The organism is Bordetella petrii (assembly GCF_020991325.1).
GTDB lineage: Bacteria > Pseudomonadota > Gammaproteobacteria > Burkholderiales > Burkholderiaceae_B > Bordetella_A > Bordetella_A petrii_E.
In genome coordinates this window covers 1-57,671 of sequence record NZ_JAJMLX010000003.1, presented here as the reverse complement: position 1 = coordinate 57,671, position 57,671 = coordinate 1, and the positions used below count along the sequence as shown (strand labels likewise).

Annotated in this window: 47 protein-coding genes (1 of these 47 running past the window's edge); 25 read left to right on the top strand and 22 right to left on the bottom strand. The window is 63.9% G+C overall.

The genetic code is table 11. The features are described from left to right. The 6 genes from LPZ50_RS00900 to LPZ50_RS00875 all read right to left on the bottom strand — a co-directional run. Positions 1 to 26, bottom strand: partial view of an asparaginase gene (locus tag LPZ50_RS00900; RefSeq protein WP_230656575.1) — the 5' portion only. Its footprint begins 979 nt before the window's first position; only the first 26 of its 1,005 coding nucleotides appear in the window; it begins with the start codon at positions 24 to 26; the stop codon falls past the left edge of the window. Beyond that, positions 19 to 930 carry a ParB/RepB/Spo0J family partition protein gene (locus LPZ50_RS00895; protein ID WP_230656573.1) on the bottom strand — a complete coding sequence of 304 codons (912 nt, stop codon included), beginning with the start codon at positions 928 to 930 and terminating at the stop codon, positions 19 to 21. Before LPZ50_RS00895 ends, LPZ50_RS00900 begins: the two co-directional genes overlap by 8 nt. A gap of 177 nt (positions 931 to 1,107) precedes the next feature. Further along, a complete protein-coding gene (locus LPZ50_RS00890; RefSeq protein WP_230656571.1) occupies positions 1,108 to 1,908 on the bottom strand; it encodes a ParA family protein in 801 nt (266 codons plus the stop codon). Further along, positions 1,905 to 2,582: a 16S rRNA (guanine(527)-N(7))-methyltransferase RsmG gene (rsmG, locus tag LPZ50_RS00885; protein WP_230656569.1), complete on the bottom strand. Its 678-nt coding sequence runs from the start codon at positions 2,580 to 2,582 to the stop codon at positions 1,905 to 1,907. Before rsmG ends, LPZ50_RS00890 begins: the two co-directional genes overlap by 4 nt. Further along, positions 2,579 to 4,498 (bottom strand): tRNA uridine-5-carboxymethylaminomethyl(34) synthesis enzyme MnmG, encoded by a 1,920-nt coding sequence (gene mnmG, locus LPZ50_RS00880; RefSeq protein ID WP_230656567.1) that lies wholly within the window; start codon positions 4,496 to 4,498, stop codon positions 2,579 to 2,581. Before mnmG ends, rsmG begins: the two co-directional genes overlap by 4 nt. Positions 4,499 to 6,194: 1,696 nt before the next feature. Further along, positions 6,195 to 6,401, bottom strand: a complete 207-nt coding sequence (locus tag LPZ50_RS00875; protein ID WP_218371046.1) for a cold-shock protein — start codon at positions 6,399 to 6,401, stop codon at positions 6,195 to 6,197. A gap of 260 nt (positions 6,402 to 6,661) precedes the next feature. Between LPZ50_RS00875 and LPZ50_RS00870 the strand changes: the two genes are divergently transcribed. Beyond that, a complete protein-coding gene (locus tag LPZ50_RS00870; protein ID WP_230656565.1) occupies positions 6,662 to 7,828 on the top strand; it encodes a pyridoxal phosphate-dependent aminotransferase in 1,167 nt (388 codons plus the stop codon). Between the two features lie 54 nt (positions 7,829 to 7,882). Here LPZ50_RS00870 and LPZ50_RS00865 read toward each other — a convergent pair whose 3' ends face one another. From LPZ50_RS00865 to LPZ50_RS00845, 5 genes are all read right to left on the bottom strand, one after another. Then, positions 7,883 to 9,409, bottom strand: coding sequence for a tripartite tricarboxylate transporter permease (locus LPZ50_RS00865; RefSeq protein WP_230656563.1), 1,527 nt, complete (start codon positions 9,407 to 9,409; stop codon positions 7,883 to 7,885). After that, positions 9,406 to 9,843, bottom strand: coding sequence for a tripartite tricarboxylate transporter TctB family protein (locus LPZ50_RS00860; protein ID WP_230656561.1), 438 nt, complete (start codon positions 9,841 to 9,843; stop codon positions 9,406 to 9,408). The genes LPZ50_RS00865 and LPZ50_RS00860 overlap by 4 nt, the downstream gene beginning before the upstream one ends. A gap of 104 nt (positions 9,844 to 9,947) precedes the next feature. Then, positions 9,948 to 10,943, bottom strand: coding sequence for a Bug family tripartite tricarboxylate transporter substrate binding protein (locus LPZ50_RS00855; protein ID WP_230656559.1), 996 nt, complete (start codon positions 10,941 to 10,943; stop codon positions 9,948 to 9,950). Between the two features lie 116 nt (positions 10,944 to 11,059). Further along, positions 11,060 to 12,475, bottom strand: coding sequence for a sensor histidine kinase (locus LPZ50_RS00850; protein ID WP_230656579.1), 1,416 nt, complete (start codon positions 12,473 to 12,475; stop codon positions 11,060 to 11,062). A gap of 46 nt (positions 12,476 to 12,521) precedes the next feature. Beyond that, positions 12,522 to 13,199 (bottom strand): response regulator, encoded by a 678-nt coding sequence (locus LPZ50_RS00845; RefSeq protein WP_230656557.1) that lies wholly within the window; start codon positions 13,197 to 13,199, stop codon positions 12,522 to 12,524. Between the two features lie 446 nt (positions 13,200 to 13,645). Between LPZ50_RS00845 and ada the strand changes: the two genes are divergently transcribed. Continuing rightward, complete coding sequence (gene ada, locus LPZ50_RS00840) at positions 13,646 to 14,746, top strand: bifunctional DNA-binding transcriptional regulator/O6-methylguanine-DNA methyltransferase Ada (RefSeq protein WP_230656555.1); 1,101 nt, start codon at positions 13,646 to 13,648, stop codon at positions 14,744 to 14,746. On the opposite strand, the gene LPZ50_RS00835 is transcribed toward ada, so the two are convergent. Next, positions 14,747 to 15,295, bottom strand: a complete 549-nt coding sequence (locus LPZ50_RS00835) for a DUF924 family protein (protein WP_230656553.1) — start codon at positions 15,293 to 15,295, stop codon at positions 14,747 to 14,749. A 169-nt stretch (positions 15,296 to 15,464) separates the two neighbouring features. Here LPZ50_RS00835 and LPZ50_RS00830 point away from each other — a divergent pair, with 169 nt between their 5' ends. The 12 genes from LPZ50_RS00830 to LPZ50_RS00775 all read left to right on the top strand — a co-directional run bounded on the left by LPZ50_RS00830 (position 15,465) and on the right by LPZ50_RS00775 (position 31,928). Next, positions 15,465 to 16,718 carry an MFS transporter gene (locus tag LPZ50_RS00830; RefSeq protein ID WP_230656551.1) on the top strand — a complete coding sequence of 418 codons (1,254 nt, stop codon included), beginning with the start codon at positions 15,465 to 15,467 and terminating at the stop codon, positions 16,716 to 16,718. Positions 16,719 to 16,779: 61 nt separating this feature from the next. Further along, entirely contained in the window at positions 16,780 to 18,165 is a 1,386-nt protein-coding gene (locus LPZ50_RS00825) for a NarK family nitrate/nitrite MFS transporter (protein WP_230656548.1), read from the top strand. Positions 18,166 to 18,314: 149 nt separating this feature from the next. Continuing rightward, a complete protein-coding gene (locus LPZ50_RS00820) occupies positions 18,315 to 22,052 on the top strand; it encodes a nitrate reductase subunit alpha (RefSeq protein ID WP_230656545.1) in 3,738 nt (1,245 codons plus the stop codon). Beyond that, positions 22,049 to 23,614: a nitrate reductase subunit beta gene (narH, locus tag LPZ50_RS00815; protein ID WP_230656541.1), complete on the top strand. Its 1,566-nt coding sequence runs from the start codon at positions 22,049 to 22,051 to the stop codon at positions 23,612 to 23,614. Before LPZ50_RS00820 ends, narH begins: the two co-directional genes overlap by 4 nt. A 17-nt stretch (positions 23,615 to 23,631) precedes the next feature. Next, positions 23,632 to 24,279, top strand: a complete 648-nt coding sequence (gene narJ, locus LPZ50_RS00810; RefSeq protein WP_230656538.1) for a nitrate reductase molybdenum cofactor assembly chaperone — start codon at positions 23,632 to 23,634, stop codon at positions 24,277 to 24,279. A 16-nt stretch (positions 24,280 to 24,295) separates the two neighbouring features. Next, a complete protein-coding gene (narI, locus tag LPZ50_RS00805; protein ID WP_230656535.1) occupies positions 24,296 to 24,979 on the top strand; it encodes a respiratory nitrate reductase subunit gamma in 684 nt (227 codons plus the stop codon). 39 nt (positions 24,980 to 25,018) lie between these two features. Further along, entirely contained in the window at positions 25,019 to 25,765 is a 747-nt protein-coding gene (locus LPZ50_RS00800) for a peptidylprolyl isomerase (protein WP_230656533.1), read from the top strand. A gap of 9 nt (positions 25,766 to 25,774) precedes the next feature. After that, entirely contained in the window at positions 25,775 to 26,764 is a 990-nt protein-coding gene (gene moaA / locus LPZ50_RS00795; protein WP_230656531.1) for a GTP 3',8-cyclase MoaA, read from the top strand. A 3-nt stretch (positions 26,765 to 26,767) separates the two neighbouring features. Next, entirely contained in the window at positions 26,768 to 27,424 is a 657-nt protein-coding gene (locus LPZ50_RS00790) for a carbonic anhydrase (protein ID WP_230656529.1), read from the top strand. 82 nt (positions 27,425 to 27,506) lie between these two features. Then, entirely contained in the window at positions 27,507 to 29,441 is a 1,935-nt protein-coding gene (locus LPZ50_RS00785; protein ID WP_230656526.1) for a type IV pili methyl-accepting chemotaxis transducer N-terminal domain-containing protein, read from the top strand. Positions 29,442 to 29,457: 16 nt separating this feature from the next. After that, positions 29,458 to 30,123, top strand: coding sequence for a response regulator (locus tag LPZ50_RS00780; RefSeq protein ID WP_230656523.1), 666 nt, complete (start codon positions 29,458 to 29,460; stop codon positions 30,121 to 30,123). A gap of 35 nt (positions 30,124 to 30,158) precedes the next feature. Continuing rightward, positions 30,159 to 31,928: a monovalent cation:proton antiporter-2 (CPA2) family protein gene (locus LPZ50_RS00775; RefSeq protein ID WP_230656520.1), complete on the top strand. Its 1,770-nt coding sequence runs from the start codon at positions 30,159 to 30,161 to the stop codon at positions 31,926 to 31,928. A gap of 22 nt (positions 31,929 to 31,950) precedes the next feature. On the opposite strand, the gene LPZ50_RS00770 is transcribed toward LPZ50_RS00775, so the two are convergent. Both LPZ50_RS00770 and LPZ50_RS00765 read right to left on the bottom strand, forming a co-directional pair. After that, positions 31,951 to 33,708: a bifunctional protein-serine/threonine kinase/phosphatase gene (locus tag LPZ50_RS00770; RefSeq protein ID WP_230656518.1), complete on the bottom strand. Its 1,758-nt coding sequence runs from the start codon at positions 33,706 to 33,708 to the stop codon at positions 31,951 to 31,953. Positions 33,709 to 33,729: 21 nt separating this feature from the next. Beyond that, complete coding sequence (locus LPZ50_RS00765) at positions 33,730 to 34,542, bottom strand: formate/nitrite transporter family protein (protein ID WP_230656515.1); 813 nt, start codon at positions 34,540 to 34,542, stop codon at positions 33,730 to 33,732. A 339-nt stretch (positions 34,543 to 34,881) separates the two neighbouring features. Between LPZ50_RS00765 and LPZ50_RS00760 the strand changes: the two genes are divergently transcribed. Beyond that, a complete protein-coding gene (locus LPZ50_RS00760; RefSeq protein WP_230656512.1) occupies positions 34,882 to 35,886 on the top strand; it encodes an alpha/beta fold hydrolase in 1,005 nt (334 codons plus the stop codon). A gap of 48 nt (positions 35,887 to 35,934) precedes the next feature. Here LPZ50_RS00760 and LPZ50_RS00755 read toward each other — a convergent pair whose 3' ends face one another. The 3 genes from LPZ50_RS00755 to mnmE all read right to left on the bottom strand — a co-directional run bounded on the left by LPZ50_RS00755 (position 35,935) and on the right by mnmE (position 38,987). Further along, positions 35,935 to 36,879, bottom strand: coding sequence for a DUF4868 domain-containing protein (locus LPZ50_RS00755; protein ID WP_230656509.1), 945 nt, complete (start codon positions 36,877 to 36,879; stop codon positions 35,935 to 35,937). Further along, positions 36,869 to 37,456 carry a hypothetical protein gene (locus tag LPZ50_RS00750; protein WP_230656506.1) on the bottom strand — a complete coding sequence of 196 codons (588 nt, stop codon included), beginning with the start codon at positions 37,454 to 37,456 and terminating at the stop codon, positions 36,869 to 36,871. Before LPZ50_RS00750 ends, LPZ50_RS00755 begins: the two co-directional genes overlap by 11 nt. Before the next feature lie 172 nt (positions 37,457 to 37,628). Continuing rightward, entirely contained in the window at positions 37,629 to 38,987 is a 1,359-nt protein-coding gene (gene mnmE, locus LPZ50_RS00745) for a tRNA uridine-5-carboxymethylaminomethyl(34) synthesis GTPase MnmE (RefSeq protein WP_230656504.1), read from the bottom strand. Positions 38,988 to 39,100: 113 nt separating this feature from the next. On the opposite strand from mnmE, the gene LPZ50_RS00740 reads away from it, so the two are divergent. The 10 genes from LPZ50_RS00740 to LPZ50_RS00695 all read left to right on the top strand — a co-directional run bounded on the left by LPZ50_RS00740 (position 39,101) and on the right by LPZ50_RS00695 (position 50,047). After that, positions 39,101 to 40,687 carry an ABC transporter substrate-binding protein gene (locus tag LPZ50_RS00740; RefSeq protein WP_230656577.1) on the top strand — a complete coding sequence of 529 codons (1,587 nt, stop codon included), beginning with the start codon at positions 39,101 to 39,103 and terminating at the stop codon, positions 40,685 to 40,687. Positions 40,688 to 40,705: 18 nt separating this feature from the next. Next, the gene (locus LPZ50_RS00735) at positions 40,706 to 41,680 is read left to right on the top strand and encodes an ABC transporter permease (RefSeq protein WP_230656501.1); all 975 of its coding nucleotides are present in this window, start codon (positions 40,706 to 40,708) and stop codon (positions 41,678 to 41,680) included. Beyond that, positions 41,677 to 42,606, top strand: coding sequence for an ABC transporter permease (locus tag LPZ50_RS00730; protein ID WP_230656498.1), 930 nt, complete (start codon positions 41,677 to 41,679; stop codon positions 42,604 to 42,606). The genes LPZ50_RS00735 and LPZ50_RS00730 overlap by 4 nt, the downstream gene beginning before the upstream one ends. Positions 42,607 to 42,613: 7 nt before the next feature. After that, positions 42,614 to 43,609: an ABC transporter ATP-binding protein gene (locus LPZ50_RS00725; RefSeq protein WP_230656495.1), complete on the top strand. Its 996-nt coding sequence runs from the start codon at positions 42,614 to 42,616 to the stop codon at positions 43,607 to 43,609. Positions 43,610 to 43,651: 42 nt separating this feature from the next. Further along, the gene (locus tag LPZ50_RS00720) at positions 43,652 to 44,647 is read left to right on the top strand and encodes an ABC transporter ATP-binding protein (protein ID WP_419195549.1); all 996 of its coding nucleotides are present in this window, start codon (positions 43,652 to 43,654) and stop codon (positions 44,645 to 44,647) included. Positions 44,648 to 45,047: 400 nt separating this feature from the next. Then, a complete protein-coding gene (locus LPZ50_RS00715; RefSeq protein ID WP_230656488.1) occupies positions 45,048 to 46,247 on the top strand; it encodes a M20 aminoacylase family protein in 1,200 nt (399 codons plus the stop codon). Between the two features lie 152 nt (positions 46,248 to 46,399). Next, entirely contained in the window at positions 46,400 to 47,305 is a 906-nt protein-coding gene (locus LPZ50_RS00710) for a TauD/TfdA dioxygenase family protein (RefSeq protein ID WP_230656484.1), read from the top strand. A gap of 12 nt (positions 47,306 to 47,317) precedes the next feature. After that, positions 47,318 to 48,361: an ABC transporter substrate-binding protein gene (locus LPZ50_RS00705; RefSeq protein WP_230656480.1), complete on the top strand. Its 1,044-nt coding sequence runs from the start codon at positions 47,318 to 47,320 to the stop codon at positions 48,359 to 48,361. 1 nt (position 48,362) lies between these two features. Continuing rightward, complete coding sequence (locus LPZ50_RS00700; protein ID WP_230656477.1) at positions 48,363 to 49,160, top strand: ABC transporter ATP-binding protein; 798 nt, start codon at positions 48,363 to 48,365, stop codon at positions 49,158 to 49,160. 11 nt (positions 49,161 to 49,171) lie between these two features. Then, positions 49,172 to 50,047 carry an ABC transporter permease gene (locus tag LPZ50_RS00695; RefSeq protein ID WP_230656474.1) on the top strand — a complete coding sequence of 292 codons (876 nt, stop codon included), beginning with the start codon at positions 49,172 to 49,174 and terminating at the stop codon, positions 50,045 to 50,047. Here LPZ50_RS00695 and LPZ50_RS00690 read toward each other — a convergent pair. The 5 genes from LPZ50_RS00690 to yidC form a co-directional block, all read right to left on the bottom strand. Then, entirely contained in the window at positions 49,998 to 51,689 is a 1,692-nt protein-coding gene (locus LPZ50_RS00690) for a GMC family oxidoreductase (protein ID WP_230656471.1), read from the bottom strand. The genes LPZ50_RS00695 and LPZ50_RS00690 overlap by 50 nt on opposite strands. Then, on the bottom strand, positions 51,686 to 53,218 hold the full coding sequence (locus tag LPZ50_RS00685) for a sulfatase (protein WP_230656468.1): 1,533 nt from the start codon (positions 53,216 to 53,218) through the stop codon (positions 51,686 to 51,688). Before LPZ50_RS00685 ends, LPZ50_RS00690 begins: the two co-directional genes overlap by 4 nt. Positions 53,219 to 53,222: 4 nt before the next feature. Continuing rightward, complete coding sequence (locus tag LPZ50_RS00680; protein WP_230656465.1) at positions 53,223 to 54,227, bottom strand: tripartite tricarboxylate transporter substrate binding protein; 1,005 nt, start codon at positions 54,225 to 54,227, stop codon at positions 53,223 to 53,225. 311 nt (positions 54,228 to 54,538) lie between these two features. Beyond that, a complete protein-coding gene (locus LPZ50_RS00675) occupies positions 54,539 to 55,978 on the bottom strand; it encodes a catalase (protein WP_230656462.1) in 1,440 nt (479 codons plus the stop codon). A gap of 201 nt (positions 55,979 to 56,179) precedes the next feature. After that, positions 56,180 to 57,671, bottom strand: a 1,492-nt coding sequence (yidC, locus tag LPZ50_RS00670) for a membrane protein insertase YidC (RefSeq protein ID WP_230656459.1), incomplete at its 5' end; no start/stop codon positions are given.

Genomic DNA, 57,671 nt, shown 5'->3' with positions numbered 1-57,671 from the left:
ATGGTCGGCAGCCGGCGGTCAGGCATCCAGAACCCCGGACAGGCCCTGCCGTTCAAGCAGGGAATTCAGGTGTTCCCAGCCATGGAAGTCGATAACGATCTGGCCTTTTTCGCGGCTGCCCACTTTCAGGGCCACGCGGGTGCCCAACTGGTCGGACAAGGCTTCTTCGAGACGGGTGACGTCGCGCGACGCGCCATTGGTTTTCTTGCGCGGTGCGGTTTCCGATTCTTTGGCGGCCTTGGCCACCAGTTTCTCGGCCTCGCGCACCGACAGGCGCTTGGCGATGACCTGGTTGGCCAACTGGATCTGCACGGCGGCTTCGACGGCCAGCAACGCGCGCGCGTGGCCCATGTCGATATCGCCGGCCAGAAGCATGGTTTGCACCGGCGTGGCCAGATTCATCAGGCGCAGCAGATTGCTGGTAGCCGAGCGCGAACGGCCTATGGCCTGGGCGGCCTGCTCGTGGGTAAGGCCGAATTCGTCCAGCAGGCGGCGCACGCCGTGGGCTTCTTCAAGCGGGTTGAGATCTTCGCGCTGGATGTTCTCGATCAGCGCCATCACGGCGGCGTTCTCGTCGGCCACCTCGCGCACCAGCACGGGCACTTCTTTCAGCCCGGCCAACTGCGCGGCACGGAAGCGGCGTTCGCCGGCAATGATTTCATAGTGGCCGGGGTCGTCGCCCAGTGCGCGCACCAGGATGGGCTGCATGATGCCCTGTGTGCGTATGGATTCGGCCAGTTCGTTCAGGGCGCCCTCGTCCATGCGCGTGCGCGGCTGATACTTGCCGGCGCGCATCTTGGTGACGGGCAGTGTAGAAGGTGGGCCCTCGGGCTTGGCGGATGCCTTGCTGATGTTGTCGATGGCAGGTCCGTCCGCGCCGAGCAGGGCGTCCAGCCCCCGGCCTAGTCCCTTGGGTTTCTTGGTAGCCATGTCGAGTAATCCTTTTACAACTTTCTATTCTTGCTGCGACTTTCCCCTTGGCCGCATACGTGTCCGCCTGCTTGGCCGGACCATCCGTTGGGCGCAAACTGGGACGATACGCCTGGCCGCGAATACGGCGCACATGTGGATAACCCCAACTTGCCGATTCGGGCAGCCATGCTGGGGTCAGTCCATGGTTTCGACGCGCTTGACCATTTCGGCGCCGAAGGAAATGTAGGCCTGGGCTCCGCGCGAAGCCTGGTCGTACACCACGCCCGGCAAACCATAGCTGGGCGCCTCGGCCAGGCGCACGTTGCGCGGGATAACGGTGGAAAACACCTTGTCGCCAAAATGCGATTCAAGCTGGGCAGACACTTGCTGCTGCAGCGTCATGCGCGGGTCGAACATGACACGCAACAAGCCGATCAGGCGCAGGTCGTCATTGATATTGCGATGCACGCGCTTGATGGTGTTGACCAGGTCGGAAAGCCCTTCCAGGGCGAAGTATTCGCACTGCATGGGAATGATGACGCCATGGGCGGCGGCCAATCCGTTGAGCGTCAGCAGCGACAGCGTGGGAGGGCAGTCGATCAGGACAAAGTCGTATTGTTCGATGACTTCGTCGATGGCCATCTTCAACTGGCGTTCCCGTTCTTCCATGGTGACCAGGTCGATCTCGGCGCCGGACAGTTCGCGGTTGGCAGGCAGCACGTCGTAGCCGCCGGCCTCGGAGCGCACGCGCGCCTGTTCGATGCTGGATTCGCCGATCAGCACTTGGTATAGATTGGATTCCAGGGTGCTTTTATCGATGCCGCTGCCCATGGTGGCATTACCCTGGGGATCGAGGTCGACCAGCAGCACGCGCTTGCCATGCGTGGCCAGGCCCGCGGCCAGATTGATGGCGGTGGTGGTTTTGCCCACGCCGCCCTTCTGGTTCGCAATGCAGAATACGCGGGAAACAGGCTTGCGGGGCGATGTGGTGTTCATAGAGTTCCTTGACTGCGGCGCATCCAGATCAGGCAGCGTTGCGCATCCAGCGTGGGCACCTGCAGCGCCTGGATGTCGTGCACCTGCCATTCACCCTGCTCATGCAGGGCCTGTATCTCGTCTTGCGGGACCTTCCCTTTCATGGCGACGAGCGTACCATCGTTGCGAACGTGGCGACCGGCCAACGCCGCAAAATCCTTGAGCGAAGCAAACGCGCGTGAAATGACCACGTCGCTATCCGCGGGCGGGAGATCTTCCACGCGCGCATGCAGGGCCCGCAGATTGGGCAGCGACAAGGCGCCGGACATCTGGCGCACGAATGCCATCTTTTTTTCTACCGCGTCCACGCAGTTGACCTGCCAGCCTGGCCGAAGAATGGCAAGCACGACCCCGGGCAGCCCTCCGCCCGATCCGATGTCGTACACGGCCGCCGGCCCCGCTTCATTCAACACACGTCCCAATGGGTTAACGACACTCAGGCTGTCGAATAAATGCTGCACCAGCATCTGTTCCGGGTCGCGGATGGCGGTGAGATTGTAGGTACGGTTCCAGCGCTGCATCTGGGCCAGGTAGGCCAGCAGTTTTTCCGCCCGCGCGTTATCCACAGGCAGGTCCAGTGCCTGACAGGCCTGTGCCAGCCGCGACGCCAGGCCGGAGTCCGGCGCGGGGCTCATGCGGCTTGTTTGCGCGAGCCGTAGTGCAGGCGCTTCAGGTGAATAAGCAGCAATGAAATCGCGGCGGGCGTCACGCCAGAAATACGCGCGGCTTGCCCGATGGTTTCGGGGCGGTGGTCTTTGAGTTTCTGGCGCACTTCAAACGACAGGCTGGTGACCGCGTCGTAGTCGATGTCGGCTGGAATGCGCTGCTGTTCATGCGCCAGGTGTTTTTGCACTTCGTCCTGCTGGCGGGCGATGTATCCGGCGTACTTGACCTGGATCTCGACCTGTTCCGCCAAGATGTCGTCCGCCGCCACGCCCGGGCCAGCCAGCAGGCTGCCGTCGACATTGCGCGCCGCCATCAACGTGGCATAGGACACCGCAGGCCGCTTGAGTAAATCTGATAGTGAGTACTCACGTTCAATAGGTTTGCCCAACAAAGGCTCGGCCGCCTCGGCGGGAAAGCTGCGAGGATTCACCCAGGTGGATTTCAGGCGCTCGACTTCCGCCGCCACGGCATCGCGCTTGCGGCTGAATGCATCCCAGCGCGCATCATCCACCAACCCCAGCTTGCGTCCGATTTCGGTCAAGCGTAGGTCGGCATTGTCTTCACGCAGGCTGAGCCGATATTCCGCTCGCGAGGTGAACATGCGGTAGGGCTCGGTAACGCCGCGCGTGACCAGGTCATCCACCAATACCCCCAGATAGGCTTCGTCGCGGCGTGGCGTCCAGGCCTCGCGCTGCAGTGCCTGCAACGCGGCATTGGCCCCCGCCAGCAAGCCCTGGGCGGCGGCTTCTTCATAGCCAGTGGTGCCGTTGATCTGGCCAGCGAAGAACAGGCCGGCAATTGCCTTGGTTTCCAGCGTGCTTTTCAGCGCACGGGGGTCGAAGTAGTCATACTCGATGGCGTAGCCGGGCCGGAGGATGTGGGCGTTTTCCAGGCCAGGCAGGGAATGGATCAAATCCCACTGCACGTCGAAGGGCAAGCTGGTGGATACGCCGTTCGGGTAAACCTCGTGCGTGTCCAGACCTTCTGGCTCTAGAAAGACCTGGTGCGACGCCTTGTCGGCAAAGCGATGGATCTTGTCTTCGATGGATGGGCAGTAGCGCGGCCCCACCCCTTCGATGACGCCGCTGTACATGGGCGAACGATCCAGCCCGCCCCGGATGATGTCATGGGTACGGGCGTTGGTATGGGTGATCCAGCAGGGTAGTTGCCGCGGGTGCATGGCAGCATTGCCCATGAACGAGAATACCGGCATCGGGTTCAGATCGCCGGGTTGCTCCTCCAGCGCGCTGTAGTCGATGGTGCGCCCGTCGATGCGAGGCGGCGTGCCGGTTTTCAAACGGCCTTGCGGCAATTTTAGTTCTTTTAGCCGCTGGCCCAGGCTGATGGCCGGTGGATCACCCGCGCGCCCGCCCGAATAGTTTTGCAGCCCCACGTGGATCAGGCCGTTCAGGAAAGTGCCCGCTGTCAGCACTACCGAACGTGCCCGGAACTTCAGGCCTATCTGGGTAACCGCGCCGACCACATGGTCGCCTTCAACCATCAGATCGTCCACCGCCTGCTGGAAAATCCACAGATTGGGCTGATTTTCCAACCGGCTGCGTATGGCCTTGCGATACAGCACCCGGTCTGCCTGTGCACGCGTGGCACGCACGGCGGGGCCCTTCGAACCGTTAAGAATGCGGAACTGGATCCCCGCCTCGTCCGTGGCGATGGCCATGGCGCCACCCAAGGCATCGACCTCTTTGACCAGGTGCCCCTTGCCTATGCCGCCAATGGACGGATTGCAGGACATCTGACCCAGGGTCTCGATGCTGTGCGTCAGCAATAGGGTTTTGGCGCCGATGCGGGCTGCGGATAACGCGGCTTCGGTGCCGGCATGTCCGCCGCCGACAACGATTACGTCAAATTCGCGGGGGTAATCCATGATGAAGAGCAAGAAAGGTGGGGGCTGGCTGGGGTCCATTATAGAGGCGACCTGATTGATGTTTCACGTGAAACATCGACAGAGTTGCAACTACTGGCGTCTGAATGGCATGGGCACAACGATGTTTCACGTGGAACATCGCGGGAACTGGTGGAAAGAAGGGTTGGAGCGTGGCTAGGGGTGTGGGGTGTCGGGCTATTCAGTTCTTACGGCGTCGGTGGGGTTGGGGGCGACGGCATCAGCTTCACGGTACCGTACGGGGCGCCCAGCGCGCCCGTGCCCGGCCCCGAGGCGCCGATGCCGTCGCCCCCAACCCCACCGACTCGCGGTTACTCAGATAAGCCACACTATCGGAACGACCATCGTTCTTGCATGCTTGCCCCAGGTTGGCGGGAAAGAAGAACATCGTGCAGGGCCGGCAACTCCAGGCGCCCTGCACGCCTGGAGTTGCCATTCGCATAGTGGTATGTGCCGGGTGTTGGTCCGGCTCACGGTGTCAAAGAACCAAGCTCACGGCAAGGGGGTGGGAGAAGTACAGCGATAACTACCTATTCGAACAGCCGACAATTGCTACAGGTGCCGGCGGGGATATAAGGTACCGCTACGCCGCGCACTATCATTCATTGCCCGCATGGGAACAAGTCGGTCGAAGCTACGTCTATGTAGGAACAGGCCTACACAGCCGTTGCCACCCCTGACTACCTGCCATTACGGGCCATCACTTGGGTCGCGGTACTTGCTGTTGTGAATGGCGAAAATCGCTGGCTAGGCGGAGTTGTTATTCATTGGGGCAGTCTGACTGGACAGGCCTGGCCCTTCGATCGACCTGACCGCTTCTGAAGCATTCGCAGCAGATGTTCGTATATGGGAGAAACTCGAGTCCAAGTACAAGTGTGCTGGGTGATTGGCACCGCGAGACAAGGATTGTCGCTAGCTCAATGCCGACGCCTGACGGCAATTGATACCCTGGGGTGTTCTACCTCAATAATGGTGCCCAGAGATGGGCGCATGTGGTGGCAAGGGCTGCACATCTACGCCCACGATGTTCCACGTGAAACATCATGCAGACAAGCAGATAGCCCTGTTGGTAGTTACGGTTACGATGGGCCGTCAAATGCTTATCAACAGCCCGCCGCGAAACCACTGGGGCGCCCCGCCGGATTGCCCATCTGGGACGGAGGGAAGCAGGCTATCCACAAAGTACCCCACAGCGGAACAGCCACTGCTGGACGCATCAAAAGATACAAAAGAAATTGGGGATATCTTTGTGAACAACTCGGACGACACTGCGCGTCCGCCCGGGTACGGAGCAGGCGTGGCGCGCGGCGCGCGTTACCGCATAGCCCAGGGAATCACCTGCATCTCCTGGGTAAGCCCCCGAAAACAAGGGAAATTTTTCGCCCCGCCTGGTTTGCGGCCTGCCGTGGCGCCCTATAGCCGATTTGCTATGAAGACAGATATACGTATAGCAGCTCTTGTGTAAAACCCGCGGGCTGGACGCCAACGAGCACCGGTACACGCCGCTGTCCGCCGTATCGGCGAAGAACTATCCACAGACTTGTTCACTCAGTTACCCACAGCCCTGGAACATGCAGGGCACGGCGGCCGTAAACGACAACGCCCCGAAGCCATGACAGCCGCGGGGCGTTGCAACCAGGGATGAAGCCCTGGTTCACGGGAAAGCGGATTTCCCGGTTTAAAGCGGGCGAATATCGGCCGCTTGAGGTCCTTTCGGACCTTCCTTGACTTCGAATTCGACTTCCTGGCCTTCGTTCAGGCTGCGGTAGCCGCGGCCCTGAATAGCCGAGAAATGCGCGAAAACGTCGGTACCGCCAGTGTCCGGCGTGATGAAGCCGAAACCTTTATCGGCGTTGAACCATTTGACCTTGCCCTTCTGAACCATTTGTGTAGCGTCCTGGTGATAAAAACGAATGCGAGTGAATCAAGGACGCCGAAGCAAAAGGGGCCTGTGCAACACTTGAATCAACTACGAAAGTCAGCATACTCACCGGTCTTGGACAAAACAAATAGTTGTTTACCCGAATGTGGCTTTTTATCCATGCATGCCCGAGGAAATATGCATGTCACCTGCGGGCATTTGTTGCCCCCGGTTAGTGGGATACTTATGCGGTTTATCCGAATCCTTTCCGCTGCTTCCTGCCCATGATCCGATCTAAATTGCCCGACGTCGGCACCACCATTTTCACCGTAATGAGCCGATTGGCCCTGGAACACAAGGCCATCAACCTGGGGCAGGGCTTCCCCGATTTCGACCCGGATCCGCGCCTGTGCGAACTGGTGTCGCGCGCCATGGCCGAGGGCCACAACCAGTACCCCTACATGCCGGGCGTGGCCCCCCTGCGACAAGCCATTGCCGACAAGGCCCAGGCCCTGTACGGCCGTGCCTACGACCCCGAAACCGAAATTACCGTCACCAGCGGCGCCACCGAAGCCCTAATGGCCACGGTGCTGGCAGCCGTCAGCGCCGGCGATGAAGTGGTGGTTATCGAACCTTGCTACGACTCGTACCTGCCGGCCATCCGCCTGGCTGGCGGCACCGCCGTGCCTGTACCCTTGCGCGCCCCAACCCCGGAAGACCCGTATTACCGCATCGACTGGCAACGCGTGCGCGACGCCATCAACTCGCGCACGCGCCTGCTGATGCTTAACTTTCCGCACAATCCCACGGGAGCGGTGCTGGATGACAGCGACCTGGATGCGCTGGAAAACATAGTGCGCGACACCGGCATTCTGCTGTTGTCGGACGAAGTGTATGAACATATTGTGTTCGACGGCCAACCGCACGCCAGCCTGGCCAGGCGGCCGCTGCTGGCCGAACATGCGTTCGTCATTTCATCGTTCGGCAAGACGTACCACACCACCGGCTGGAAAATCGGCTATTGCTGTGCGCCGCGCCAGCTCAGTGCCGAACTGCGCAAGGTGCACCAGTTCATGGTGTTCACGGTGTCTTCGCCCATGCAGTTCGCCCTGGCCGAATTCATGCGCGACCCCGAACCCTATCTGGGCCTGCCGGCGTTCTACCAGGCCAAGCGTGATCGCCTGGCGGCCGGCCTGGCCAAGACCCGCTTCAAACCTTTGCCCAGCCCCGGCACGTTTTTCATGCTGGCCGACTACAGCGCCATCTCGAAACAATCGGAAGCCGACTTCGCACGCGACCTGACCTTGCAGCATGGCGTCACCGTTATTCCAGTGTCGGCGTTTTATCAGCACCCGGAAGCCGAGGCATCAAACCACGGCCTGGTGCGTTTCTGCTTCGCCAAGAAAGACGCCACGCTGGATGACGCCATTGCGCGCCTGGTCCATGTATAAAAAAAGGGGCCGGATGGGTTGCAACCCACCGGCCCGAAGTTGAGCACCAAGTGCTCAGGCGGCAGTAGTCCGTGCCTGCCGGCGTTCGCGTAGTTTGCGCAGCGACTGCGGCACGATCACGACCGCCGCGGCGGCAATCCACAAACCTATCGATACCGAGCTGGAATACAGCACGGCGACATCGCCGTTGGTAATGGACAGCGCGCGGCGCAAGTTCTGCTCCATCATGTCGCCCAGCACCACGCCCAGCACCAAGGGCGCCATGGGCACGCCGAACTTGCGCAGAAAGTACCCGATGGTGCCGATGCCCACCACCAGCAGCAGGTCGAAAGTGCCCGAATTGATGGCATAGACGCCGATGTAGCTGATGCTGAGAATGCCCGGCACCATTAGCCAGCCAGGCACCGACAGCACCTTGGAAAACACGCGCACCATGGGCACGTTCATCAGGAACAGCAGCACGTTGGCGATGAACAGCGATGCAATCAGGCCCCAGACCAGCTCGGGCTTGGAATCGAACAGCACAGGCCCAGGCGTGATGTTGTACAGCGTCAGCGCACCCATCATGACCGCGGTGGTTCCAGACCCAGGTACACCCAGCGTCAGCATGGGCACAAACGAGCCGATGGCCGAAGCAGTGGCGGCCGATTCGGGCGCCACCAGGCCGCGCATATCGCCCTTGCCGAACTTGGCGTCGGGATCCTTGTTCTCGATGATGCGCTTTTCCTGCGAATACGCCACCGCGGCAGCCACGCTGGCCCCCGCGCCAGGCAGCACGCCCACGCCGAAGCCCACGAACGAACTGCGCACAATACTCCACCAGGTGAAGGCCAGTTCCTTCATGTTGAACAGCTTGCGGCCGCTGGGCTTGACCTCGACACTGTGGCCAGCCACGACTTTCTCCAGCATTTCCAGCATCTCGGCCACGGCGAACAAGGCAATCACCACCACCACGAAGTCGATACCGTCAGACAAATGCACCGATTCGAATGTGTAGCGATACACCCCCGAATTAGCGTCGACGCCTATCACCGATATGCCCAGCCCTATCATGGCGGCCAGCACGCCCTTGATGGGCTGCTTGCCCAGCAGGCTGGTCAGGCAGCAGAACGCAAACACCATCAGCACGAAGTATTCGGCCGGCCCGAACGCCAGCGCCCAGCGGGCCAGCAGGGGCGCCAGCAGGATGATGCCGGTAACCGACACAATGGCCCCCACGAACGCCGAGGCGGCAGACAGGGACAGCGCCACGTTGGCCATGCCCTGGCGCGCCAGGGGATAGCCGTCCAGCGTGGTCATGATGGCGCTGGCTTCACCCGGGACGTTCAACAGGATGGATGTGATGCGTCCCCCATATTCTGCACCCACGTAGACCGCGGCCAACAGGATCAGGGCGGTTTCCGGAGGCAGGTTCATCGCAAAGGCGATGGGTATCAACATGGCCACGCCGTTGATGGGCCCCAGGCCCGGCAGGACGCCGACCATGGTGCCGATGAAAGAACCGATCGCGGCCACCAACAGGTTGGTGAGCGAGAACGCGACACCAAAACCAATGGCCAAATGATCCAGCACAGCGCTCATAGCAAGTCTCCCAGCAGGCCGGCGGGCAGGACGACATCCAGCGCCTTGTCGAACAACAGAAAGAAGAAGATGCCCATGGCCAGGCCGCCCACTGCGCACTTCAACCACGAGCCGCCGAACAGCCGGCCCACGAATACCGTCATCAGCGCCGTGGCAATGACGAATCCCAGCCACTGGAACAGGAATGCGTAGCCTGCGGCGCACAGCACCATCAGCCCGATGCGGGCATTGGCCCCGGGCGAGTTGGCTTCGATGGGATTGCCTCCCTTGACGGCCAGGCGCAGGCCGCACAGGCCGATGATCAGCGCCACCAGCATGGGGAAGGCGCGCGGCCCCACGGGTTCGTAGGCAAAGGGGGCTTCAATGTCCCAGCCCGCCCACGTCATGAAGGCGGCCAGGATCAGGGCCAGGATGCCCAAAGTTCGATCATTCATGATCCAGTTTCCGGTAGATCGGGAGAAACCGCCGCCGGCCCGGCATGGCGGCCGGCAGCGCGTACGGCGTGGAAACAGGGCGGGCGGAACGCGCCGCCCCCTGCTTATTTCTTGACCAGTCCGAAGCTGTCGGCCAGTTCGTAGTACTTCTGCACACGTTCCTTCACGTAGGCGTCCAGTTCGGCGCCCGTTTTATTGAACGGGAACAACCCCTGCTGCTCGCGCAACTTGGCGTATTCGGGGGAGGCCATGGTCTTGTTGAACGCATCTACCCAGAATTGGTAGTCTTTGTCGGACACTTTGGGGCCTACGTAGAAGCCGCGGATGATGGGCCAGTCGATGTCGTAGCCCTGTTCCTTCGCGGTGGGCACCGAATTCAGCTTGCCCGGCAGGCGTTCGCTATTGAACACCGCCAGCACGCGGATGGGCGCGCCGCCTTCCAGCATGGTGAATGCCTCGGCGGCATCGCCCATGTAGGCCTGGATATGGCCGCCGCGCAACGCCGTCACGGCTTCGCCACCGCCTTCGAACGCCACAAAGCGCATCTTGCGGAAATCTACGCCGGCCGCCTTGGCCGTCAGGGCGGCCTTCATCCAGTCCTGGCTGCCCACCGTGCCGCCTGCACCCAACACGATCTTGGTGGGATCCTGCTTGAAGGCCTCCATTAGGCTTTTCAGGTCGGTATAGGGCGAATCGTTGCGCACCACGGCCACGCCGTAATCGGTGCCGATGCCGGCCAGCCAGCGCACGTCGTTGACGTTGTACTTGCCGAACTTGCCCTGCGCCAGGTTCAACAGCGACCCGCCCGAGAACGCCACGATGGTGCCGGGCTCGTCAGGATGCTGGGCCACCACGTTGTTGTATGCCACGGCGCCGATGCCGCCCGGCATGTACACGATGCGCATCGGTTCTTTCAAGGCGCCGCTTTGCTTCAGGCCTTCGGTGGCCAGCCGGCAGGTCAGGTCGAATCCGCCGCCAGGCTGTGCGGGTGCAATGCATTCGGGCCGGCGCGGTTCTTCGGCGGCCTGTGCGGCCATGCCCATGAACAGCGCACATGCGCCTACAACCGCCGCCAGGCGGGCTTTCAGAAGGGTATGCATCTTGCGGTCTCCGTGAATCGCTTTTTAGATGTCGTATTAGGCGGACCGGATCACGCACGATGCGTGCACCTGGCCAACGGATCGAACCGTACCGAACCCAGGCTTTCCGGAACCTTTCAGATTCCGGCGATTTCGTGCCGCGATGCAGCATTCGGGAAGGAATTAAGGGTAAACACCAATGCCGCACGCAAGCCCGGCGCGGGGCTGCGGTTTTCCAGCACCATCGTGCCGCCATGGATTTCGACGATAGTGCCGACGATGGCCAGGCCCAGTCCGGCGCCCGGCTTGTTCTTGCCGGCCGCGCCGCGGCGGAACCGGACGCTGGCCCGGGCGATGTCCTCGGCCGGCATGCCCGGGCCGCTGTCTTCCACGGTGACCCGGGCATGGCGCTCGTCGCCGTAGACGCGCACCGTGACCTGGCTGGCGGGCGCCGTATAGCGAATGGCGTTATCCACCAGGTTGCTGAGGGCTTCGCGCAATAACCAGTCGACGCCCTGGATGCATACCGGCAGGCTGGAAGCCTCGAGGCCCAGGTCTAGCTGGCGGGCACGGGCGGCCGGCAGCAGGCTGCGTATAACCCCCTGCGCCACCTCGGCAAGGTCGACCCGCTCGGATGCCAGCCCGCCTTCGGTCAGCGACGCATCCTTGGCGCGCGCCAGCGCCAGCATCTGGTTGGTGGTGCGTACCGCGCGGTCCAGCCCCTCTTGCATGGCCTGCAAAACCTGCCGGACTTCCTGGGGGTCGGATTCGCGCAAGGCGTAGGCCGTTTGCGTACGCAAAACAGACAACGGCGTGCGCAACTGGTGCGAGGCATCGTCCAGGAACTGCCGCTGCAGCCTCGCCTGGGCCGCAAAACGCGCCGTATGGAGATTTACGGCGTCCACCAAGGGGGTGACCTCCCTGGGGATGTCTGGCGCGTCTATGGGGCTTAAATCGTCCACCGGGCGCCGCTCGACTTCGCGGCGCAGCCGTTCCAGGGGACGGACCGCCATGAATACGCTCCACACCACGACCAGCACCACGATGAGAATCACCACGATATCGCGTTCCACGGAGCGCAGCAGCGCCCTGTGGAGAAAGTCCTGGCGCGATTCCAGGGTCTCCGCCACCTGCACCACCACCCGGCCGCCCACGTCGTTGTACAGCGGCGGATCCATGGGACGCGCCATGGCGCCCACCCGCAGGGGAACTCCCTGGTATTCGGCATAGAAGAACTGGGGTTGCCCCGAAATCAGGGGCTTGTCCGGCAGGGGCAGGCCGGGGCTGCCTATTTCGGCCAGCCCGTCTTCAGTGGCCACCCGGTAATACACACTGCCGTTGGCCGTGAGTTCAAAAAACTCCAGCATCAGATACGGCTGCTCCATGGCCAGGCCGCCGCTGGCTGTGGATATGTTGTGGTCGATGGAACGCAGGGCGCCCAGGAGAGAACGGTCGTACGCCGTATCCACCTGGTTGCGCAACTGGTGGTTGGATAGCCACAGCGCCGCCAGCATGATGCAGACCAGGGCGGGAATCAGCCACCAGAGCAGCAGCGACCTGAGTTTCCGATGGCGCGCCCGCCCTGGCGGCCTGGCCTGGCTATTGCCCAAGAATAGCCTCCAGGCAATAGCCCATACCGCGCAGCGTGACGATCTGCACGCCCGTGTCTGCCAGTTTTTTGCGCAGCCGGTGGACAAGGACTTCGACGGCTTCCAGGTTGACATCCGAATCATCGGTCTGGATGCGGTCGAGAATCTGCTGCTTGGTCATGGGTTCGCCGCTGCGTTGGATAAGTACGCGCAGTACAGCATGTTCTCGGGGGGAAAGCTGCAAGGGCTGCCCATGGACGGTGAAACGTTGCGCAGACGTATCCAGCATCAGGTGGCCCAGCGCCAGGCGGGGATGCTCGCGTCCCCGGCTGCGGCGGATCAAGGCTGTCAACCTGGCCTCCAGCTCTTCCAGCACGAATGGCTTGGGCAAAAAGTCATCGGCGCCTTCGTGCAGCGTGCCCACTCTTTCGGCCAGGGAATCGCGCGCGGTCAGTACCAGCACCGGGGTACGGTCGTCGCGTGCCCGGATCCTGGACAGCAGGGTATGGCCGTCCATTCCGGGCAAGCCCAGGTCCAGGATCACCGCATCGAATTCTTCCATGGCCAGGCGGCGCTCGGCCAACAGGCCGTCGTCGGCCCATTCCACCACAAAGCCGGCGTGCCGGGCCAGGCTGCGCGACAGCCATCTTGCCAGTTCGGCTTCGTCTTCTATAAGCAGGATACGCATGACCAGGATTTTGGCATTGGCGGGGCGCTGGTAGGGCAGAACTGTTTTTTCTCTTCTTTTCTTCTATATATAAAGACTAATGATTAATAGAGCCTGTGGACAACTGCATCAACTCAAAAAAGCCCAACGAATTCATTTGCTTGGCGGGATTTTTGGCTGTGCAAGACGTCTGTGTGGATAACTGGACTGACTTGAACAACTTTTTTGGCAACCTTGAAAACCGGGTTTGTTCAACTTGGCTCCACATCCTGTGCACAGTGCCGCTACTTAGAGGTTATCCACAGGCGGGTTTGGGGTGGGATGCGGCTTCATTTATGAGGGTGAATACTTACTTCAATATGCCTCGGGCCGGTAGGGGCCGTGACGGAATTCAAGCGCAAGAGACAGAGTTCTTGCGCTTGAATTCCGTACTACATTGGACTGGTCGATACTCCGCGGAAGCCGCCATGATTCTTGCCCATTCCGGGTCGCCCGTGCCTGATACCGCCAACTACGCCACAGAAGATGCCCGCTGGCTGGCGGTATGCCTGCGCGATGCGCAAGCTGACGGACATTTCGTCTACGGTGTGCGCACGACAGGCGTATATTGCCGGCCCAGCAGTTCAGCCCGCCTGCCGCGCCGCGAGAACGTGGAATTCTTTGATACCGCGGCAGCGGCCGAAGCCGCCGGTTATCGCGCCAGCCGGCGGCCGGCGGCGGACCGCAGCAGCGCGGCGGCGCGCCGGGCCCAGTTGGTGGAACAGGCATGCCGCCGGATAGAGCAGGCGGAAACCCCGCCCACCCTGGACGAGTTGGCCGGCCAGGCCGGCCTCAGCGCATTTCATTTTCATCGCGTGTTCAAGGCCGAAACGGGGCTGACACCCAAGGCCTACGCCGATGCGCATCGCGCGGCGCGCCTGCGCAACGAGCTGGGTGAAGCCCAGACCGTGACCCAGGCAATCTATGACGCCGGGTTCAACTCCAATAGCCGCTTTTATGAAGCATCGGCCGGCCTGCTGGGCATGCAGCCGCGCGACTATCGTGCTGGCGGGCGCAATGTGGATATCCAGTTTGCGGTGGCTCAGTGCGCGCTGGGAGCGATTCTGGTGGCGCGCAGCGAAACAGGAATATGCGCCATTTCGCTGGGAGATGACCCCGATCAATTGGTGCAGGCCCTGCAAGACCGTTTTCCCAAGGCGCGGCTGCGCGCGGCGGATTCGGGTTTCGAGCAGCAGGTTGCCCAGGTAGTGGGTTTCGTGGAAGCGCCGGCGCTGGGGCTGAACCTGCCGCTGGACGTGCGCGGCACCGCGTTCCAGCAGCGCGTCTGGCAGGCGCTGCGCGAGGTGCCTGCTGGCGCCACAGTCAGTTACGCCGACATCGCCAACCGCATCGGCGCGCCGCGGGCCGTGCGCGCCGTGGCCCAGGCCTGCGGTGCCAATCCGTTGGCGGTGGCCATTCCCTGCCATCGCATTGTCAGGCGTGACGGCGACATATCAGGCTATCGGTGGGGTGTCGAGCGCAAACTGGAATTGCTGCGGCGCGAAGCCGCCACCGAACCGGGCGAATAATCAGCCGGCAAAGCCGCCTTCGTCCAGGAAGGCCTGCTCGTCAGGGCTGGTTTGCCGCCCCAGCAAGGCATTGCGATGGGGAAAGCGGCCGAAGCGCTCGACGATGCGCTGGTGATCCACGGCGTGATACAGCCAGGGCTCGCCCAGCGCCCGGTGCAGCGCCACGGATTGACGCTGGTCGTCAGCGTTCTCGGAGTGCGACAGCGGTAAATAGCAGAACACCCGCAACTGGCTTTCGATATCGGCATCGCGACCGGCCTGGATCATGCGCCGCGCGAAATAACGCGCCAAGGGATCGGTGGCGTACATGTGCCCCGTGCCCCGGAAGGCATTGCGGGGCAACTGATCCAGCAGAATCAACAAGGCCAGCGTGCCGTAGGCGGTGTCTTCCCAGTGGTCCAGTTCGCGCCGCGCCGCGGCCATGTGCAGGTCCAGGTAGCGGTCACGAAACCCGCGATCGAAAGCCTCGTCTTTCTTGAACCAGCTGTCCATGCCGGCATCGCGCCAGAACGCCACCACGGCGTCCGGTTCGTTGGGGGTCGTGCTCATGAAGAGTTCCTGCCAATAGGGGTTGAGAACGCTGCCTGCCCGAGCATACCCGCCGCTTGCCGGAAGGACTAGTCACAATGCCGCGACCAGGCTGTACTGTCGGCGAATAGCCGGGCGATGAACGACTGCCTATTGTGGGCGCATGTCCAATGACATACGTGAGTCCACCATGGCACAGCCTAATTCAACGGGTACCGCGACCCGTGTCCTGATCTCCAGCACTTTTGCTTTCACGATCTGCTTCGCGGTATGGATGATTTTTGCCGTGCTCGGCATTCCCATCAAGGCGCAACTGGGCCTGTCGGAAACCGAATTCGGCCTGCTGGCCGCCATGCCGGTACTGAGCGGGTCGCTAGTGCGCGTGCCGCTGGGCATCTGGACCGACCGCTACGGCGGCCGCGTCGTGTTCTTCCTGCTGATGCTGGTGTCGGTGCCTGCCGTGTGGCTGCTGGCGTACGCCACGCAGTACTGGCAGTTCCTGGTGCTGGGCTTGTTCATCGGCCTGGCGGGCGGGTCGTTCTCGGTGGGCACGCCATACGTGGCGCGCTGGTTTCCCCGCCACCGCCAGGGCCTGGCCATGGGCATTTTCGGCGCCGGCAACTCCGGGTCGGCCGTAACCAAGTTCGTTGCGCCGGCGCTCATTGCCGCCGCGGGCGGCGCCTGGATCATCGTGCCCAAGGTATACGCCGTGGCCCTGCTGGCAACGGCCCTGCTGTTCTGGATGATCTCGGCAACCAACCCGGCCCACCAAGTGCGCGGGGGCGCCAGCCTGAAGGCGCAGTTGGCCATGCTGCGCGATCCGCGCGTGTGGCGCTACTGCCAGTACTACTCGGTGGTGTTCGGCGGTTATGTCGCGCTGGCGCTCTGGATGACGAAGTACTACGTGGGCGAATACGGTTTCGACATGAAAGTGGCTGCGCTGCTGGCGGCGTGCTTCTCGCTGCCGGGCGGCGTACTGCGCGCTGTGGGCGGGTGGATATCCGACAAGGCCGGCGCCTACCGCACCACCTGGTGGGTGATGTGGGTGTGCTGGGTAGCGTTCTTTATTCTCAGTTATCCGCAAACCCATTTCATCATCCAGACCGACACCGGTCCGCGTGAATTCGCGCTGACGATAGGCCCCACCCTGTTCACGATTCTGCTGTTCGTGGTGGGTATCGCCATGGCGGTGGGCAAGGCCTCGGTGTTCAAGTTCATCTCGGATGAGTTTGGCGAAAACATCGGTGCCGTGTCCGGCATTGTCGGCCTGGCTGGCGGCCTGGGCGGGTTCGTGCTGCCCATTCTGTTCGGCGTCTTGCTCGACCTCACCGGCGTGCGTTCCAGCGCCTTCATGCTGATGTACGGCACGGTATGCGTGTCGCTCATCTGGATGCACTACAGCTTCCGCCCCACTGCCCTGCGCATGGCGCAACAAGCGGCCTGACACCCATTCACATTATCCCGCCGGACGCGTCGGCGTCCGGCTTTTCGACTGCGAGACCAACATGTCCAGCTATGTACTGACCCGCTGGGAGCCGGAGAACCAGAAGTTCTGGCGCGACACCGGAGCCCGCATCGCCAATCGCAACCTTTGGCTATCCATCCCCGCGCTCAGCCTGGCGTTTGCCATCTGGATGCTGTGGAGCGTGGTGGTGGTCAACCTGGACCAGGTCGGCTTCCAGCTCACCAAGAACCAGATGTTCTGGCTGACAGCCCTGCCCGCGCTGTCGGGCGCAACCTTGCGCATCTTCTATTCGTTTCTGGTGCCTGTGTTCGGCGGGCGGCGCTGGACGGCCATTTCCACCGCCACGCTGCTGATTCCAGCCGTGGGCATGGGTTATGCGCTGCAAGATCCCAACACCTCATACCCCACCTTGCTGGTGCTGGCGCTGCTGTGCGGTTTTGGTGGTGGCAACTTCAGTTCCAGCATGGCCAACATCAGCTTCTTCTACCCCAAGGCCAAGAAAGGTTTCGCCACGGGAATGAATGCCGGCATCGGCAACCTGGGTGTATCGCTGGTGCAGTTCGTGGTACCGGTGATCATCACGGTGGGTGTGTTCGGGCCGCTGGGCGGCGCGCCCCAGCTGCTGATGGTGGATGGTGTGGAACACCAGCTATGGCTGCAGAACGCGGGCTTCATCTGGGTGCCCATTATCCTGGCCGCGACGATCGCGTCGTGGTTCGGCATGAACGACATTGCCGACGCGAAGGCGTCGTTCGCCGACCAGGCCATCATATTCAAGCGCAAGCACAACTGGCTGATGTGCTGGCTGTACGTCGGCACCTTCGGCTCTTTCATCGGGTTCTCGGCAGGCTTCGCCATGCTGACCAAGACCCTGTTTCCCGACGTCAATCCCATTACCTACGCTTTCCTGGGGCCGCTGGTGGGTTCGCTGACCCGCCCGCTGGGCGGCTGGATTTCCGACAAGCTGGGCGGTGCGCGGGTCACGCTGCTGGTGTTCGCCGCCATGATCGCCGCCGTGGCGGCCCTGCTGGTCTTCGTGCCCGGCCCTGGCAGCGCAGGCAACTTCGAAGGCTTTCTGGCGATGTTCATCGTGCTGTTCGCCCTGACTGGCCTGGGCAACGGTTCGACTTTCCGCATGATTCCCGTGATCTTCCTGCACGAGCGTACGCAGGCGGCGCGCGGCCGCGGTGAACAGGCCGAGAAACAGGCCCTGATCGACGCGGGCAAGGAATCGGCCGCGGTGCTGGGCTTTTCGGGCGCCATTGGCGCGTACGGCGGTTTCTTCATCCCGCGCAGCTTCGGCACTTCATTCGAAATGACGGGAAGCGTGGCCGCGGCGCTGTACTGCTTCATCGCGTTCTACGTCAGTTGCTTGTGCGTCACCTGGTGGTTTTATGCGCGCCGCAACGCGCCGGTGCCGTGCTGAGCCCCTGCAGTAACTAGTCACTTCGGCACATGCGCACTAGTGCGCATGGCGCGGCGGTCCTCTACCAGTGATGAATAGTAGGCCGGCCCGTACATCAATACAGTGATAGCTAGACCACGCCGGCGCCGCCGGCGTACACGGAGAAAATAATGAGTCACTTCCTGGACCGGCTGAAATTCATGTCGCGGGTGAAATCCACCTTTTCCGGCGACCATGGCGAAGTGGTGAACGAAGACCGCAGCTGGGAAAACGCCTATCGCGGACGCTGGCAGCACGACAAGGTGGTGCGCTCGACGCACGGCGTGAATTGCACGGGTTCATGCTCGTGGAAGGTGTATGTCAAGAATGGCCTGATCACCTGGGAAACCCAGCAAACCGACTACCCGCGCACGCGTCCCGACCTTCCCAACCACGAACCCCGCGGCTGTCCGCGCGGTGCATCGTACAGCTGGTACGTGTACTCGGCCCAGCGCGTCAAGTACCCGATGATCCGTGGCCGCCTGATGGAAATGTGGCGCGAAGCCCGCAAGACGCTGGACCCGATTGCCGCGTGGGAATCCATCAGCCAGGATCCGGCCAAGGCCCGGCATTACAAATCCGTGCGCGGCCAGGGCGGTTTCGTGCGCGCCGACTGGGATACCGCCACGGAAATCATTGCGGCGGCCAATGCCTACACGATCAAGCAGTATGGGCCGGACCGCGTCATCGGGTTCTCGCCCATTCCCGCCATGTCCATGGTCAGCTACGCGGCCGGTGCCCGTTACCTGAGCCTGCTGGGCGGGGCGTGCCTGAGCTTCTACGACTGGTATTGCGACCTGCCGCCAGCCAGCCCGCAAGTCTGGGGCGAACAAACCGACGTTCCGGAATCCGCCGATTGGTACAACTCCACGTACCTGATGGTGTGGGGCTCAAACGTACCGCAAACCCGCACGCCCGACGCGCACTTCTATACCGAAGTGCGCTACAAGGGTACCAAGACCGTGGCGGTGTCCAGCGACTTCGGCGAAATGGTCAAGTTTGGCGATATCTGGCTGGCACCCAAGCAGGGTACCGACGCTGCCCTGGCGTTGGCCATGGGCCACGTGGTGCTGAAAGAATTCCACCACGGCGGTACATCCGGCTACTTCCGCGACTACGCCAAGCGCTACACCGACATGCCCATGCTGGTGCAGTTGAAAGAACAGAATGGCTGCCTGGTGCCCGACCACTTCCTGCGCGCGTCGCAACTGGTGGGTTCGCTGGGCCAGGAAAACAACCCCGACTGGAAAACCCTGGTGGTCGATGCCAGCGGCGAACTGGTCGCGCCCAACGGCAGCATCGGTTTCCGCTGGGGCGAAGCCTCTGTGGACGGCGGCGCGAAAGTGGGCCGCTGGAATCTGGAAGCGCGCGATGGCGGCAGCGGCCGGGCCATCGATCCCACCCTCAGCCTGATCGACAGCCACGACGCCGTGGCGGGCGTGGGCTTTCCGTATTTCGGCGGCGAACACGGCAGCGTGCTGGTGCGCAACGTGCCGGTGCGCCGCATTACCTTGGCCGATGGCAGCCAGGCCTGCGTGGCTACCGTGTACGACCTGCAAATGGCCAGCTATGGGGTCGACCGCGGCCTGGGCGGTGAAAACGTGGCGGCCTCGTACGACGACGATGTCCCGTACACGCCGGCATGGCAGGAAAAACACACCAGCGTTCCACGCCACCTGGTCATCCAGGTGGCCCGCGAGTTCGCGCAGAACGCGCATGACACGCAGGGCAAGTCCATGGTGATCGTGGGTGCCGCGCTGAACCACTGGTACCACATGGACATGACCTACCGCGGCATCATCAACCTGTTGATGATGTGCGGCTGCGTGGGTAAAAGCGGCGGCGGCTGGGCCCACTACGTGGGGCAGGAAAAATTGCGTCCGCAGTTCGGCTGGGCGCCGCTGGCTTTTGCCCTGGACTGGTCGCGCCCGCCGCGCCAGATGAACGGCACGTCGTTCTTTTATGCGCATACCAGCCAGTGGCGCCATGAGAAACTGCCGGTCAGCGACGTGCTGGGCCCCACGGCCGATGCCGCACGCTACGGCCAGCTCAGCATGATCGACCTGAACGCCAAGTCGGAACGCATGGGCTGGCTGCCGTCGGCGCCGCAGCTTGAAACCAACCCGCTGGATGTGGTGGCGCAGGCCGAGGCCGCCGGGCAGGATCCGGTGGCGTACGCCGCCGCCCGTCTCAAGAGCGGAGAGCTCGGCATGAGCTGCGACGACCCCGACAACCCCGCGAACTTCCCCCGCAATATGTTCGTATGGCGCTCGAACATCCTGGGTTCCAGCGGCAAGGGCCACGAATACTTCCTGAAGTATTTGCTGGGTACCCAGAACGCGGTGTTCGGCGACGAAGCCGATGCCATCAAGCCTGCGCAGGTGCGTTACCGCCCGGCGGCCGAAGGCAAGCTGGATTTGCTTACCGTGCTTGATTTCCGCATGAGCACTACCTGCCTGTACGGCGACATCGTGCTGCCCACGGCCACCTGGTACGAGAAAGACGACCTGAACACCTCGGATATGCATCCCTTCATCCATCCCCTGTCCGAGGCGGTGCAGCCCCTGTGGGAAAGCAAGAGCGACTGGGAAATCTACAAGCTGCTGGCGCGCAAGTTCAGCGACATCGGTGGGCCCTACCTGGGCAAGCGCAAAGACCTGGTGCTGACCCCCCTGCTGCACGATACCCCGGGCGAACTGGGCCAGGCGTTCGAACCCAAGGACTGGAAGCTGGGCGAATGCGACCTGGTACCGGGTAAAACCGCGCCTTCCATGACGGTGGTGGAACGCGACTACAACGACATCTACCGAAAGTTCACGTCGGTGGGCCCGCTGCTGGACAAACTGGGCAATGGCGGCAAGGGCATCAACTGGAACACCGAACACGAGGTGCACGAGCTGGGTGCCTTGAACCGCTGCGTCGACGATGACGGCGTTAGTGCCGGCCGCCCGCGGCTGGACACCGCCATCGATGCCGCCGAGATGATCCTGACTTTCGCGCCCGAAACCAACGGCCACGTATCGGTCAAGGCCTGGGAGGCCCTGGGCAAGATCACTGGGCGCGACCATACCCACCTGGCCGTGGGCCGCGAACACGACAAGATCCGCTTCCGCGATATACAGGTGCAACCGCGCAAGATCATCTCCGCGCCTACCTGGTCGGGGCTGGAAAGCGAAGAGGTCAGCTACAACGCCGGCTACACCAATGTGCACGAACTGATTCCATGGCGCACCCTTACCGGCCGCCAGCAGTTCTACCAAGACCACCGCTGGATGCTCGACTTCGGCGAGGGATTCTGCGCGTATAAGCCGCCCATCGACACGCGCACGGTTGCGCCGATGCTGGGGCGTTATCCCAACGGCGAACGCGAACTGGTGCTGAACTGGATCACGCCGCACCAGAAGTGGGGCATTCACAGCACCTATACCGACAACCTGCGCATGCTGACGCTCAGCCGCGGCGGGCCGCACATCTGGGTATCCGAAACCGAGGCCAAGCAGGCGGGGCTGGTCGACAACGACTGGGTGGAAGTGTTCAACGTCAACGGCACCCTGACAGCACGCGTGGTGGTCAGCCAGCGGGTGCCGGTGGGCATGTGCCTGATGTATCACGCGCAGGAAAAGATAATCAACGTGCCAGGCGCCGAAACCAGCGGCATGCGCGGCGGCATTCACAATTCCGTGACGCGCGCGGTGCTCAAGCCCACCCACATGATAGGGGGCTACGCCCAGCAGGCCTATGGTTTCAACTACTACGGCACCGTGGGCAGCAACCGCGACGAATACGTAGTAGTGCGCAAAATGAAGAAAGTGGATTGGCTGGAAGGCCCGCTGGCGCAGCCGCAGTTCGAGGAAGGAAGCAGAAAATGAAAATCCGTGCCCAAGTCGGTATGGTGCTGAATCTGGACAAGTGCATCGGCTGCCATACGTGCTCCATTACCTGCAAGAACGTCTGGACCAGCCGCGATGGCGTCGAATACGCCTGGTTCAACAACGTGGAAACCAAGCCCGGCATCGGCTACCCCAAAGAATGGGAGAACCAGTCGCGCTGGAACGGCGGCTGGACACGCAACGCGGCCGGCAAGCTCGAGCCGCGCCAGGGCGGCAAGCTGAAGATACTGGCCAACTTGTTCGCCAACCCCAATCTGCCGGCCATCGACGACTATTACGAGCCTTTCACCTACGACTACGAACACCTGCAGAAAGCGCCGCTGAGCCAGACCCCGCCCACCGCGCGCCCGGTGTCGGTGCTGACGGGCAAGAAAATGGACAAGATCCATTGGGGCCCCAACTGGGAAGACGACCTGGGCGGCGAATTCAGTTCGCGCAGCCGCGACGCGCTGTTCGAAGGCGTGCAGAAAGAGATGTACTCGACCTTCGAGAACACTTTCATGATGTACCTGCCGCGCCTGTGCGAACATTGCCTGAACCCGGCTTGCGTGGCCAGTTGCCCGTCGGGTTCCATCTACAAGCGCGAAGACGACGGCATCGTGCTGGTCGACCAGGACAAGTGCCGCGGCTGGCGCATGTGCATCTCGGGCTGCCCCTATAAGAAGGTGTACTACAACTGGCAAAGCGGCAAGGCCGAGAAATGCACCTTCTGTTATCCACGCATCGAATCCGGCCAGCCCACGGTGTGCTCGGAAACCTGCGTGGGCCGCATCCGCTACCTGGGCGTGCTGCTGTACGACGCCGACCGCATCGAATCGGCCGCCGCCAGCCCCAGCGAACAAGACCTGTACCAGGCCCAGCTGGATGTGTTCCTGGATCCGAATTCGCCCGAGGTCATCGCCGAGGCGCGGCGCCAGGGAATTCCGGAATCGTGGCTGCAGGCCGCGCGCCAGTCGCCCGTGTACAAAATGGCCTGCGAATGGAAGATCGCCTTCCCGCTGCATCCGGAATACCGCACTCTGCCCATGGTGTGGTACATACCGCCGCTGTCGCCGATCCAGTCGGCCGCCGAGGCCGGCCACATGCATCACAAGACCATCGGCCAGACGGCCGTGATCCCCGATGTATCGACGCTGCGGATCCCGATGCGCTACCTGGCCAACCTGCTGACGGCTGGCGACGAGACACCCGTGCAGCACGCCCTGGAGCGCCTGCTGGCCATGCGCGCCTATATGCGCGCCGAATCGGTGCATGGCGAACGCGATGACAGCATCCTGCAGGATGTAGGCCTGGACCACGCCACGGTGCAGGACATGTATCGCATCCTGGCCATTGCCAACTACGAAGACCGTTTCGTGGTGCCATCCAGCCACAAGGAAATGGTCGAAGACAGCTTCAACGACAAAGGCAGCTGCGGGTTCACGTTCGGCAACGGCTGCTCGGGCGGGGTGTCTGAAGGCGCCTTGTTCGGCAAGAAACCGCGCGGCAGCGAGATCTTCATCGAGATGCCCAAGTCGCGCAAGAAAGCGGCGCTGAGCTGATTGCACGGGACGACACCATGAATATCTACCGCATTCTTTCCGCCCTGCTGTCCTATCCCGAGCAGGCGCTTATCGATGCCATGCCCGAGATCGACGGCGCGCTGGAAGCATTCCCCGAGACGCAAGACCAGCTGTCGCCGCTGACTGACTTCCTGAAGGCGCATGGCCTGATCGCCTTGCAGGAAAACTATGTGGCCACCTTTGACCGCAACCCGTCGCATTCGCTGCACTTGTTCGAACACGTTCATGGCGAAAGCCGCGATCGCGGACAGGCCATGGTAGACCTTCTGCAAGAATACCGACGCCACGGGTTCGAGCCGCAAGCGGCCGAACTGCCCGACCATGTCCCGCTGTTTCTCGAACTGCTGGGCCTGATCGAGCCCGCGCAAGCAGGCCTGTTGCTGGACGAGGCCATTCATGTGCTGGCCGCCATCGGCGCCCGGCTGGCGCGTTCCGGCAGCCCGTATTCCACAGTGTTTGCAGTGCTGCGCGGCCTGACCACCGTGGTGCCGCGCGAACAGAGCGACCCGCCCATACGCGACATGGATGAAGCCATGGAAACCTTCGGCGTGGGCGCCGATGGCGTAGAGCCACTGCTGCCGCATGCGGCGTCCGGCACGCACGTCATGCAGTTCCATCCGCGCATGCCTGGCGCCCACCAATAAGACCGCGAGCCTAGCTATGAACACCCTGCATCAGTTCGTTTTCGGTATCTATCCCTATATTGCGCTCGCGATCTTCCTGTTCGGCAGCCTGGCACGCTTCGAGCGCGAGCAGTACACCTGGAAGAGCGATAGTTCGCAGATGCTGTACCGGGGCCAATTGCGCCTGGGCAACATCCTGTTCCACATCGGCATACTGGGGTTGTTCTTCGGCCACCTGGTGGGCCTGCTGACGCCGGTGGTGGTATGGGACACGCTGGGTGTGTCGCATACGCTGAAACAGGCCGTGGCCATGGCGGCGGGCGGGGTCATGGGCACGCTGTGCCTGGCGGGCCTGCTGATCCTGCTGCACCGCCGGCTGGCGCACCCGCGTATTGCCCGGGTCACGCGCACGGGAGACAAGATCCTGTTGCTGTGGCTGCTGGTCACGCTGCTCCTGGGGCTATCCACTATTGTGGTGTCGGCCGGCCACATGGACGGCCACATGATGGTGCTGTTCATGACCTGGGCCCAGCACATCGTCACCTTCCAGGGCGATGCGGCCGGTTATATCGCCGACGCGCCCGCGCTGTTCAAGGCGCACCTGTTCATGGGACTGACGCTGTTCGTGATCTTTCCCTTTACCCGGCTGGTTCACGTCTGGAGCGGTTTTGCCTCGATTGGCTATCTGGGCCGGGCCTGGCAGTTGGTGCGGCCGCGCTGAACCACGTGCCGCCGGCCTGGCCGGCGGCTAGGAACGAACATGCCTGTCATCGTCAATGGCGTTGAACTCAGCGACGCCGACCTGGAAAACGAACTGTCCTGCCATGCCGATGCGCCGAACCCGCAGCGGCGCGCCATCACCGCCCTGGTGCTGCGCCGGGTGCTGCTGGATGAGGCGCGGCGCCTGGCCGTGAAGGCCGACAGCGACGAGGCCGCCATCGACGCGCTGCTCGCCACGCAGGCCAGCGCGCCGCAACCCGATGATGCCGCTTGCCGGCGCCACTACGACATGCACCCCCACCGCTACATCGTGGGCGAACTGGTGGAAGCCGATCACATTCTTTTCCAGGTAACGCCCGACGTCGATCTGGCGCTTTTGCGCGCACGCGCGGAGGCGGTGCTGCGGGAAGTGCAGGCCGACCCTGCAAGTTTCGGACAGCGCGCCCGCGCGCTGTCGAACTGCCCGTCGGCTGCCGTGGGCGGCAGCCTGGGGCAGCTGGTACGTGGCGATACGGTTCCCGAATTCGAGCGCGCCGTATTTGGCCAGGCGGCCACGGGCATCCTGCCGCGCCTGGTCGAGACACGCCATGGCCTGCATATCGTGCGTATCGCGCGATGCGTGGCTGGCCATCGCCTGCCGTATGAAGACGTGGCGCCGCGCATTGCCCAGGCACTGGCCGCCGCCAGCCGCGATACCGCCTGGCGACAATACCTGCGCCTGCTGGTCGGCCGCGCCCGGATCGAAGGCATCGAACTGGAAGGCGCCGACGGGCTGCTGGTGCAGTAGGGGATGGCGATGGCGGGCGTTTCCACCCTGATCGACGGCCACGGGCGGCGCATCGACTACCTGCGCGTCTCGGTGACCGATCGCTGCGACCTGCGCTGTACCTATTGCCTGCCCGCCGGCTTCCGGCATTTCGATACGCCCGCGCACTGGCTCAGCCACGCGGAAATGGCGCGGCTGGCGGGAATTTTCGTGGGCCTGGGGGTGCGCAAGCTGCGCCTGACGGGCGGCGAGCCGCTGACGCGTGGCGGCGTGCCCATGCTGGCGCGGGCGCTTGCGGCCCTGCCCGGCCTGCAAGACCTGTCGTTGTCCACCAATGCCACGCGCCTGGCGCGCCACGCCGCCGAATTGCGCGCCGCGGGAGTAAACCGGCTGAACGTCAGCCTGGATACGCTGGACGCCGCCGCCTATGCGCGTATTACCGGCCGCGATTGCCTGGACGACGTGCTGCGGGGGCTGGATGCCGCGCATGCCGCGGGGTTCTCGCCCATCAAGCTCAACGCCGTGGTGCAGGCCAGCACGCCCGAGCCCGACCTGGACCGGCTGCTGGCCTATGCCGGCCGCCAGGGCTTCATACTGAGATTGATCGAGCCCATGCCCGTGGGCGACACCGGCAGGCGCGCGGCCGGCATCGACCTGACCCAACTGGGCAGCCGCCTGGCGGCCCGCCATGCCTTGATACCGGCCCTGGCGGCGGCGGGTGCGGGGCCCGCGCGATACTGGGGACGCGATGGCGGCCCGCCCTTGCTGGGCGTCATTACCCCGATGTCGCAGCATTTCTGCGCTACCTGCAACCGCGTGCGGTTGGGCGCCGATGGGACCCTGTACCTGTGCCTGGGCCAGCGCGACAGCGTGCCGCTGGGCGCCATGCTGCGCCAGGGCGCCAGCGATGCGCAGTTGGCCCGGTCTATCGCGGCCGCCATTGCCGTCAAGCCCGAGCGGCACGACTTCCGCACGCACCCTGAACGCATCGTGCGCTTCATGTCGCAGACTGGGGGTTAGAAAATGCCCAATACCAGTACGGGGGACTTGCAGCGTTTTATCAGCGGGTTCCAGCGTTTCCAGCAGCATTATTTCGATGATGCGCCCGGCTTGTTCCGCAACCTGTGCCGGGGCCAGAACCCCGGCACACTGCTGAACGGCTGCTGCGACTCGCGGGTGGATCCGGCATTGCTGCTGGGCTGCGACCCCGGCGATATCTTCACCGTGCGCAACGTGGCCAATCTGGTGCCCTTGTCCGAAGACCTGGGCGGGCAGCAAGGGGTGCTGGCCGCCATCCAGTTCGCCGTGGAGCAATTGCAGGTGGGCCGCATCATCGTGCTGGGCCATAGCCAGTGTGGCGGGATCCGCGCATTGATGGAACAGCGCCTGGCCGGCGACGGCGATCGCGAGGGCGACTACATCGGCCGCTGGGTCAATATCGCCGGACCCGCGCGCGAGCAGGTACTGCGGCAACTGCCGCACGCCAGCCTGGCCGAGCAGCGCCGCGCGTGCGAGCAGGCATCCATCCTGATCTCGTTGCGCAACCTGGAATCGTTCGCCTGCGTCAAGCGGCAAATGGACCGCGGCGCCCTCAGCCTGCATGGCTGGTACTTCGACCTGAATGCCGGCACCTTGCTGGCTTACTCTCCGCGCGCCGACGCGTTCCTGCCGATGTCCTGACCCTACTCGGACGCGGTTCCGCACCCGTCCGGCACCCATGAAAAAAGCTACACTGCTCATGTCCACTCGCTGGCGCCGTGACATGAACTCTTCAGAATTCCCGGTGGGCCCCGACGGCCTGCCCTCCCTGCGCGACCGCCTGTCCACGCGCATCATCACCAGCTCGCTTATTGCATTGGCCGTGGTATTGAGCATGGTGGCGTGGTCGCTGTGGCTGTCGTGGGGCCTGGAGGGCGCGGGCGCCGCCATCAACGACACCGGCAGCCTGCGTATGACGGCCAACCATGTGGCGGTGGAACTGATGCGGCCGGCTCCGGCGCGGGCGGAGCAGGCCGATGAACTGGTGCGCAAACAGGACGAAACCCTGGCTCTGCTCGAGCGCGGCAATTCGGCGCGGCCGCTGTTCCTGCCGGCGGATCCCGCCATACGGGCCCAGCTGGACGTGGTGACCACATTCTGGGACCAGCGCATGAAGCCGGCCGTGGCGCTGGCGCAGCGGGACGCCAACCTGTGGCCCTACCTGGACGCCCTGCCCGGCTTCGTGGCCGAAGCCGACAAGCTGGTGCGCATGATCGAAGCCGACAATGCCGGCAAGACCACCCTGCTGCGCTTGTCGCAAGGCGTGTTGACGGTAATAGGCTGCGTCGGCACGCTGGCGATGATCTATCTGCTGTACCTGTGGATAATCTCGCCGGTGCTGCGTTTGCGCGACGGGCTGCAGCGCATGACCGCCGGCGAGTTCAGCGCGCGTCTGCCCGTGGAAAGCCGCGACGAGTTCGGTGTGCTGGCCCACGGCTTCAACCTGATGGCCGACAAACTGGAAAGCCTGTATCGCAGCCTGGAAAACCGGGTGCGCCGCAAGACGGCGGAACTCGAGGCCCAGAACCGCGATATCGGCGCGCTGTACGATATGGCGGCTTTCCTGAATCAGCCCAATAGCATCGAGGCCGTTTGCCGCGGGTTCCTGCAGCGCGTAATGACGCAGTTCAAGGCCAACGGCGGCACCATCCGCACCCTGAACCCCACCGACGACAAGCTCAGCATGATGGTGTCCGAAGGCTTGTCCGAAGAACTGGCCGAAGCCGAACGCTGCATGCGGGCCGACCAGTGCTACTGCGGCACTGTTACCCAGGAAGGCACGCAGATCGTGCGCGATTTTCGCAAGCTGACCACCATCGAATCCTTCCACTGCGCCAACGAGGGTTTTCGCAGCCTGGCGGTGTTCCGCATCGTGGCCCGCGAGGAAGTGCTGGGGTCGTTCTCGCTGCACTTCAATCAGCCTACCCGGATCTCGCCCGCCGAAACCCAGCTGCTGGAGACCCTGGGCCAGCACCTGGGGGTGGCGCTGGAAAACCGCCGCCTGGATGCCAAGGCGCGCCAGCTGGCGGTGGTGCGCGAGCGCAACCTGATGGCGCAAGGGTTGCACGACAGTATTGCGCAGGGGCTGAACTTCCTGAAGCTGCAGCTGCAATTGCTGGACGATGCGCTGGCGCGTGGCGATAAGCAGGAAATCGAAGAAATCGTGCCCCTGCTGCGCACGGGCGTCGAAGAAAGCTATCAAGATGTGCGCGAGCTGCTGGTGAATTTCCGGACCAAGCTCGAACAAGGTGAACTTCCCGATGCCATCCGCGTCGCGGTCGAGCGTTTCCAGCGCCAGACGGGCATCGAGGTTGAACTGGACCAGCAGTACGGCGCCGACCGTCCCTTGCCGCCCGAGCAGCAACTGCAGGTGCTGTTCATCCTGCAGGAAGCCCTGTCGAATGTGCGCAAGCATGCCGAGGCCGGCCGCGTACGCGTGCGGTTGCGCAACGACAGGGATTTCGAAATGGAGATTTCCGACGATGGCGTGGGTTATGACCCCGAGTCTGTCGAGCAGCAGGGGGAGAACCACGTGGGTTTGCACATCATGCGCGAACGCGCCGCGCGGCTCAACGCTGTGATAAAACTGTCGTCTCGGCCAGGGGCCGGCGCCACCGTGCAGTTATTGCTGCCGGGCGCCGAACGCCGGGCGGCCTGAAGGTTTCCGTTCTCTCATGGCAATCCGTATTCTCCTCATCGACGACCACAGCCTGTTCCGTTCCGGCATCAAGCTGCTCTTGCAGCGCCAGCCCGATTTCGAAATCGTGGCGGAAGCCTCCGACGGCCTGGAAGGCATCAAGCGGGCCAAAGAGTTCCAGCCCGACGTGGTGCTGCTGGACCTGAACATGCCGGGCCTGTCCGGCCTGGAAACCCTGCAGCTGCTGGTGCAGGACGTGCCAGGCTGCGCGGTGGTCATCCTGACGGTGTCCGAAGAAGCCGATGAACTCAGCCAGGCCCTGCGCGACGGCGCTCGCGGTTATCTGGTGAAGAATATCGATGCCGAAGCCCTGAAGGCTGCCATTCGGCGTGCCGCCACCGGCGAGCCCGTCATTGCCGACAACATGACGGCGAAGCTGGTGGACCGGTTCCGCGAACAGGCCACCCACCTGGGTGCCAACGGCGCCGGGGGCGGGGAACGCACCCGCCTGACGGCGCGCGAACGCGAGATCGTGCAGTGCCTGGCCCACGGCGCCAGCAACAAAGTCATTGCGCGGCAGTTGGACATTGCCGAAAGCACTGTCAAAATCCACGTCCAGAATATTCTGAAGAAGCTCAACCTGACCAGCCGCGTACAGGTGGCGGTGTACGCCGTCGAACACGGGCTGGTTACCGACGACTGACCCGGCAGCACTCGCCGGGGTAACCGGGGAAATTCATGGCGGTAGATGGCGGCACGGGCGAACTCGCCAAGGTCGTGGTGTTGCTGGGCGCGGCGGTGGTGGCGGTGCCCTTGTTCCGGCGCCTGGGCCTGGGTTCGGTGCTGGGGTACCTGGCTGCCGGCCTGGTCATCGGGCCATTCGGCCTGGGGCTGTTCCGCGACCCGCAGGCCATATTGCACACGGCCGAACTCGGCGTGGTGATGTTCCTGTTCATTATCGGGCTGGAAATGCGGCCGTCGCACCTATGGGCGCTGCGCGGCGAGATCTTCGGGCTGGGCAGCCTGCAGGTACTGGTGTGCGGGCTGCTGCTCACGGGTGTGGGCGTGGCCTTCGGCTTTCCCCTGGCCGTGTCGTTCATCTGCGCCATGGGCTTCGTGCTGACATCCACGGCGATCGTGATGCAGGTGCTGGGCGAGCGCGGCGACATTGCCACGCCGCGCGGCCAGAAAATGGTTTCCATCCTGCTGCTGGAAGACCTGCTGATCGTGCCCCTGCTGGCGCTGGTGGCGTTCATAGCGCCGCCAGGCGCGCGGCATGCCGAGACCGCCACCGCGGCGTCGCGCTGGCTGGACGTGGGAATCGGCGTGGGGGCCGTGGCGGCCCTGGTGGTGGCCGGCATATGGCTGCTGAACCCCCTGTTCCGCCTGCTGGCGCGCGCGAAGGCGCGCGAGGTCATGACGGCGGCGGCCCTGCTGGTGGTGCTGGGGTCGGCGTTGCTGATGCAGTGGGGCGGGCTGTCGATGGCCATGGGCGCCTTCCTGGCGGGCGTGCTGTTGTCCGAATCCACCTTCCGCCATCAGTTGGAAGCCGACGTGGAGCCCTTCCGTGGCTTGTTGCTGGGCCTGTTCTTCCTGAGCGTGGGCATGTCGCTGGACCTGGACGTGGTGGCGCGCAACGCCCCGCTGATCGTGGCCGGCGTATTGGTGATGATGGCGGTGAAGGCGCTGTGCATCTATGGCACCGCGCGCCTGGCGCGCAGTTCGCCCGCCGAGGCGCTGGACCGCGCCGTGCTGATGGCGCAGGGCGGCGAGTTCGCTTTCGTGCTGTTTGCCGGGGCGCTGGCCAATGGGGTCATCGACCCCGTCATCAACGCCAATATGACGGCCATCGTGGTGTTGTCGATGGCGCTGACGCCGCTGGCCGTACTGGCCCACAAGCGCTGGGCGCCGCGCGCGGGCGTGTCCACCGAAGGCCTGGAAGCCCCCAGCAACCAGATCGGCCGCGCGCTGGTCATCGGCTTCGGCCGGGTGGGGCAGATTGCCAGCCAGCACATGCTGGCCATGGGGGCCGACATCACCATCATCGACAACGACCCCGAAATGATCCGCAGCGCAGCCACCTTCGGCTTCAAGGTCTATTACGGCGACGGCACGCGCACCGATGTGCTGCATGCCGCGGGCGCGAAAAACGCGCAGGCCATTCTGGTATGCGCCAACGGCACCTCGACCGTGACGCAGATGGTGGAACGCATCAAGGCGGTGTGCCCGCATTCGCGCATCCTGGCGCGCTCGTTCGACCGCGAACACGCGCTGGCGCTGCACAAGGCCGACGTGGATTTCCAGGTACGCGAAACCTTCGAATCGGCCATGGTGCTGGGGCGTCAGGCCACCATGGCCTTGGGCGCAACGCCCGAGGCGTCCGAAGAAATCGCCGACGAGATCCGTCGGCGCGACGCCGAACGCTTCCAGATGGAAGTCACGGGCGGGCTGTTCGCGGGGCGGGCGTTGCTGCTCAATAATCAATCGGCCGAGCAGACGCGGCACTGATCCGCCGGCCTGCAGGGCCTGTTCACAGGCCCTGGCGAAACACCAGCAACCAGATCAGGGCCACGGCCAGGCACAGGCATAACCCTTTCCAGAATGCCAGCGGGTTGCGTTCCAGCAAGGGCTGGCGCGCATGCGCGGCGTCGGTGCTGTGAGGGTGGCGCAGCGCATACACGAACTCGGACAATTCCTGGTAACGCGCCTTCGGGTCGGGGTGCACGGCCTTGCCCAGCACGCTGTCCATCCAGGCCGGAATGGGCCGCTGTTCGTCCAGCGCCGACTCGTATCGCAGCCGCCGCTGCGCGGCGCGGGTGCGGGTCTTGGCCACTTCCGCCCCATAGGGCAGCCTGCCGGTCAGCATCTGGTAGGCAATCACCCCCAGGGAATAGATATCGGATACCGGGGTGCCGGCCTCGCCCAGGAAGTACTCGGGCGCGGCATACTGCGCCGTGCCCAGCATCTGGGGCGTGTCGCCCGCCGGTGCCACTTCGGCGATGCCCGCCACCTTGGTCGAGCCGAAGTCGATGATGCGCGCCGTGCCGCCGGCATCGATCAGGATGTTCTCCGGGCGTAGATCCTGGTGCAGCATTTCCTGGCGGTGGAACGCCTGCAGGCCCTTGGCGACCTGTTCGACGATATCGACAACCTGCTCCAACGGGGCGCCGGGGTGTTCGGCCATCCAGCGGGCCAGGGTGACACCATCCAGGTACTCGCTTACGGTGTACAGGTAATGGCGCGGACGGGCCTGCGGCCAGGCTTTGGCCACGTGGCGGCTGTCGATGCGCCGCGCAATCCATTCTTCGATCAGCAGGCGTTCCAGGTAGGCCGGGTCGTGGCGCAGGTCCAGCGACGGAATCTTGATCGCCACCATGGCGCCGGACTCGATGTCGGTGGCCCGGTAGACGTGGCTACGGCTGCTGGCATGTACTTCTTCGACAATGCGGAAGCCGTCGAATGTTTCACCGTCCCGCAACAGCGGCGGGCAGGGCAGCGCGCCGGCCTGCCGCGCCATCTCGCCGGCATCGGGCGAAGGCAGTTCGTCCACGCGCACAATCTGCACGGTCAGGTTGTCTTCGCTGCCGCAGGCGTAGGCCAGATCCACCAGGGCTTCGGCCGCGCGGTCCAGCTCGCGCGCGTGCATGGTGACGGCCTCGATCATGGCCTGGGCGTCCACGTGTTCGTGCACGCCGTCGGTGGCCAGCACGTACACATCGCCCATCTCGACGCGCTGCGAGTGGTAATCCACTTCCAGGTGCGGCGACAGGCCCAGCGCGCGGCTCAGGTAACTTTTGTCGCGTGACACCCACAGCCGGTGGTCTTCGGTCAGTTGTTCCACCGCGCCCGCCCGCACGCGGTAGATGCGCGCATCGCCCACGTGCAGAATGTGGGCGGTGGTGGACTTCAGCACCAGCACGCTCATGGCGCACACATAGCCGCGGTCCTGGTCATGGCGATGCGGGCTTTGGCGGGTTTGCGCGTGCAGCCAGCCGTTGGCCGCCGCCAGCACGCGTTGCGCCGACTTCTTTACCGACCAGGTTTCCGGGGTGCAGTAATAGTCTTCCAGGAAACTGGCCACCGCCGTCTCGCTGGCGATATGGCTGACATCGCTGCTGCTGATGCCGTCGGCCAGCGCCACCGCCACGCCCTTGGCGCCCAGCAGCGGTTCATTCGGCACGCACAGGCCGTGGAAGTCCTGGTTGGCCGGCTTGCGGCCGCGGTCGGAATACTGCCCCGCCGCCACGCGCAACTGGCTGGCGGCGGGCCGCGATACCGGCGAATCCATGCGCGCCGAATTATCCACAGGTCAGTTGAAGCTGCGCTTGGGCGCGGTCTTGATGTGCGTGGTGTACAGGGTCAGGCCGGTTAGCGAGATGCCGCCCACCAGGTTGCCCAGCACCACGGGAATCTCGTTCCAGATCAGGTAGTCCATGACCGAGAAGTTGCCGCCCAGGATCAGGGCCGACGGGAACAGGAACATGTTCACCACCGAATGCTCGAAACCCATGAAGAAGAACAGCATGATGGGCATCCACATGGCGATGACCTTGCCGCTGACGGTGGTGGAGATCATGGCGCCCACCACGCCCAGCGATACCATCCAGTTGCACAGCACGCCGCGAATGAAGATGGTGAGCATGCCGGCCGCGCCGTATTCCTTGTAGCCCAGGGTGCGGTTCTCGCCGATGTGCGAGATGACATCGCCCACCTTGCCGGCCGGCACCGAGAACCCATAGGTGAACACAATGGCCATCAGCACCGCCACCGTCAGGGCGCCCAGGAAGTTGCCCACGAACACCACGCCCCAGTGCTTCAGGATGGCGGCGGGCGTAACGCCGGGGCGTTTTTCCATCCAGGCCAGCGGCGTCAGCATGAACACGCCGGTCAGCAGGTCGAAGCCCATCAGGTACAGAATGCAGAAGCCCACCGGGAACAGCGCCGCGCCCAGGATGGGGCTGCCGGTCTGCACGGTGATGGTCACGGCGAACACGGCGGCAATGGCCAGGATGGCCCCTGCCATGTAGGCGCGGATCAGCGAGTCGCGGGTGGCCATGTAGATTTTCGATTCACCCGCGTCCACCATCTTGGTGACGAATTCTGAGGGAGCCAGGTAGGACATGAAGGTGTTCCTGTAGGAGTGCTATGGAAAGAAACCGGCAAAAAAAACGCCTCCAGACCCGCAGGGGTCTGGAGGCGCCGTTGCCTGGGACTGCACAAGTTGTGGTGCCGAACGTGGTTCGTCAGGCAGGAATCAAGCAACAAGCATGCCAGGACGGCGGCCCGCAAGTTGCTGGCGGGCCTGCTTGCGGGCCGCCACTACGGTTCTTCAAGTTGGTGCAGGCTGCTCGATTCGGTGCATGCGGCTGCACCTTGGTGGGGCGGGAGCGCGCGGCGATGGCAAGAACTATTCCTGCGGCCCTGTGTCGCACTTTCTCATTAACAACATCACGAGGCTCGCATGTTCAAACCTGTCCTTACCGCGGCGGCACTTCTCTTGGCTGCCGGCGTTCATGCACAGACCCAGGTGCCGGATTACGGACCGCGGCTTGAACGTTTTGATTACCCCTACAAGGTGGGCGAGTTCAACCTGGATTCGCAGGGACAATCGCTATCGATGGCATACATGGATATCCGGCCCGAACAAGCCAATGGCCGCACGGCACTGTTGCTGCATGGCAAGAATTTTTGCGGGGCCACCTGGGAAGGCTCGATACGCGCGCTGGCGCAGGCGGGTTACCGCGTGGTGGTTCCCGACCAGATCGGCTTCTGCAAGTCCAGCAAACCGGCCGCGTACCAGTACAGCTTCCATCAGCTGGCCGCCAACACGCATGCCCTGCTGCAAACCCTGGGGGTGGAGCGAGCCGTGGTCATGGGGCATTCCATGGGCGGCATGCTGGCCACCCGCTATGCGCTGATGTACCCCGGCGAAGTGGATGCCTTGGTGATGGTGAACTCCATCGGCCTGGAAGACTGGAAAGCCAAGGGCGTGCCCTACCGTACCGTGGATGAATGGTACGCGCGCGAACTGAAAGCCAATTTCGAGGGCATGAAGAAGTACCAGCAAAACACGTACTACGCCGGGACATGGAAACCGGAATATGACCGCTGGGTCGAGATGGCCGCGGGCATGGTGCAGGGGCCGGGCCGCGAGCAGGTTGCATGGAGCCAGGCGCTGACCTACGACATGCTGTATACCCAGCCCGTGGTGCACGAATTCGGGCAGGTCCGGGTGCCTACGCTGTTGCTGATCGGCGAGCAGGACAATACCGCGCCAGGCAAGGACGCCGCCAGCCCCCAGGTGGCGGCCACGCTGGGCAACTACAAGGTACTGGGACCGGCCACCGCCAGGGCGATTCCGGGCGCCCGGCTGGTGACCTTCCCGGATATGGGCCATTCGCCGCAGATCCAGGATCCGCAGCGTTTCCATGAGAACCTGCTGCAAGAGCTGAACCAGATGCTGTAGGGCATCCCGTCCGCGGCCACGCCTTGCGCCCAGGCGTGCCCGTGGCGGCTATCTACCGGGCACCGGTTCCTTGGCGGCGGAGTCGAACAGTTCGTCGTTGATGGGCGAGCGCAGCCGATCGTTGTTCAGCAGCTTCAGCAGCAGTTCGACGGTGTCTGGTTCGACGACGATCTTGTCCTGGTAGATCTTGAGATCCCATTTTTCGCTCTGGCTGACGGCTATCAGCTTTTTCATGTAGCCCGGCTGTTTGTAGTAGCCGGATTTGCGAATGGACGACAGCTTGCGCAGGTGGTGCAGGTTGGTGCCGACGTATTCGCGGATGATCTTCACGTCGTCGACGAGCTTGAGCTTTTCGAAGTCCGACAAAACTTCCGCCCCATTGGCGATCATGCCTTCCCGGAAGTTCATGGCACTTTCGAACTGCCGCTTGTGGGCGATGAAAATGGTGTCTTCGAACACGAAAAAATCGTACCGGGGGTCGATCAGGAAAATTTCCTTTTCGTCGATGTCCACCAGTTTGTGATGCTGGAAAAAAGTCGCGCTTTTGGATTTGACCTTCCTGGGCTGGGTTTCGGCGCTGATTTTTCGACAGGCATAAAGCCGCTTGCCGCCATTTTCGAATAGCGCGATATAGGCCCATGAGTTCAGCAGTTCGTCGTAGTTCTTTGCAAGCGGATTGTCGAATCCTGCTTCGACTGCCGCCTGGATGTTCACGAATTCGGTGGCGTCTGCCGCGATGGTGAACAGCACGTCGTCGCCGTCGGCATTATTGAAGTCATAAGATGAAAGATGGAAATCCCGGTCCTGCAATTGCTGCTTCAGGAAGCCCTGGAAGCGCTGTTGCAACCGGGTGTCGGTATCGACGCGCAGCACATCGTAGTGCGCTTTCTTGCGGGCGATCTTCTTCTTCACCAGCCAGAAGGTTACAGGCCAGCCGCTGAAATCGGTCGCCTTGATCTGCGCCAGCTTCTTGGCGGCGGTGTCAGTGCCCATCCTGGTTCTCCGTCTGGCCGGGTGCCGGCGGTGCCGCGATGTACAGGTAATACGACAGCCGTTCCAGGCGGCAGGTATCGCCCACGCCGATGGGCCGACGGGTAATGACCATGGCCTGGGTGATGGTTTCGCCTCGCTTGAACGTGCAGTCGATCAGCATGTATCCGGCGATGGCCAGGATGGGGTTGATGAATACGGTTTGCGTGCGGTACGCCATGGTGAACAGCACCGCCAGCAGGATCAGCAGGCTGGCCAGCGTCTGCCAGTCGCCCTCGTCCATGCGAATGAACGACACGATGTAGGGCACGCTGTAGCCGAACATGTCGCCCGACCGGTTGGCCGCCTTGGTTACCACCACGGGCAGTCCCGCGCCGATGTCCCTGACGGCCCGCAGGGTGACCAGGCTGCTGGCCACCGCCAGCACGATGAGCAGGCCGCTGAACACGGGCTTGCCCAGCAGCCAGGGGTGCGAGGCGTCCATGTCCTTGATGACCAGGATGACCATCAAGGGCGAATACGCGCTCAGGAACAGCAGCAGCGATACCAGCGGGCGCAGTCGCAAAGAGGGGGCGCTCATGGCGAGTCAGGTGGCGGTGTGGTGGCGGGTACGTCCGGTGTCCACTTTACCGGCCTTGCCGGAATGGGTGCAAATGGGTGGGGAAACGGCGATGTAGGCGCAAGGAACTTGGCAGACCTTGCTTCGACATGTCCGGGATTCCGCGGTTTACGGTGGGAAGCTCAGGGCGGGTTCACTTCCCGATGCAGAAGCTGGAAAAAATCTCGCCCAGCAGATCGTCGCTGGTGAAGCGCCCAGTAATGCTGCTGAGGCTGTCGTGCGCCAGTCGCAGTTCTTCGGCGAACAGGTCCAGCACCCGGTCGTCCTGCGAGGCATGTTCGGTGGCCGCCGCCAGATGCCGGGCCGCATCCTGCAAGGCATGCACGTGCCGTTCGCGCGCCAGCCAGGGCGATTCGGCGCCCGGGTTCCAGCCGGCCAGCGCCAGCAGGCGGGCGCGCAGTTCGTCCAGCCCCAGGCCTTCGCGCGCCGAAATGCCCAACTGCCCCGCGGAGGGCGTGAATGGGCGGGCCAGCAGATCCACCTTGTTGAACACGGTAAGCAAGGGGGTGCGTTCGGGCAGCCGGGCCACGATCTGGGTATCCAGTTCGTCGCCGGGCCGGGTGGCGTCCTGCAGGTGGAGGATGACATCGGCCCGTTCGATTTCTTTCCAGGTACGGGCGATGCCCAGGCTTTCCACGGTGTCGTCGGTGTCGCGCAGGCCGGCGGTGTCGACGATGTGCAGGGGCACGCCGTCGATGTGGATTTCCTGCACGACCTTGTCGCGCGTGGTGCCGGCAATGGGGGTGACGATGGCCACTTCGTCGCCGGCCAGCGCGTTCAGCAGGCTGGACTTGCCTACGTTGGGCTGGCCCGCCAGCACTACGTGCAGGCCTTCGCGCAGGATCACGCCCTGGCGCGCCTGGGCGATCAGGGTGTCCAGGTCGGCGGCCAGCGCCTGCAGCGTGGGGCGGGCCTGGTATTTTTCCAGGAAATCGATTTCCTCTTCCGGGAAATCCAGCGTGGCTTCCACCAGCATGCGCAAGTGGATGATGCGGTCCGACAGATCGTTGACGCGGGCGGAGAACTCACCCGACAGCGAGGCCATGGCGCCGCGCGCGGCGGCAACCGATGATGCATCAATCAAATCGGCCACGGCCTCGGCCTGGGCCAGGTCCATGCGGTCGTTCAGAAAGGCGCGCCGGGTGAATTCGCCCGGCTCGGCCAGCCGCAAGCCCAGGTCGGCGCCGGCCTGCAGGCAGCGGTCCAGAATGCGCCGCAGCACCGCTGGCCCGCCGTGGCCCTGCAGTTCCAGCACGTCTTCGCCGGTATAGGACTGCGGGGCGCGGAAATACAGGGCGATGCCCTCGTCCAGGGCCTCGCCGTCTGCGGCGGTAAAGGGCAGGTAATGCGCGTGGCGCGGCGTCAGGTCGCGGCCGAACAGGCGGCGCGCCAGCACCGATAAATCAGGGCCGGAGACACGGACGACACCGATGCCGCCCCGTCCCGCGGCGGTGGCGATGGCGGCGATGGGGGCGTGCGTGGAGGGGGCCATAAAAGGAGTCGATTCAGGACGGCAATAAGGGAATATAACTGTTGCGTGCCCGCGTGTTTGCTGGTTAAGGTGTGCCGGCAGTCCAACCTGCAGAACAGACTCGGGAGAGCATGATGGCATCTCAGTGGTTACGTTTATTGGCTGGCGGCACGTTGACGATGGCAATGGCCCTGGGCGCCATCACCCCCGCGGCGGCGCGCGACTTGGTGGTGGCCCTGAAGACCGAGCCCAGCTCACTGGACCCGCAATACCATGCCCTGACTCCCAATACCCAGATTTCCCACACGCTGTTCGACGGCCTGGTGCGCACCGATTCGAAGCTGCAGCCGCAGCCGGCGCTGGCCGAGTCCTGGACGGTGGATGGCAATGTCTGGACGTTCAAGCTGCGCCCCAACGTGAAGTTCTCGGACGGCAGCCCGTTCACGGCGGAAGACGTGGTGTTCACGTATGAACGCGTGCCCAAGGTGCCCAACAGCCCTTCGCCGTTTACGCTGTACCTGGGCGCGGTGGCCAAGGCCGAGGCGGTGGATCCGCTGACGCTGCGCATTACCACCAAGGGCCCGGCGCCCATGCTGCTGGTGAACCTGGCGCAATTGCCCATTCTGTCGAAAAAGGCGGCCTCGGGCCCCGCGCCGGAAGGCAAGACCACCACTGAACTGAACAGCGGCGACGGCCTGGTGGGCACGGGCCCGTACAAGTTCGTGTCCTGGAAGCGCGGCGCGGAACTGGTGTTCGCGCGCAACGAGCATTACTGGGGCAAGAAGCCCGACTGGGACAAGGTGATCTACCGTCCCATGTCCAACGCCGCCGGGCGCGTGGCCGCCCTGCTGGCGGGCGATGTCGACATGATCGAAGACCCGCCCACCGACGACCTGCCCAACCTGAAGAAGAACAAGGGCCTGTACATTGAAGAAACGCCGTCTGTGCGCGTCATGTATGTGGCCATGGACCAGCATGCCGAGCCCACGCCGGGTATTACCGGGCTGGACAAGAATCCCCTGAAAGACAAGCGCGTGCGCGAGGCGCTGTCGCTGGCCATCAACCGCGACGCCATCGTCGACCGCGTGATGGGCGGGGTGGCCAAGGCGGCGGGCAATGCCCTGCCGTATCCGATGTTCGGCGCGTCCAAAGAACATGCCGAGGCGCCCAAGGCCGACCCGGAAAAAGCCAAGGCCTTGCTGAAGGAAGCGGGCTACCCCGATGGGTTTGCCATCACCCTGGGCGCGCCTTCGGGCCGTTATGTAAACGATTCGAAGGTGGCGCAGGCGGTGGCGTCGATGTGGTCGCGCATCGGCGTGAAGACCAGTGTCGAGGCCCTGGCGCCTTCCGTGTTCTTCAAGAAGCGCGACAGCTATGGTTTCAGCGCCTACATGGCGGGCTGGTCGGCCACCAGCGGCGAGATGTCCAACCCGTTGACATCGCTGCTAATGACGCGCAACCCGGACGCGGGCGAAGGCACTACCAATCGCGGCCGCTATTCGAACCCCGACATGGACAAGCTGGTGCGCGAGGCGGGCGCCACCATGGACGACGACAAGCGCGCCAAGCTGCTGCAGCAGGCCAGCAACCTGGCCATGGACGATTTCGCGCTGCTGCCGCTGCACTTCGAGTTGTCGGTGTGGGCCATGAAGAACGACGTGCGCTACGAGGGCCGTCCGGACCAGACCACCCTGGTGCAGTACGCCACGCTGAAGAAGTAGGGCGGACGGTAGCGCAACGTGCTGGCAACCATTATCCGCAGGCTGCTGCAAACGCTGGTGGTGATGTTGGTGATGTCGGCGATCGTGTTCGTCGGCATCTACCTGGTGGGTGACCCGGTATCGATGCTGGCCAGTCCCGAGGCCACGGATGCGCAGCGCGAGGCTATCCGTGTGTCGCTGGGGCTGGACAAGCCCCTGCTGATGCAATACCTGGTGTTCATCGGCCAGGCCGTGCAGGGCAATTTCGGCAACAGTTTCCTGACCGGCGAGCCGGCCATGCGCCTGATCGTGGAACGCATGCCGGCCACGCTGGAACTGGCCACGGTGGCCATGCTGATGTCGGTGCTGATCGGCGTGCCGCTGGGCATTCTTGCGGGCCTGAAGCCCAAGGCGGCGGGGTCGCGCGCCATCATGACGGGATCAGTGCTGGGTTTTTCGCTGCCCAATTTCTGGGTGGGCCTGATGCTGATCATGCTGTTCGCGGTAACGCTGGGCTGGCTGCCGGCCAGCGGGCGCGGCGCTACCGTGCCGGTATTCGGCGTGCCGCTCAGTGTGCTGACGCTGGATGGCTGGGCCAGCCTGATCCTGCCCGCCACCACGATCGCGCTGGCCAAGTGCGCCATGATCGTTCGGGTGACGCGAGCGGCCACGCGCGAGTCGCTGCCCATGGACTACATCAAGTTCGCGCGCGCCAAGGGCCTGTCGGAAAAGCGCGTGCTGGGCGTGCATCTGCTGAAGAACATTCTCATCCCCATCGTTACGGTGGCGGGGCTGGAGTTCGGCCAGGTGGTGGCCTTCGCCGTGGTGACGGAAACCGTGTTTTCCTGGCCGGGCATGGGCAAGCTGCTGATCGATTCCATCGTCAACCTGGACCGCCCGGTGGTGGTGGCCTACCTGATGCTGATCGTGTTCTTCCTGGTCATGTTGAACCTGGTCGTGGACATCATCTATACGGTGCTGGATCCGCGCGTACGACTGGAGCGCCGCGCATGACGACGCCTGTTTCCGCTGGCCCCCAGGCGGCCGCGCCGGTCGCGGCGCGGCCCGACACGCCGCTGCGCCGCTTTGTGGCGGACTTCTGTGCCAGCAAGCTGGCGCTGCTGGGCCTGGCGCTGCTGCTGCTGACGGTGGGCGCGGCGCTATTCGCGCCCTGGATCGCGCCGCAGAACCCCTTCGATATCGGCACGCTGGATATTCTGGATTCGAAGCTGCCGCCGGGCAGTGTCAGCGGCGACGGCAGCATTACTTACTGGCTAGGCACTGACGGGCAGGCACGCGATGTGTTTTCGGCCATTCTGTACGGCATGCGCACCAGCCTGATGGTGGGCGCCATATCTGTGCTGGCGGCGTTCGCCATTGGCGCCACGGTGGGCCTGGTGGCGGCGTACTTCGGCGGACGGGTCGATGCCTTCCTGATGCGCATCGTGGATATCCAGTTGTCGTTCCCGGCCATTCTGGTGGCGCTGATCTTGCTGGCGGTGCTGGGCAAGGGGGTGGACAAGGTCATCATCGCGCTGGTGGTGGTGCAATGGGCCTACTTCGCGCGGGCCGCGCGCGGGGCCGCGCTGGTGGAGCGCGGCAAGGAATATGTCGAGGCGGCGCGCTGCTTGTCGCTGGGCTGGGGGCGGGTGCTGTTCCGCCACGTGCTGCCCAACTGCATGCCGCCCCTGATCGTGATCGCCACCATCGACTTGGCGCACGCCATTGCGCTGGAAGCCACGCTATCGTTCCTGGGGGTGGGGGTGCCGGTGACCGAGCCCTCGCTGGGCATGCTGATCTCCAACGGTTTCGAATACCTGCTGTCGGGGCTGTACTGGATATCGTTCTTCCCCGGCATTGCGCTGGCGATTGCCATCATTGCCATCAACCTGGTGGGCGACCACCTGCGCGATGTGCTTAACCCGCACAACGCGGCCTGAGCAACCCATGGCCAGCGACCACCACTTCGACCCCGGCGCGGCGCCCATGCTGGACGTGCGCGGCCTGAAGACGCACTTCTTCACGCGCGCCGGCGTGGTCAAGGCCGTGGACGGCGTGGATTTGTCGGTGCGGCCGGGTGAGATCCTGGGCCTGGTGGGCGAGTCGGGGTCGGGCAAGAGTATTACCGGGTTTTCGCTGCTGGGGCTGGTGGACGCGCCGGGCCGTGTGGTGGATGGCGAGATCCGCCTGAACGGCGAAGACTTGCGGCAGGTGTCGCCGGCGCGCTGGCGCGCCTTGCGCGGCAGCGATATCGCCATGATTTTCCAGGATCCGATGATGACGCTGAACCCCGTGTTGCGCGTCGATACCCAGATGATAGAAACCGTGCTGGCGCACCAGCGCGTCAGCCGCACGCAGGCCCGGGCGCGCGCGCTGGAGGTGTTGACCAAGGTGGGCATTCCGTCGCCGCAGGACCGCCTGCGTGCGTATCCGCACCAGCTGTCGGGCGGCATGCGCCAGCGGGTGGCCATTGCCATTGCGCTGTTGAATTCCCCGCGCCTGATCATTGCCGACGAGCCGACCACCGCGCTGGACGTGACCATCCAGGGCCAGATTCTGTACGAGATGCAGAAGCTGTGCCGCGAAACCGGCACCGCGCTGATCTGGATCACGCACGACCTGGCGGTGGTGGCGGGGCTGGCCGACCGCGTGGCGGTGATGTACGCCGGGCGCGTGGTGGAAACCGGCAGCACGGCGGATGTGATCGGGCGCGCCCTGCATCCGTATACGCATGGCCTGATCGCGTCGATTCCCACGCCGCAGACGCGCGGCCAGCCGCTGGAGCCCATTCCCGGTATGACGCCATCGCTGTTGAATTTGCCGCAGGGCTGTGCGTTCCGTACGCGTTGCGCGCGCGCCACCGAGGCCTGTACGCAGGCGCCGCCGGCCGTGGAACACCGGCCCGCGCATTGGGCCCGTTGCTGGCACGCAGGAGAACGCTAGGTGCATACCGCCGCTTCCCCACCCGGGCCCACGCCGCCGTCCATTCTGTCGCTGCAGCAGGTAGAGCAGCATTTCGTGCAGCCGGTGGACCTGGCCGGCCGCATCGCCAACCTGTTCGGCGCGGGCCTGAAGACGCTGGTGGTGCAGGCCGTGGCGGGGGTGGACCTGGAGGTGCGCGCGGGCGAGGTCATTGGCATCGTGGGCGAGTCGGGCTGCGGGAAGTCGACGCTGGGCCGCATGGTATCGGGCATATTGCGGCCCACGGGCGGGCAGATTCACTACCAGGGCAAGGCGGTGGCGCAGATGCCGGCGGCCGAGCGGCGCGCGTACGAGCTGGGCGTGCAGATGATTTTCCAGGATCCATATGCCTCGCTGAATCCGCGCATGCGGGTGCTGGACATCATCGGCGAGGCGCCGGTGGCGCATCGCCTGATACGCCCGGCCGAGAAGGCGGAATACGTGGCGGGGCTGATGCGCCAGGTGGGGCTGGACCCGGCCTACGCGCAGCGCTACCCGCACCAGTTTTCGGGCGGGCAGCGCCAGCGCATCGGTATTGCGCGGGCGCTGGCGCTGAAGCCGTCGGTGATTGTGTGCGACGAGGCGGTGGCGGCGCTGGATGTGTCGATCCAGGCGCAGGTGTTGAATCTGTTCGCGCAGTTGCGGCGCGAGCTGGACCTGACTTATCTGTTCATCAGCCATAACCTGAGCGTGGTGAGCCATATTTCCGACCGGGTGGCCATCATGTACCTGGGGCGCATTGTCGAGATCGCGCCCACCGAGGTGGTGTTTTCGCGGGCCAATCATCCGTATACGCAGGCGCTGCTGGAAGAACTGCCGGACTTGCAGCCGGGGCGGCGGGATTACCGTCCTATCAAAGGGGAACTGCCTTCGCCGTTGGCGCCGCCATCGGGGTGTGCGTTTCATCCGCGCTGTCCGCATGCGATGCCGCGGTGTTCTGTTGAACGGCCGTTGTTGCGGGCGGTTGCCTCGGGGCATGCTAGTGCTTGCCATTTGAATGATGGGGCGGGTGCGGGGTAAGTTTCTGGTGCTTGGTGCTTGGTTCTTGGTTCTAGCCCCGTCCCGTGCCAGCTTGAACCGTTGTCTGCAGGGCCGGGTTTGCGCACTTCTGGGTCGTGGGAGTCGGCGACCGTATTCAACGAGGCCACGTTCAAGGCGCTGGCGGTTTCCTGTTTCATGGTGAGACATTGCCAGCCTCGGCGCCCTGGGTTTGGGTGGGGCCGGGCGAGTTGACCGGCGGGGCAGCCCGCGCAGCGGGCCGAGGGTGCCTGTATGCACCCGAGCCCGACGGGCTTCGCCTGGCCCCACCCAAACCCAGGGCGCCGAGGCGACCTATGAATGCACAATCGGAAAATCAACAACCCGGCAGCGGTATGCTACAAAACTTGCATAAGACTATTTCGGAACGCCGAGCATCGCCATGAAAACCCTAGATGAAATCGAACGCGCCCATGCCGACCTGACCGCGCTGCGCCGCGATATCCATGCCCATCCGGAACTGGCTTACCAGGAAACCCGCACTTCGGCGCTGGTGGCCGAACGGCTGCGCAGTTTCGGCATCGAGGTGCACACGGGCTTCGGCAAGACAGGACTGGTGGGCGTATTGAAATCGGGCACCGGCGGCAAGTCCATCGGCCTGCGCGCCGACATGGACGCATTACCCATGCCCGAGCACAATCGCTTCGCGCACAAGTCCACCGTGGATGGGCGCATGCATGGTTGCGGGCACGATGGCCACACTACCATCCTGCTGGGCGCGGCGGAGTATCTGGCGCGGCACCGGAATTTCGACGGCACGGTGCACTTTATTTTCCAGCCCGCCGAAGAAGGCGGCAACGCGGGCGCCCGCGCCATGATGGAAGACGGCCTGTTCGATAAATTTCCCTGCGATGCGGTGTTCGGGCTGCACAACATGCCCGGCATGCCGGTCAACCAGTTCGGCTTTCGCAGCGGGCCCGCCATGGCATCGAGCAATCGCTGGGACATCACCATCAAGGGCGTGGGTGGCCATGCCGCGCAGCCGCACGGCGCGGTAGACCCCATCATCGTGGCGGCCGACATGGTGCACGCCTTGCAGACGCTGATATCGCGCAGCAAAGACCCGCTGGAATCCGCTGTATTGTCCATTACCCAGATCCACGCCGGCGACGCGTATAACGTGATTCCGGGCGAGGCCGTGTTGCGCGGCACCGTGCGTACGTACACCGTGGATGTGCTGGACAAGATCGAGGAAGGCATGCGCCGCATCGCCACCACCTTGCCCCAGGTGTATGGCGGTACCGGCGAACTGGATTTCGTGCGCGCCTATCCGCCGCTGGTGAACTGGGAAGAACAAACGGCGTTCGCCGCCCAGGTGGCGCGCGAGGCGTTCGGCGACGAACAGGTCAACTGCGATATTCCGGCCTTCATGGGCGCCGAGGATTTTTCGTTTTATCTGGAAAAGGTGCCGGGCTGCTATCTGTTCCTGGGCAACGGCGATGGCGACCACCGCGTGGCCACCTACCATGGCATGGGCCCGTGCCAGCTGCACAACCCCAACTACGACTTCAACGATGCGCTGTTGCCGGTGGGCGCCACGTACTGGGTCAAGCTGGTAGAAAAGTTCCTGCCTGCCGCATGATGGGCGCGGGTGGATGTCCGACTGCGGGTTTCGGATATATGAATATAGCCGTGCCTGCATATGACACCAGGCTCTGTTCAAACACCCATATCTTCGTTTGAGCAGGAACAGGCTCTTTGCATAATGGATCGCTCTGAATTCTGGAGCGATCCATGTCTGTTGCCAGCAACGCCTTGCGCCGCGATGAGTTCGTCGGCCCGGCCTCGCAGGATTTCGATGTGCGGCCCTTGCCCGGCGGGACCGGCGCGGAGGTCGTCGGCATCGACCTGGGCCGTACGCTGAACGATCTTGACTTCGCCCGCGTGCGCCGTGCCCACCTGGATCACCACGTGGTGGTGTTCCGCGACCAGCGCATCAGCCCGCAGCAGCATATCGATTTCAGCCGCCGTTTCGGCAAATTGATGATCCACGTGCTGCACCAGTTTCATCTGGCGGGGCACCCCGAGATCCTGATCGTTTCCAACATCGTCGAGAACGGCCAGCCCGTGGGCCTGGGCGATGCCGGCAAGTACTGGCATTCGGATATTTCGTATAAGCCCCTGCCCAGCCTGGGTTCGCTGCTGCATGCGCAGGAGCTGCCGGCCGAAGGCGGCGACACGCTGTTCGCCGACATGCACAAGGCGTACGACACACTGCCGGCGCATCTGCGGCGGGCCGTGGAGGGGCGGCTTGCGGTGCATTCGTACCTGGCCAAGTACGGCCAGATGCAGAAAGAGGCCAATTGGCGCCCTAATCTCAGCGCCGAGCAGCTGGCGCAGGTGAAAGAAGTGGTGCATCCGGTGGTGCGCACGCATCCCGACACGCGCCGCAAGGCGCTGTTTGTCAGCGAGGGCTTCACCACGCGTATCGAAGGCCTGCCCGAAGATGAAAGCCGGCAGGTCCTGGACGAGCTGTTCGCCCACAGCATCAAGCCCGAGCACATTTACCGGCACGCCTGGCGCGAACACGACCTGGTGTTCTGGGACAACCGTTCGCTGATACACCTGGCCGCGGGTTGTCCGGCACACCTGCGCCGCAAGCTGTTTCGCACCACGATCGAAGGCGACCTGCCTTATTAAGCCGGACTGGACATGAACCACTTTCTGACTCTGAAACAACGCCTGGCCCGATATGCCGGCGCAAGCGCCCTGGCGCTGGTCATCGCCGTGCTGGCCCTGGTGTCGCCCACGCCGGCGCTGGCCGAAGGCCGGCTGCGCATCGCCGAGCAGTACGGCATTGTCTATCTGCTGCTGAACGTGGCGCGCGACCAGCAGCTGATCGAGAAATACGGCAAGCAGGCCGGCGTGGACATCGATGTGGAATGGGTGAAGCTGTCGGGTGGAGCCGCCGTCAACGATGCGCTGCTGTCCGGGGGCGTGGATATCGCGGCCGCGGGCGTGGGGCCCCTGTTGACGATCTGGGACCGCACGCACGGCCGCCAGAACGTGAAGGGCGTGGCGTCGCTGGGCAATTTCCCCTATTACCTGGTGTCGAACAACCCGGCCGTGAAAAGCATTGCCGACCTCAGCGATAAAGATCGCATCGCCCTGCCCGCGGTGGGCGTGTCGGTGCAGGCGCGCGTGCTGCAGCTGGCCGCCGCCAGGCAATGGGGCGACGATCAGTACGCCAGGCTGGACGCGATATCAGTGGCCATGCCGCACCCGGATGCCACTGCCGCAATCATTTCCGGCGGCACGGAGATCACGGCGCACTTCGGCAATCCGCCTTTCCAGGATCAGGAACTGGCGCAGAATCCGCAGGCCCGCATCGTGCTGAATTCCTACGATGTGCTGGGCGGGCCCAGTTCTTCCACGGTGCTGTTCGCCACCGAGAAATTCCGCAACGAAAACCCCAAGACCTACGGCGCTTTCCTGAAGGCATTGCAGGAAGCCGCGCAGTTCGTCACGGCGCACCCCCAAGAAGCCGCCGATACTTACCTGCGGGTAACGGGCGCCAAGCTGGACAGGGATTTCCTGGTAAAGGTCATTACCAACCCCGACGTATCGTTCACTTTGCAGCCCAACAACACGCTGGTGCTGGCCCAGTTCATGCACAAGATCGGCGCCATCAAAAACCCGGCCGCCAGCTGGCGCGACTACTTCTTCGAAGACGCCGCCATCGGGCAGGGAAGCTGACATGGCGGCGCCCCAGCCCCTGCTGCAGGTACGCGACCTGACGCTGGAGTACAAGACGCCGCAGCGCCGTGTACGCGCCACGCAGCAGGTCAGCTTCGACGTGCACGCAGGTGACCGCTACATTCTGCTGGGGGCCTCGGGCTGCGGTAAATCCACCCTGCTGAAATCGGTAGCGGGGTTCGTGGCGCCGGCGGCGGGCCAGATCCTGCTGGACGGCCGCGCCGTGGCGGGGCCCGGTCCGGATCGCGTCGTGGTGTTCCAGGAATTCGACCAACTGCCGCCGTGGAAAACGGTGCTGAACAATGTGGCGTTTCCCCTGGTGGCGTCGCGCAAGCTGGGGCGCGCCGAGGCCCGCGAGCGCGCCCTGCACTATCTGGATAAAGTGGGCCTGTCGGCCTTCGCCGATGCCTACCCGCATACGCTGTCGGGCGGCATGAAACAGCGCGTGGCCATTGCGCGCGCGCTGGCCATGCAGCCGCGCGTACTGTTGATGGACGAACCCTTCGCGGCCCTGGACGCGCTGACGCGCCGCAAAATGCAGGAAGAGCTGCAGGCCTTGTGGGAAGAAGCGCGCTTCACGTTGCTGTTCGTGACCCATTCCATTGAAGAGGCGCTGGCCCTGGGCAACCGCATTCTGCTGCTGTCGCCGCATCCGGGCCGCGTGCGGGCCGAACTCAATGCGCACCAGTTCGACCTGCGCGGCCAGGGTTCGGCGGCGTTCCAGGCCGCCACGAGGCGTATCCACGAGCTGCTGTTCGACGTGCCGGCCGACCCCGAACCGCAACGCGCGGCAGCCTGAGGAATCGCCCCATGATCTCGACCGCCCAGGGCACCGCGCTGCGCCCGGAAATCGAACACGTGCTGCCGCCCTTGCCCGAATTGGCGGCCGAGGCGCCGCTGCCCTGGCACGAGCGCCTGCGCAATCATTCGGCGTTGCGCAAGACGCTGATATTGCTGCTGCTGGCGTTGCTGTGGGAAGCCGCCGCCCGTTATACCGGCAACGACTTGCTGCTGCCCGGGGCCTGGCAGACGGCCCAGGCGTTCGCGCAGGGCCTGGCCGACGGCGAGCTGCCGGCACGCGCCCTGCAGTCGCTGCAAGTACTGCTGAAGGGGTATGTGGCGGGCATTGCGCTGGCGTTCGTCCTGACCACGCTGGCGGTGTCCACGCGCGTGGGCCGCGATTTATTGTCCACCCTGACGGCGATGTTCAACCTCCTGCCCGCCATCGCCCTGCTGCCCCTGGCCCTGCTGTGGTTCGGCCTGGGCGAGGGCAGCCTGGTGTTCGTGTTGATCCACTCGGTGCTGTGGGCCCTGGCCTTGAATATTTATTCCGGCTTTCTGGCGGTGCCCGAAACACTGCGCATGGCCGGCCGCAACTATGGGTTGAAAGGCCCGCGCTATGTGCTGGGCATTCTGGTGCCGGCCGCCTTGCCGGCCATATTGGCCGGCCTGCGCATCGGCTGGGCGTTCGCTTGGCGTACGTTGATCGCGGCCGAACTGGTGTTCGGCGCGTCCAGCGGCAAGGGCGGGCTGGGCTGGTACATCTTCCAGAATCGCAACGAGCTTTACACCGACCGCGTGTTCGCCGGGCTGGCGGCGGTGGTGATGATAGGGCTGGCTGTCGAGAACCTGGTGTTCAATGCGCTGGAACGCGCCACGGTGCGCCGCTGGGGCATGCAGCGCTAGGCTCGCTGGTTTGTCCGCGGGCCGTTTGCAGTACCTGGTGGGCGCCTTTTTCCCCGATCATGATGCTGGCGGCATTGGTGTTGGTGGACACCATGGACGGCATGACGGACGCGTCGATGACCCGCAGCGCGGCTATCCCGCGCACGCGCAGTTCGGGGTCGACGACGCAGGTGTCGTCCTGCCCCATCTTGCAGGAGCCGCTTGCATGGAACACCGTGCCTCCGCCGTGGCGGGCAAAGCGTTCCAGGCCGGCGTCGTCGTTCACCGCGTTGCCAGGCAGATATTCTTCGTCGGTGATCAGGCCGCGGAATGACGGCTGGTGGAAGATGTCACGCAGTATTTTCAGCCCCGCGACGAGTACCCGCGCGTCGTGGGGTTCGGTCAGGTAATTGGTGACAATGGCCGGTGGATCCAGCGGATCGGCCGTTCGGATCCGGACGCGGCCGCGCGACAACGGCCGGCATTGGGTGGCCGACGCCGAAAAACCCGAAAATCGATGCAAGGGGTCGCCCGGCTTGTCCACCGACAATGGCATGACATTGAGCAGCAAATCCGGGCGGCCGCCCGTTGCATATTCGCTGCATACCATGCCTCCCACCTGGCCCGCGCCGACGGTCAGGGGGCCGGACTGCGAAAGCAGCCAGCGTGCGCCCATTGACAGCAGGCCCAGTGGGCTACGCGCCTGATCATTGAGCGACATTTTCTCGCGCAACTTTACGATAACGCGAGCCTGATAATGGTCTTGCAGATTCTCGCCCACGCCAGGCAGGTCGGCGTGCACCTCGATACCGTACTGGCGCAGCAGATCGGCCGGGCCGATTCCGGATAGTTGCAGCAGTTGCGGCGATTGCAGCGCGCCGGCCGCCAGCAGCACTTCGGACTCGGCGTGGGCCGATTCGAGCGTGCCGTCGCGCAGCCATTGCATGCCCGTCGCGCGGCCGTTCCTGATCAGCACGCGTGTGGCATGGGCGCCGGTCAGCACGGTCAGGTTGGGTCGGTGTAATGCCGGCGCCAGGAACGCCGAGGCGGCGTCGCATCGCCAGCGTCCGCGCAAGGTCAGCTGGTAGGAGCCCAGGCCATTGGCATGCGCGCCATTGAAATCCGGATTGCGGGCAAAGCCCGCTTCGTTGCCGGCCTGCAGCCAGGCCTGGCAGTACGGGTGGTCGTTGCGCAACTCGGACACGCACAATTCGCCCGAGCCGCCATGGTATTCGCTTTCGCCGGCCTCGTGGCGTTCCGACCGCTTGAAGAACGGCAGCACCTGGCGGTAGTTCCAGCCGCTAGCGCCCGACTGGTGCCAGTCGTCGAAATCGGCATGTTGGCCGCGAATGTAGAGCAGGCCGTTGATGGCGCTGGATCCTCCCAGCACGCGTCCTCTGGGCCAGACAATATTGCGGTTGCCGGTGGCGCCCTGGGCCTCGGTCTGGAATTGCCATGAATAGCGCGGATCATAGATGGTGCGGAAGTAGCCGATGGGCAGCCGCAGCCAGAAGCTTCCGCCCTTGCCGCCGGCCTCGAGCAGCAGAACCCGGCAGGAAGGATCCGCGCTGAGCCGGTTGGCCAGCACGCAGCCCGCCGACCCCGCGCCTACGATGATGTAGTCATAGCCGGAAGCGGCCTGGCCGTCGCGGTTCGGGTTCATGGCGCGGGTGCCACCAGGCCCAGGCGCTGGTAGGCTTCCGGGGGCGCGTCGTTTTCGCGCATGATCTTCATCATCAAGGCCTGCAGGCGCTGTTCAATGCCTGGGTCACGGAATGGCCTTTGCTGCGCGTAATCGTTGTCCAGGTCATAAAGCACGGTGGTGGTGTCTTCGTAGCCGCCGCCCTGGCCCTGGTGCCCGGTGGGCTGCCCGCGGTCATTGCGCCGCGCGGGTACCTTCAGCAGCGGTACGCCCTGCGTGAACGCGAACGGTGCTGAAAGCTCGGCGCCGCGCAGGTCGTCGACGTGGAACATGGTTTTCAGGTGCATGGGCATCAGCGTGTATTCATACAGCTGCTGGCGCGTCATGTCCTCGGGATACAGGAAGTAGGTATAGCGTCCGTCGGTAATGTTGGTGCCGGCGCCGAACATGCCGTATAGCGCGGCCTCGCGTCCCGGGCCGTCGCGCTCGAGCAGCGGCAGCAGCGACGTTCCGTTGCAGGTTGCCGGCGCCGCCACGCCATGCAGCGCCAGCAGGGTCGGCATGATGTCGATGGTTTGCGTCAATGCCTGCCGGCGCTCGCCCGCATGATTGGCGTAATCGGGATGATGAACGATCAATGGGATATGTGCGATCTCGTTGTAGAACGGCATGCGATTTTTGCCCCACCAGTCGTGTTCGGCCAGCAGGAAGCCGTGATCGGTCGTCAACACGACGGCTGTATCCTTCCACATGTCGTGCTGGTCGAGGAAGTCGAGCAGGCGTCCGAAATGGCGGTCGCACATCGCGACCAGCGCGGCGTAGTTGGCGCGCAGTTCGGCGATTTCGCTGGCCGACTCTTCGTTGCGTTTGTAGCGGGGCCAGTCGAGGATGGGGCCGTCGTAGTCGCTGGGATAGCGTTCACGATACTCGGAGGGCGCGTGGAACGGTTCGTGCGGATCGAAGCACTCCAGGTGCAGCAGCCAGTTGTCGGCGTCGCGGTTGCGTTCCAGGAACTCGAAGCCGGCCGCGAACGTACGGGGGCAGCAATAATCGGCCTCGTCCCGCATGAACTCGCGGTTCACCATGGCCTGCAGGCGTCCGTCGCCCTTGCCCGCGGGTTGCTGCATCGGGTGGTACATGTTGCGGAAGCGCTCCAACGGAGGTTGCACCATCGCCTTCCACTTGTCCCATTCTTGCCCGCGCACGAACTCCCAGGTGGAGTAGCGGTTGTGATAGGTGGCCCCGCCGTCTTCCCAGTAGTGATAGTGATCGGACACCAGGTGCGTGTAGATGTCCTGCGCCCCCAGCAACTGCGCAAACGATTGGTCGAAGGGTTCCAGCGGGCCCCAGCTTCGGTGCAGGAAGTTCAGGCGTCCGGTGTGCATTTCGCGGCGCGCGGGCATGCACGGCAGGCTGCCGACGAAATGGCGTTCGAAGGTGACGGCTCGCTGGGCGAAGCGATTGAAGTTGGGCGTCTCGATGGCGGTGCCGCCATAGCATTGCAATGCCGATCTCATCAAGGAGTCGAACAGGACAAAGATTGTGCGCATGGCCTCACTCCACCTTGATGTGCGCGGTGCGCACGATGTCTGTCCATTTGTCGAGGTCGGCCTGGACCAGCGTCTTGAATTGGCCGGCGCTGATGGGGGCGGCGGCCGTGACGCCGCTGCGGGTCATGGCATCGCGCACCTTGGCGTCGCCCAGCGCCTTCGAGGCCGCCTGGTTCAGGCGTTCAACGACTGCGGCCGGCGTCCCCGCTGGCGCCAGCAGGCCGATCCACTGGTCAGTGTTGAAGCCCGGTTCCCCGGCTTCCGCCATGGTCGGAACTTGCGGCAATTGCGGCATCCGCTTGTCGCTGGCAACCGCCAACGCGGTGACCTTGCCGGCGGTGATCTGCGGCAACGCTACGGCCGCATTGGCGAAATGGAAATCGACGCGGCCGCCGATCTGGTCTGTCATGGCTGGCGGGCCACCCTTGTACGCGACATGCAGGATGTCGAGCTTTTCTCGTGATTTCAGCCATTCGCCCGCCAGATGGCCAGGCGTGCCGTTGCCGGCCGAGGCATAGTTGAGTTGTCCGGGCGCCACCCGGGCACGTTCGATCAGGTCGGCCACGGATTTCGGCCCTTTGGTCGGATGAGTGACCAGGATCAACGGTGCATAGGCCAGCGGCGCAACGGGCTGGAAGTCTTGCAGCAGCTTGAATGGCTGTGGCAGCCCCACAGCCTGGTTGATCGCGATCGCGCTGGTGGTCACCATCAGGGTGTAGCCGTCGGCGGCCGCCTTCGCGACGGCATCGGCTCCGATGGTGCCCCCGGCGCCCAGTTTGTTCTCGACAATGACCGTGGTGCCCAGTTCGGCTTGCAGCGCGTCGGCCAGCAGGCGGGCCGGCAGGTCCACCAGGCCGCCGGCGGGCCATGGCACGATGATGCGGATGGGCCGGTCAGGGTAGCCGGCGGCCATGGCGCCGGCCATGCCGCCGGCAAGGATGGCGCCCGCCATGCCGGTGACCAGCCGGCGGCGCACATGGTCGGGTTTGCTGCGGGCAGGTTGCCTCATGTGTCTCTCCTTTGGTATGCGAGGCCGGCTTGGCGGAGTGCTGCTCTCTGTTCCGGTGGCTGGCGCTCGTTGGTTCACCGCCCGGTGCCGGGCTGTTGTTGTTATCGGCCATGCCGATCATGGCTTTAATCATCTAAACGTTCTATAAACCATACGACCGTAATATTGGCTATGTCAATGCGAGTTTTACCTGCTGCCGTCTATTGAGGAGGCGGAAATGCAGAATGCCTCCAGGACGACAGGGTTCTGGAGGCATTCAAGAGGCCGGTGTAAAAGCCCCGCCGCCGCGGGGCCCTGGCCATGCAGGGCGCCTACTTCAGCCCCAACGCCGCCGCCACGCCGGCGGCGTAGTCCGGGTCGGCGCGGCGGAAGTGTTCCAGCTGGCGCCGCTGGATGAATTCCGGCACGCTCGCCATGTGGCGCGCGATATTGCCGAACAACACCTGCTTTTGCTCGTCGGTCATCAGGCGGAACAAGGCGCCCGGCTGCGAGTAATAGTCTTCGTCGACACGGTGATTCCAGCGGTCGGCCGCCTGGCCGTCCAGGGGCATCGGCGGCTCGGCCGTATCCGGGGCTTCCAGCCAGTCGCCCGCGCTATTGGGCTCGTAGTTGATCGTGCTGCCCAGGTTGCCATCGGTGCGGCCCGCGCCGTCGCGATGGAAGCTGTGGAACGGGCAGCGCGGCGCATTCACGGGCACCTGGTGATGGTTGACGCCCAGCCGGTAGCGGTGCGCATCGCCATACGAGAACAACCGGCCTTGCAGCATCTTGTCGGGCGAGAACCCGATACCGGGCACCACGTTGGCCGGGGTGAAGGCCGCCTGCTCCACTTCGGCGAAGTAGTTTTCCGGGTTGCGGTTCAGTTCCAGAATGCCCACGTCGATCAGCGGATAGTCGGCGTGCGGCCATACCTTAGTCAGGTCGAATGGGTTGATGGCATAGGTGGCCGCGTCGGCCTCCGGCATTACCTGGATCTTCATGGCCCAGCGGGGGAAGTTGCCCTGCTCGATGTTGTCGTACAGGTCGCGCTGCGCGGTTTCGCGGTCTTGCCCCACCCGCTCGGCGGCCTGCGCGTCGGTGTAACAAGCGATACCCTGCATGGATTTGAAGTGGAACTTCACGTAGAAGCGTTCGCCCTGCGCGTTGATCAGGCTGAAGGTGTGCGAACCGAAACCATGCTGCTGGCGGTAGTTCTGGGGCAGTCCGCGGTCGCTCATCAGGATGGTGACCTGATGCAGCGATTCGGGGTTCAGCGACCAGAAGTCCCACGCGGCGGCGGCGTTGCGCGTATTGGTTTGCGGGTCGCGCTTCTGAGTGTGGATGAAGTCGGGAAACTTCAGCGGGTCGCGCACGAAAAATACCGGCGTGTTGTTGCCCACCAGGTCCCAGTTGCCTTCTTCGGTGTAGAACTTGATGGCGAAGCCGCGCACGTCGCGTTCGGCGTCGGCCGCGCCACGTTCACCGGCCACGGTGGAAAAGCGCAGGAACAGCGGGGTCTGCTTGCCCACCTGGGCAAACAGCCTGGCGCGCGTATAACGCGTGATGTCGTGGGTGATGGTCAGGGTGCCGTAGGCGCCCGAGCCCTTGGCATGCACCACGCGCTCGGGGATACGTTCGCGCGCGAAGTGCGCCAGCTTGTCGATCAGCCAGACGTCCTGCAGCAGTACCGGGCCGCGGGGGCCGGCCGTGACGGAATGATTGTTATTGGGGACAGGCGCGCCGGCGGCGGTGGTAAGCGTTTTGTTGGTCATGAGCGGGGCTCCTATCTTGATGTTCCAGTCCCGGCGTGGCTGGCGCCGGGCTTGCCGGCGGCTGCCGGCGTGCATCAATGGTAGGAGTCGCTGATGGCCGAAGGGAAATTGTATTAATTACCCAAATCGATAAACAAAAACTAATTGTTTACATAAATTGATAGGGCAGCCGCGCCCGCCAGGCGGACGCGGCTGCCGCCGTCAGCGGTTGGCCGCTGCCGCGGCACGGCGTTCGATGCCGCGCGTAATGCTCCACTGCTGCAGGATGGACAGCGTGTTGTTCACGCACCAGTACAGCACCAGGCCCGCCGGGAAGAAGAACATCATCCCGCCGAACACCAGGGGCATGATCATCATGACCTTGGCCTGGATGGGATCCGGAGGCGTGGGGTTCAGTTTGATCTGCAGGAACATGGTGGCCATCATGAAGGCCGGCAGGATGAAGTACGGGTCGCGCACCGACAGGTCTTGCACCCACAGGATCCAGGGCGCGCCGCGCATTTCCACGCTGGCCAGCAGCACCCAGTACAGGGCGATGAACACTGGAATCTGCACCACCATGGGCAGGCAGCCGCCCAGCGGATTGATTTTCTCGGTGCGGTACATCTCCATCATGGCCTGGTTGAGCTTCTGGCGGTCGTCGCCGAACTTCTCTTTCAGGGCCTGCAGGCGCGGCGCCACTTGCTTCATGCGCGCCATCGAGCGGTAGCTGGCCGAGGCCAGCGGGTAGAACACGGCCTTGATGATGACCGTCAGCGCGACAATGGCCCAGCCCCAGTTGCCCAGCAGGCCGTGCAGCCAGGTCAGCAGCGAGAACAGCGGCTTGGCGATGATGGTGAGCCAGCCGTAGTCGACCACCAGTTCCAGGCCGGGCGCCAGGGCGCCCATGGCTTTCTGGTCTTGCGGGCCCACCCACAGGTGCGAATCGACCTGCGCGGTGGCGCCCGGTTCCACCGTACCCACGGCTTCGATGCTGCGCGCGGCGTACAGGTTGGGCTGCACCTGGATCAGCTCGTTGGTGCGCTGCTTGCCCTGCGGGGGCACCCAGGCCGTGGCGAAGTAGTGCTGCACGATCGCCAGCCAGCCGTTGTCGGCCTGCTTGATGTAGTCGCTTTTGTTCTTGGCGATGTCCGAGAAGGTGATCTTCTGGAATTTTTCCTGTTCGGAATAAACCGCCACGCCGGTAAACGTGTGATAGAAGCTGGACGTATCGGCCGGATCGTTGCCGTCGCGTTCGAGCTGCAGGTACAGCGAGGGCGATACCGGCTGGCCGGCCTGGTTGGTCAGGGCGTGGCGCACGTCGATGTCGTAGCGGCCGCGATGCAGGGTGTAGGTCTTGGTGACCTTCAGGCCGCCCGATTCGGCTTCGAACGCCACCTGCAGGGAATCGCCGGTGAGTTCGGTTTCGCCGGGCACCAGGCGGAACGGTGTCTGGTGGTTGGGAAAGCTTTGCCCATTGGGCGCGCCCACCAGGCCCGACTGCACCACGTAGGTGAGTTCGGGCGAGCGGTCGAGCAGCACCGTGGGCTTGTTGGCCTGGCCCGTGGTGGGGTAGTTGAGCAGTTCGGCGCGCACCAGCTGGGCGCCGGTGGTGTCGAAGGTCAGGCGCAGCACGTCGGTGGTGATGACGACCTGCTCGGCCTTGGCGGCCGGCGCGGCCGAGGCGCCGGGCACCGTGCTGGGCGCGGCCGCG

What these genes read in the sequence shown, in the direction of transcription:
- narJ (WP_230656538.1), top strand. Translation starts at nt 23,632, where the DNA reads ATGAATATCTACCGCATTCTTTCCGCCCTGCTGTCCTATCCCGAGCAG.
- narH (WP_230656541.1), top strand. Translation starts at nt 22,049, where the DNA reads ATGAAAATCCGTGCCCAAGTCGGTATGGTGCTGAATCTGGACAAGTGC.
- LPZ50_RS00865 (WP_230656563.1), bottom strand. Translation starts at nt 9,409, where the DNA reads ATGAGCGCTGTGCTGGATCATTTGGCCATTGGTTTTGGTGTCGCGTTC.
- LPZ50_RS00755 (WP_230656509.1), bottom strand. Translation starts at nt 36,879, where the DNA reads ATGGGCACTGACACCGCCGCCAAGAAGCTGGCGCAGATCAAGGCGACC.
- LPZ50_RS00695 (WP_230656474.1), top strand. Translation starts at nt 49,172, where the DNA reads ATGATCTCGACCGCCCAGGGCACCGCGCTGCGCCCGGAAATCGAACAC.
- LPZ50_RS00685 (WP_230656468.1), bottom strand. Translation starts at nt 53,218, where the DNA reads ATGCGCACAATCTTTGTCCTGTTCGACTCCTTGATGAGATCGGCATTG.
- LPZ50_RS00845 (WP_230656557.1), bottom strand. Translation starts at nt 13,199, where the DNA reads ATGCGTATCCTGCTTATAGAAGACGAAGCCGAACTGGCAAGATGGCTG.
- LPZ50_RS00770 (WP_230656518.1), bottom strand. Translation starts at nt 33,708, where the DNA reads ATGGATTCGCCGGTATCGCGGCCCGCCGCCAGCCAGTTGCGCGTGGCG.
- LPZ50_RS00860 (WP_230656561.1), bottom strand. Translation starts at nt 9,843, where the DNA reads ATGAATGATCGAACTTTGGGCATCCTGGCCCTGATCCTGGCCGCCTTC.
- LPZ50_RS00680 (WP_230656465.1), bottom strand. Translation starts at nt 54,227, where the DNA reads ATGAGGCAACCTGCCCGCAGCAAACCCGACCATGTGCGCCGCCGGCTG.
- mnmE (WP_230656504.1), bottom strand. Translation starts at nt 38,987, where the DNA reads ATGGCCCCCTCCACGCACGCCCCCATCGCCGCCATCGCCACCGCCGCG.
- LPZ50_RS00780 (WP_230656523.1), top strand. Translation starts at nt 29,458, where the DNA reads ATGGCAATCCGTATTCTCCTCATCGACGACCACAGCCTGTTCCGTTCC.
- LPZ50_RS00785 (WP_230656526.1), top strand. Translation starts at nt 27,507, where the DNA reads ATGAACTCTTCAGAATTCCCGGTGGGCCCCGACGGCCTGCCCTCCCTG.
- LPZ50_RS00855 (WP_230656559.1), bottom strand. Translation starts at nt 10,943, where the DNA reads ATGCATACCCTTCTGAAAGCCCGCCTGGCGGCGGTTGTAGGCGCATGT.
- LPZ50_RS00790 (WP_230656529.1), top strand. Translation starts at nt 26,768, where the DNA reads ATGCCCAATACCAGTACGGGGGACTTGCAGCGTTTTATCAGCGGGTTC.
- LPZ50_RS00725 (WP_230656495.1), top strand. Translation starts at nt 42,614, where the DNA reads ATGGCCAGCGACCACCACTTCGACCCCGGCGCGGCGCCCATGCTGGAC.
- LPZ50_RS00705 (WP_230656480.1), top strand. Translation starts at nt 47,318, where the DNA reads ATGAACCACTTTCTGACTCTGAAACAACGCCTGGCCCGATATGCCGGC.
- moaA (WP_230656531.1), top strand. Translation starts at nt 25,775, where the DNA reads ATGGCGGGCGTTTCCACCCTGATCGACGGCCACGGGCGGCGCATCGAC.
- LPZ50_RS00890 (WP_230656571.1), bottom strand. Translation starts at nt 1,908, where the DNA reads ATGAACACCACATCGCCCCGCAAGCCTGTTTCCCGCGTATTCTGCATT.
- LPZ50_RS00690 (WP_230656471.1), bottom strand. Translation starts at nt 51,689, where the DNA reads ATGAACCCGAACCGCGACGGCCAGGCCGCTTCCGGCTATGACTACATC.
- rsmG (WP_230656569.1), bottom strand. Translation starts at nt 2,582, where the DNA reads ATGAGCCCCGCGCCGGACTCCGGCCTGGCGTCGCGGCTGGCACAGGCC.
- LPZ50_RS00675 (WP_230656462.1), bottom strand. Translation starts at nt 55,978, where the DNA reads ATGACCAACAAAACGCTTACCACCGCCGCCGGCGCGCCTGTCCCCAAT.
- LPZ50_RS00700 (WP_230656477.1), top strand. Translation starts at nt 48,363, where the DNA reads ATGGCGGCGCCCCAGCCCCTGCTGCAGGTACGCGACCTGACGCTGGAG.
- LPZ50_RS00820 (WP_230656545.1), top strand. Translation starts at nt 18,315, where the DNA reads ATGAGTCACTTCCTGGACCGGCTGAAATTCATGTCGCGGGTGAAATCC.
- LPZ50_RS00830 (WP_230656551.1), top strand. Translation starts at nt 15,465, where the DNA reads ATGGCACAGCCTAATTCAACGGGTACCGCGACCCGTGTCCTGATCTCC.
- LPZ50_RS00835 (WP_230656553.1), bottom strand. Translation starts at nt 15,295, where the DNA reads ATGAGCACGACCCCCAACGAACCGGACGCCGTGGTGGCGTTCTGGCGC.
- LPZ50_RS00710 (WP_230656484.1), top strand. Translation starts at nt 46,400, where the DNA reads ATGTCTGTTGCCAGCAACGCCTTGCGCCGCGATGAGTTCGTCGGCCCG.
- mnmG (WP_230656567.1), bottom strand. Translation starts at nt 4,498, where the DNA reads ATGGATTACCCCCGCGAATTTGACGTAATCGTTGTCGGCGGCGGACAT.
- LPZ50_RS00750 (WP_230656506.1), bottom strand. Translation starts at nt 37,456, where the DNA reads ATGAGCGCCCCCTCTTTGCGACTGCGCCCGCTGGTATCGCTGCTGCTG.
- LPZ50_RS00740 (WP_230656577.1), top strand. Translation starts at nt 39,101, where the DNA reads ATGGCATCTCAGTGGTTACGTTTATTGGCTGGCGGCACGTTGACGATG.
- LPZ50_RS00775 (WP_230656520.1), top strand. Translation starts at nt 30,159, where the DNA reads ATGGCGGTAGATGGCGGCACGGGCGAACTCGCCAAGGTCGTGGTGTTG.
- LPZ50_RS00765 (WP_230656515.1), bottom strand. Translation starts at nt 34,542, where the DNA reads ATGTCCTACCTGGCTCCCTCAGAATTCGTCACCAAGATGGTGGACGCG.
- narI (WP_230656535.1), top strand. Translation starts at nt 24,296, where the DNA reads ATGAACACCCTGCATCAGTTCGTTTTCGGTATCTATCCCTATATTGCG.
- LPZ50_RS00895 (WP_230656573.1), bottom strand. Translation starts at nt 930, where the DNA reads ATGGCTACCAAGAAACCCAAGGGACTAGGCCGGGGGCTGGACGCCCTG.
- LPZ50_RS00875 (WP_218371046.1), bottom strand. Translation starts at nt 6,401, where the DNA reads ATGGTTCAGAAGGGCAAGGTCAAATGGTTCAACGCCGATAAAGGTTTC.
- LPZ50_RS00870 (WP_230656565.1), top strand. Translation starts at nt 6,662, where the DNA reads ATGATCCGATCTAAATTGCCCGACGTCGGCACCACCATTTTCACCGTA.
- LPZ50_RS00715 (WP_230656488.1), top strand. Translation starts at nt 45,048, where the DNA reads ATGAAAACCCTAGATGAAATCGAACGCGCCCATGCCGACCTGACCGCG.
- ada (WP_230656555.1), top strand. Translation starts at nt 13,646, where the DNA reads ATGATTCTTGCCCATTCCGGGTCGCCCGTGCCTGATACCGCCAACTAC.
- LPZ50_RS00730 (WP_230656498.1), top strand. Translation starts at nt 41,677, where the DNA reads ATGACGACGCCTGTTTCCGCTGGCCCCCAGGCGGCCGCGCCGGTCGCG.
- LPZ50_RS00800 (WP_230656533.1), top strand. Translation starts at nt 25,019, where the DNA reads ATGCCTGTCATCGTCAATGGCGTTGAACTCAGCGACGCCGACCTGGAA.
- LPZ50_RS00825 (WP_230656548.1), top strand. Translation starts at nt 16,780, where the DNA reads ATGTCCAGCTATGTACTGACCCGCTGGGAGCCGGAGAACCAGAAGTTC.
- LPZ50_RS00760 (WP_230656512.1), top strand. Translation starts at nt 34,882, where the DNA reads ATGTTCAAACCTGTCCTTACCGCGGCGGCACTTCTCTTGGCTGCCGGC.